Source organism: Haemophilus parainfluenzae (assembly GCF_900450995.1).
Classification (GTDB): Bacteria; Pseudomonadota; Gammaproteobacteria; order Enterobacterales; family Pasteurellaceae; genus Haemophilus_D; species Haemophilus_D parainfluenzae_O.
The window spans coordinates 1,811,715-1,869,385 of the sequence record NZ_UGHY01000002.1; the positions used below are offsets into that span (position 1 = coordinate 1,811,715).

The 57,671-nt window shown below is 39.4% G+C and carries 46 protein-coding genes, 4 tRNA genes and 5 pseudogenes (1 of these 55 only partly in view); 35 read left to right on the forward strand and 20 right to left on the reverse strand.

Going from position 1 to position 57,671, the window contains the following annotated elements:
• The first annotated feature begins 87 nt into the window (after nucleotides 1-87).
• From DX522_RS09230 to DX522_RS09245, 4 genes are all read left to right on the forward strand, one after another.
• A tRNA-Met gene (locus tag DX522_RS09230) sits at nucleotides 88-164 on the forward strand.
• 5 nt (nucleotides 165-169) lie between these two features.
• Nucleotides 170-254 (forward strand) — tRNA-Leu (locus DX522_RS09235).
• A 27-nt stretch (nucleotides 255-281) separates the two neighbouring features.
• Nucleotides 282-356 (forward strand) — tRNA-Gln (locus DX522_RS09240).
• 47 nt (nucleotides 357-403) lie between these two features.
• A tRNA-Gln gene (locus tag DX522_RS09245) sits at nucleotides 404-478 on the forward strand.
• 141 nt (nucleotides 479-619) lie between these two features.
• Here DX522_RS09245 and DX522_RS09250 read toward each other — a convergent pair.
• Both DX522_RS09250 and prfC read right to left on the reverse strand, forming a co-directional pair.
• Nucleotides 620-1,159, reverse strand: a complete 540-nt coding sequence (locus DX522_RS09250) for a hypothetical protein (protein WP_115180573.1) — start codon at nucleotides 1,157-1,159, stop codon at nucleotides 620-622.
• 35 nt (nucleotides 1,160-1,194) lie between these two features.
• A complete protein-coding gene (gene prfC, locus DX522_RS09255) occupies nucleotides 1,195-2,778 on the reverse strand; it encodes a peptide chain release factor 3 (RefSeq protein WP_115180574.1) in 1,584 nt (527 codons plus the stop codon).
• A gap of 220 nt (nucleotides 2,779-2,998) precedes the next feature.
• On the opposite strand from prfC, the gene DX522_RS09260 reads away from it, so the two are divergent.
• The 3 genes from DX522_RS09260 to argG all read left to right on the forward strand — a co-directional run bounded on the left by DX522_RS09260 (nucleotide 2,999) and on the right by argG (nucleotide 6,148).
• A complete protein-coding gene (locus DX522_RS09260; RefSeq protein ID WP_115180575.1) occupies nucleotides 2,999-3,859 on the forward strand; it encodes a phosphoribosylaminoimidazolesuccinocarboxamide synthase in 861 nt (286 codons plus the stop codon).
• A gap of 72 nt (nucleotides 3,860-3,931) precedes the next feature.
• A complete protein-coding gene (locus tag DX522_RS09265; RefSeq protein WP_115180576.1) occupies nucleotides 3,932-4,762 on the forward strand; it encodes an SDR family NAD(P)-dependent oxidoreductase in 831 nt (276 codons plus the stop codon).
• 51 nt (nucleotides 4,763-4,813) lie between these two features.
• Entirely contained in the window at nucleotides 4,814-6,148 is a 1,335-nt protein-coding gene (gene argG, locus DX522_RS09270; RefSeq protein ID WP_115180577.1) for an argininosuccinate synthase, read from the forward strand.
• Between the two features lie 59 nt (nucleotides 6,149-6,207).
• On the opposite strand, the gene DX522_RS12065 is transcribed toward argG, so the two are convergent.
• The 5 genes from DX522_RS12065 to cysT all read right to left on the reverse strand — a co-directional run bounded on the left by DX522_RS12065 (nucleotide 6,208) and on the right by cysT (nucleotide 10,188).
• Nucleotides 6,208-7,029, reverse strand: a complete 822-nt coding sequence (locus tag DX522_RS12065; protein ID WP_115180578.1) for an IS3 family transposase — start codon at nucleotides 7,027-7,029, stop codon at nucleotides 6,208-6,210.
• Nucleotides 7,014-7,367: a helix-turn-helix domain-containing protein gene (locus DX522_RS12070; protein ID WP_115179798.1), complete on the reverse strand. Its 354-nt coding sequence runs from the start codon at nucleotides 7,365-7,367 to the stop codon at nucleotides 7,014-7,016. The genes DX522_RS12065 and DX522_RS12070 overlap by 16 nt, the downstream gene beginning before the upstream one ends.
• Nucleotides 7,368-7,447: 80 nt before the next feature.
• Nucleotides 7,448-8,524: a sulfate/molybdate ABC transporter ATP-binding protein gene (locus tag DX522_RS09285; protein WP_115180579.1), complete on the reverse strand. Its 1,077-nt coding sequence runs from the start codon at nucleotides 8,522-8,524 to the stop codon at nucleotides 7,448-7,450.
• 17 nt (nucleotides 8,525-8,541) lie between these two features.
• Nucleotides 8,542-9,357 carry a sulfate ABC transporter permease subunit CysW gene (cysW, locus tag DX522_RS09290; protein WP_115180580.1) on the reverse strand — a complete coding sequence of 272 codons (816 nt, stop codon included), beginning with the start codon at nucleotides 9,355-9,357 and terminating at the stop codon, nucleotides 8,542-8,544.
• A 9-nt stretch (nucleotides 9,358-9,366) separates the two neighbouring features.
• Nucleotides 9,367-10,188 carry a sulfate ABC transporter permease subunit CysT gene (gene cysT, locus DX522_RS09295; protein ID WP_115180581.1) on the reverse strand — a complete coding sequence of 274 codons (822 nt, stop codon included), beginning with the start codon at nucleotides 10,186-10,188 and terminating at the stop codon, nucleotides 9,367-9,369.
• Nucleotides 10,189-10,454: 266 nt separating this feature from the next.
• On the opposite strand from cysT, the pseudogene DX522_RS09300 reads away from it, so the two are divergent.
• From DX522_RS09300 to cysI, 7 genes and pseudogenes are all read left to right on the forward strand, one after another.
• Nucleotides 10,455-11,452: pseudogene (locus tag DX522_RS09300) on the forward strand (sulfate ABC transporter substrate-binding protein).
• An 11-nt stretch (nucleotides 11,453-11,463) separates the two neighbouring features.
• On the forward strand, nucleotides 11,464-12,894 hold the full coding sequence (cysG, locus tag DX522_RS09305; RefSeq protein ID WP_115180582.1) for a siroheme synthase CysG: 1,431 nt from the start codon (nucleotides 11,464-11,466) through the stop codon (nucleotides 12,892-12,894).
• 10 nt (nucleotides 12,895-12,904) lie between these two features.
• The gene (locus DX522_RS09310) at nucleotides 12,905-13,639 is read left to right on the forward strand and encodes a phosphoadenylyl-sulfate reductase (protein WP_115180583.1); all 735 of its coding nucleotides are present in this window, start codon (nucleotides 12,905-12,907) and stop codon (nucleotides 13,637-13,639) included.
• 20 nt (nucleotides 13,640-13,659) lie between these two features.
• Nucleotides 13,660-14,583, forward strand: coding sequence for a sulfate adenylyltransferase subunit CysD (gene cysD / locus DX522_RS09315; RefSeq protein WP_070713649.1), 924 nt, complete (start codon nucleotides 13,660-13,662; stop codon nucleotides 14,581-14,583).
• Nucleotides 14,584-14,810: 227 nt separating this feature from the next.
• Entirely contained in the window at nucleotides 14,811-16,094 is a 1,284-nt protein-coding gene (locus DX522_RS09320) for a sulfate adenylyltransferase subunit 1 (RefSeq protein ID WP_115180584.1), read from the forward strand.
• A gap of 57 nt (nucleotides 16,095-16,151) precedes the next feature.
• Nucleotides 16,152-17,945 (forward strand): assimilatory sulfite reductase (NADPH) flavoprotein subunit, encoded by a 1,794-nt coding sequence (locus tag DX522_RS09325; protein WP_115180585.1) that lies wholly within the window; start codon nucleotides 16,152-16,154, stop codon nucleotides 17,943-17,945.
• A gap of 17 nt (nucleotides 17,946-17,962) precedes the next feature.
• Nucleotides 17,963-19,729 carry an assimilatory sulfite reductase (NADPH) hemoprotein subunit gene (cysI, locus tag DX522_RS09330; protein ID WP_115180586.1) on the forward strand — a complete coding sequence of 589 codons (1,767 nt, stop codon included), beginning with the start codon at nucleotides 17,963-17,965 and terminating at the stop codon, nucleotides 19,727-19,729.
• A gap of 93 nt (nucleotides 19,730-19,822) precedes the next feature.
• On the opposite strand, the gene fur is transcribed toward cysI, so the two are convergent.
• The 3 genes from fur to DX522_RS09345 all read right to left on the reverse strand — a co-directional run bounded on the left by fur (nucleotide 19,823) and on the right by DX522_RS09345 (nucleotide 21,725).
• A complete protein-coding gene (fur, locus tag DX522_RS09335) occupies nucleotides 19,823-20,257 on the reverse strand; it encodes a ferric iron uptake transcriptional regulator (RefSeq protein ID WP_049366031.1) in 435 nt (144 codons plus the stop codon).
• A gap of 33 nt (nucleotides 20,258-20,290) precedes the next feature.
• A complete protein-coding gene (gene fldA / locus DX522_RS09340) occupies nucleotides 20,291-20,815 on the reverse strand; it encodes a flavodoxin FldA (RefSeq protein ID WP_005695733.1) in 525 nt (174 codons plus the stop codon).
• 124 nt (nucleotides 20,816-20,939) lie between these two features.
• Nucleotides 20,940-21,725, reverse strand: a complete 786-nt coding sequence (locus DX522_RS09345; protein WP_115180587.1) for an alpha/beta fold hydrolase — start codon at nucleotides 21,723-21,725, stop codon at nucleotides 20,940-20,942.
• Between the two features lie 70 nt (nucleotides 21,726-21,795).
• Between DX522_RS09345 and seqA the strand changes: the two genes are divergently transcribed.
• The 10 genes and pseudogenes from seqA to DX522_RS09395 all read left to right on the forward strand — a co-directional run bounded on the left by seqA (nucleotide 21,796) and on the right by DX522_RS09395 (nucleotide 34,631).
• Entirely contained in the window at nucleotides 21,796-22,437 is a 642-nt protein-coding gene (gene seqA / locus DX522_RS09350) for a replication initiation negative regulator SeqA (protein ID WP_115180588.1), read from the forward strand.
• A gap of 4 nt (nucleotides 22,438-22,441) precedes the next feature.
• Nucleotides 22,442-23,791 carry an o-succinylbenzoate--CoA ligase gene (gene menE, locus DX522_RS09355; RefSeq protein ID WP_115180589.1) on the forward strand — a complete coding sequence of 450 codons (1,350 nt, stop codon included), beginning with the start codon at nucleotides 22,442-22,444 and terminating at the stop codon, nucleotides 23,789-23,791.
• 16 nt (nucleotides 23,792-23,807) lie between these two features.
• Nucleotides 23,808-27,152, forward strand: a complete 3,345-nt coding sequence (mscK, locus tag DX522_RS09360) for a mechanosensitive channel MscK (protein ID WP_115180590.1) — start codon at nucleotides 23,808-23,810, stop codon at nucleotides 27,150-27,152.
• 15 nt (nucleotides 27,153-27,167) lie between these two features.
• Nucleotides 27,168-28,241, forward strand: a complete 1,074-nt coding sequence (aroC, locus tag DX522_RS09365) for a chorismate synthase (protein WP_115180591.1) — start codon at nucleotides 27,168-27,170, stop codon at nucleotides 28,239-28,241.
• 65 nt (nucleotides 28,242-28,306) lie between these two features.
• Nucleotides 28,307-29,178 (forward strand): annotated as a pseudogene (gene mepA, locus DX522_RS09370) (penicillin-insensitive murein endopeptidase).
• A gap of 10 nt (nucleotides 29,179-29,188) precedes the next feature.
• Complete coding sequence (locus DX522_RS09375) at nucleotides 29,189-29,956, forward strand: TSUP family transporter (RefSeq protein WP_115180592.1); 768 nt, start codon at nucleotides 29,189-29,191, stop codon at nucleotides 29,954-29,956.
• 9 nt (nucleotides 29,957-29,965) lie between these two features.
• Nucleotides 29,966-30,925: a lauroyl-Kdo(2)-lipid IV(A) myristoyltransferase gene (gene lpxM / locus DX522_RS09380; RefSeq protein ID WP_115180593.1), complete on the forward strand. Its 960-nt coding sequence runs from the start codon at nucleotides 29,966-29,968 to the stop codon at nucleotides 30,923-30,925.
• Between the two features lie 113 nt (nucleotides 30,926-31,038).
• Nucleotides 31,039-31,581: an adenine phosphoribosyltransferase gene (apt, locus tag DX522_RS09385; protein ID WP_049367393.1), complete on the forward strand. Its 543-nt coding sequence runs from the start codon at nucleotides 31,039-31,041 to the stop codon at nucleotides 31,579-31,581.
• 16 nt (nucleotides 31,582-31,597) lie between these two features.
• Entirely contained in the window at nucleotides 31,598-33,742 is a 2,145-nt protein-coding gene (dnaX, locus tag DX522_RS09390) for a DNA polymerase III subunit gamma/tau (RefSeq protein WP_115180594.1), read from the forward strand.
• 40 nt (nucleotides 33,743-33,782) lie between these two features.
• Nucleotides 33,783-34,631, forward strand: a complete 849-nt coding sequence (locus tag DX522_RS09395) for a DUF808 domain-containing protein (protein ID WP_115180595.1) — start codon at nucleotides 33,783-33,785, stop codon at nucleotides 34,629-34,631.
• Between the two features lie 67 nt (nucleotides 34,632-34,698).
• On the opposite strand, the gene proA is transcribed toward DX522_RS09395, so the two are convergent.
• A complete protein-coding gene (proA, locus tag DX522_RS09400; RefSeq protein ID WP_115180596.1) occupies nucleotides 34,699-35,952 on the reverse strand; it encodes a glutamate-5-semialdehyde dehydrogenase in 1,254 nt (417 codons plus the stop codon).
• A 207-nt stretch (nucleotides 35,953-36,159) separates the two neighbouring features.
• On the opposite strand from proA, the gene DX522_RS09405 reads away from it, so the two are divergent.
• Entirely contained in the window at nucleotides 36,160-36,543 is a 384-nt protein-coding gene (locus tag DX522_RS09405) for a hypothetical protein (RefSeq protein WP_115180597.1), read from the forward strand.
• Nucleotides 36,544-36,705: 162 nt separating this feature from the next.
• On the opposite strand, the gene DX522_RS09410 is transcribed toward DX522_RS09405, so the two are convergent.
• Complete coding sequence (locus tag DX522_RS09410; RefSeq protein WP_115180598.1) at nucleotides 36,706-37,368, reverse strand: trimeric intracellular cation channel family protein; 663 nt, start codon at nucleotides 37,366-37,368, stop codon at nucleotides 36,706-36,708.
• Nucleotides 37,369-37,500: 132 nt separating this feature from the next.
• Here DX522_RS09410 and DX522_RS09415 point away from each other — a divergent pair, with 132 nt between their 5' ends.
• From DX522_RS09415 to DX522_RS09430, 4 genes and pseudogenes are all read left to right on the forward strand, one after another.
• Complete coding sequence (locus DX522_RS09415; protein WP_115180599.1) at nucleotides 37,501-38,301, forward strand: hypothetical protein; 801 nt, start codon at nucleotides 37,501-37,503, stop codon at nucleotides 38,299-38,301.
• Nucleotides 38,301-39,179, forward strand: a complete 879-nt coding sequence (locus DX522_RS09420; RefSeq protein WP_115180600.1) for a DMT family transporter — start codon at nucleotides 38,301-38,303, stop codon at nucleotides 39,177-39,179. Before DX522_RS09415 ends, DX522_RS09420 begins: the two co-directional genes overlap by 1 nt.
• A gap of 79 nt (nucleotides 39,180-39,258) precedes the next feature.
• The gene (locus DX522_RS09425) at nucleotides 39,259-39,612 is read left to right on the forward strand and encodes a helix-turn-helix domain-containing protein (RefSeq protein WP_115179798.1); all 354 of its coding nucleotides are present in this window, start codon (nucleotides 39,259-39,261) and stop codon (nucleotides 39,610-39,612) included.
• Nucleotides 39,600-40,418, forward strand: a pseudogene (locus DX522_RS09430) (IS3 family transposase). Before DX522_RS09425 ends, DX522_RS09430 begins: the two are co-directional and overlap by 13 nt.
• 58 nt (nucleotides 40,419-40,476) lie before the next feature.
• Here the strand turns inward: DX522_RS09430 and DX522_RS09440 are convergent.
• Complete coding sequence (locus DX522_RS09440; RefSeq protein ID WP_115180602.1) at nucleotides 40,477-40,695, reverse strand: YdcH family protein; 219 nt, start codon at nucleotides 40,693-40,695, stop codon at nucleotides 40,477-40,479.
• 238 nt (nucleotides 40,696-40,933) lie between these two features.
• Between DX522_RS09440 and serS the strand changes: the two are divergent.
• Together serS and tehA are read left to right on the forward strand one after the other, a co-directional pair.
• Nucleotides 40,934-42,222 (forward strand): annotated as a pseudogene (serS, locus tag DX522_RS09445) (serine--tRNA ligase).
• A gap of 157 nt (nucleotides 42,223-42,379) precedes the next feature.
• Nucleotides 42,380-43,324, forward strand: a complete 945-nt coding sequence (gene tehA / locus DX522_RS09450; RefSeq protein ID WP_115180603.1) for a dicarboxylate transporter/tellurite-resistance protein TehA — start codon at nucleotides 42,380-42,382, stop codon at nucleotides 43,322-43,324.
• Nucleotides 43,325-43,375: 51 nt separating this feature from the next.
• On the opposite strand, the pseudogene DX522_RS09460 reads toward tehA, so the two are convergent.
• The 3 genes and pseudogenes from DX522_RS09460 to DX522_RS09470 all read right to left on the reverse strand — a co-directional run bounded on the left by DX522_RS09460 (nucleotide 43,376) and on the right by DX522_RS09470 (nucleotide 45,362).
• A pseudogene (locus tag DX522_RS09460) lies at nucleotides 43,376-44,197 on the reverse strand (IS3 family transposase).
• Nucleotides 44,182-44,535, reverse strand: a complete 354-nt coding sequence (locus tag DX522_RS09465) for a helix-turn-helix domain-containing protein (RefSeq protein ID WP_115180605.1) — start codon at nucleotides 44,533-44,535, stop codon at nucleotides 44,182-44,184. The pseudogene DX522_RS09460 and the gene DX522_RS09465 overlap by 16 nt, the downstream one beginning before the upstream one ends.
• Nucleotides 44,536-44,648: 113 nt before the next feature.
• Nucleotides 44,649-45,362, reverse strand: coding sequence for a UTRA domain-containing protein (locus DX522_RS09470; RefSeq protein ID WP_115180606.1), 714 nt, complete (start codon nucleotides 45,360-45,362; stop codon nucleotides 44,649-44,651).
• A 195-nt stretch (nucleotides 45,363-45,557) separates the two neighbouring features.
• On the opposite strand from DX522_RS09470, the gene malQ reads away from it, so the two are divergent.
• From malQ to DX522_RS09485, 3 genes are read left to right on the forward strand one after another with little or no spacing between them, the layout of a single operon-like run.
• Nucleotides 45,558-49,331: a 4-alpha-glucanotransferase gene (gene malQ / locus DX522_RS09475; protein WP_115180607.1), complete on the forward strand. Its 3,774-nt coding sequence runs from the start codon at nucleotides 45,558-45,560 to the stop codon at nucleotides 49,329-49,331.
• A 9-nt stretch (nucleotides 49,332-49,340) separates the two neighbouring features.
• Nucleotides 49,341-50,132 (forward strand): endonuclease/exonuclease/phosphatase family protein, encoded by a 792-nt coding sequence (locus DX522_RS09480; protein WP_115180608.1) that lies wholly within the window; start codon nucleotides 49,341-49,343, stop codon nucleotides 50,130-50,132.
• Nucleotides 50,133-50,142: 10 nt separating this feature from the next.
• Nucleotides 50,143-51,807 carry a PTS transporter subunit IIBC gene (locus DX522_RS09485; RefSeq protein ID WP_115180609.1) on the forward strand — a complete coding sequence of 555 codons (1,665 nt, stop codon included), beginning with the start codon at nucleotides 50,143-50,145 and terminating at the stop codon, nucleotides 51,805-51,807.
• A 197-nt stretch (nucleotides 51,808-52,004) separates the two neighbouring features.
• On the opposite strand, the gene rnb is transcribed toward DX522_RS09485, so the two are convergent.
• The 4 genes from rnb to DX522_RS09505 all read right to left on the reverse strand — a co-directional run bounded on the left by rnb (nucleotide 52,005) and on the right by DX522_RS09505 (nucleotide 56,855).
• Complete coding sequence (rnb, locus tag DX522_RS09490; RefSeq protein ID WP_115180610.1) at nucleotides 52,005-53,984, reverse strand: exoribonuclease II; 1,980 nt, start codon at nucleotides 53,982-53,984, stop codon at nucleotides 52,005-52,007.
• A 65-nt stretch (nucleotides 53,985-54,049) separates the two neighbouring features.
• On the reverse strand, nucleotides 54,050-54,838 hold the full coding sequence (locus DX522_RS09495) for an SDR family oxidoreductase (protein ID WP_115180611.1): 789 nt from the start codon (nucleotides 54,836-54,838) through the stop codon (nucleotides 54,050-54,052).
• Between the two features lie 84 nt (nucleotides 54,839-54,922).
• Nucleotides 54,923-55,678 carry a Nif3-like dinuclear metal center hexameric protein gene (locus DX522_RS09500; RefSeq protein WP_115180612.1) on the reverse strand — a complete coding sequence of 252 codons (756 nt, stop codon included), beginning with the start codon at nucleotides 55,676-55,678 and terminating at the stop codon, nucleotides 54,923-54,925.
• 241 nt (nucleotides 55,679-55,919) lie between these two features.
• A complete protein-coding gene (locus tag DX522_RS09505) occupies nucleotides 55,920-56,855 on the reverse strand; it encodes a Kdo(2)-lipid IV(A) acyltransferase (RefSeq protein WP_115180613.1) in 936 nt (311 codons plus the stop codon).
• 97 nt (nucleotides 56,856-56,952) lie between these two features.
• Here DX522_RS09505 and hldE point away from each other — a divergent pair, with 97 nt between their 5' ends.
• Nucleotides 56,953-57,671, forward strand: the 5' portion of a protein-coding gene (gene hldE / locus DX522_RS09510; protein ID WP_115180614.1) for a bifunctional D-glycero-beta-D-manno-heptose-7-phosphate kinase/D-glycero-beta-D-manno-heptose 1-phosphate adenylyltransferase HldE. 712 nt of this gene lie beyond the right edge of the window; 719 of the gene's 1,431 nt are visible here — the first part of the coding sequence; its start codon is at nucleotides 56,953-56,955; its stop codon lies off the right edge, out of view.

Below are 57,671 nucleotides of genomic sequence, written 5' to 3' on the forward strand. Positions count from 1 at the left end.
ATCCGTTTTTTGCAAAAAAATGATTGACGAGAATAGGTCAAATCAGGATAATACGCCCCGCAAAGCCGATAAGGTAAAGCAAATGATGGCTACATAGCTCAGTTGGTTAGAGCACAACACTCATAATGTTGGGGTCGCAAGTTCGAATCTCGCTGTAGCCACCAAATTTGCGGGACTGGCGAAATTGGTAGACGCACCAGATTTAGGTTCTGGCGCCGAGAGGTGTGTGGGTTCAAGTCCCTCGTCCCGCACCATTTATCAGCTTGCAGTCAAATAGTAGTTGGGGTATCGCCAAGCGGTAAGGCACCGGGTTTTGATCTCGGCATCCCTAGGTTCGAATCCTAGTACCCCAGCCATACTATCTAAATAAAATCTTCTTTATTTCCAATCAAAGAATTTCAGTTGGGGTATCGCCAAGCGGTAAGGCACCGGGTTTTGATCTCGGCATCCCTAGGTTCGAATCCTAGTACCCCAGCCATCTTATTTTTCAATTTCTTTTGTATAAAAAAATGCGATTAAATTTAACCGCACTTTGTTCTATCCGTCAGTTGTTATTTACTACAAATTTTAATATCTTTATATAAAAGAAAAGCCACCTTGCGGTGACCTTTCATATTGATTATTTTAATTCTACTAAAGTTAAATTACATTGAGCTGTTGATGCTGCAGGTAATGCTTCATAATCTTTTCCTGCCTGAGGCGTGAATGTGAGTTTTTTACCAGAACAGCTGTAACCTAGTTGTGTATATTTAATACCTTTTGCATAATCGGTATAAGTATTATCTGGGGTTATTATTTCACTTTTTAGAGTGATTTCAGCACCCGCAGGGATAACAAACTCTTTAAAGAAGGTACTTGAACCAATGTTATTGAATTGACTTGGTTTTTTACTCGCTTCGCTATCTGGCATCCCTAGTGATTCATTACCTTTAAGGTAAAGCATTGAGCCGAAGGATTGCCCTAATCCACCACCAACATTAACTTTTTCTGTTTTTCCATCTTGTTTTACTTCCATCTCGGTATAGCGACCATTTTGTCCGTATAGACGGATACGTGCATCAGTTTGTGGATTATAAGCTTTTCCTGCATTTGATAGCTCAGTGTTTACACAGCCTGAAAGTAGTAATACTGCTGTACTGATAAGCATCAATTTTTTCATGATTTTTCCTTTTATTAATGAGAGAAAATAGTGAATTAATGTTCCCTTGTCTTAAAGAAGGTTACATCAGGATAACGTTCTTGTGCAAGATTTAAGTTAACCATAGTTGGTGCGATATAAGCAAGATTATCCCCACCATCTAATGCTAGGTTTTGCTCATTTTTACGTTTGAACTCTTCAAATTTTTTGTTATCCGCACATTCCACCCAACGAGCTGTTGCAACGTTGACCGTTTCGTAAATAGCTTCTACGTTATATTCTGATTTCAAACGAGAAACGACCACATCAAACTGTAACACACCGACTGCGCCAACAATCAAATCATTATTGCTTAATGGACGGAATACTTGCACAGCACCTTCTTCAGAAAGTTGTACTAAGCCTTTTAACAATTGTTTTTGTTTGAGAGGATCTTTTAAACGAATGCGGCGGAATAATTCAGGGGCAAAGTTTGGAATACCAGTAAATTTAAGCTCTTCGCCTTGTGTAAAGGTATCGCCAATTTTAATCGTACCGTGATTATGAAGACCGATAATATCGCCAGCATAGGCCTCATCAGCATGGGTACGATCCCCCGCCATAAAGGTGAGTGCATCGGAAATAACCACATCCTTACCAATACGCACGTGTTTAAGTTTCATCCCTTTTTCGTATTTACCCGAAACTACGCGGAGGAAAGCCACGCGGTCGCGGTGTTTGGGATCCATATTGGCTTGGATTTTAAACACAAAACCAGTGAATTTTTCTTCTTCAGCTGAAACTTTACGAGTGTCAGCTTGACGAGCTTGTGGGGCTGGCGCCCATTCAGTTAAACCATCTAAGAAATGATCGACACCGAAGTTACCTAATGCTGTACCGAAAAAGACAGGTGTTAATTCACCAGCTAGGAATAAATCGAGGTCAAATTCATTACTTGCACCTTTTACAAGCTTTAATTCATCACGCAGTTGTTGGGCTAAGTCATCACCTACGGCAGCGTCTAATTCTGGACTATTTAAGCCTTTCACTATACGCACTTCTTGAATAGTTGAGCCTTGGCCGCTTTGATAAAGATAGGTTTCATCTTTATATAAATGATAAACCCCTTTAAACAATTTACCGCAACCAATTGGCCAAGTGATCGGCGCACAATGGATTTTTAATACGTTTTCCACTTCATCTAATAATTCCATTGGATCACGAATATCACGGTCAAGTTTATTCATGAATGTGATAATTGGTGTATCGCGCAAACGGGTCACTTCCATTAGTTTAATGGTACGTTCCTCAACCCCTTTTGCAGAATCGATAACCATTAAGCAACTATCCACCGCTGTCAAAGTGCGGTAGGTATCTTCGGAGAAATCCTCATGCCCCGGCGTATCTAATAAATTTACTAAGCACTCATTGTAAGGGAATTGCATCACGGAAGTCGTAATGGAAATACCACGTTGTTTTTCCATTTCCATCCAGTCAGATTTTGCATGTTGTGTAGAGCCTTTACCTTTAACAGAGCCCGCTTTTTGAATGGCATTGCCGTATAATAATACTTTTTCGGTGATGGTGGTTTTACCCGCGTCAGGGTGGGAAATAATCGCAAATGTGCGACGTTTATTTACTTCTTCTAATGGATAACTCATTGTCTTGTTTCTTCTGTTTTAAATAATGCTGTATTGTCGCTGATTTTCAGATTGAGCTCAAATTAAATTGTTTTTCTTTTGTCATCTATAGCTTATTTAGGTGTATGACTCTGTAATTTCTTTTATTTAAAAATTTTTAATAAAAAAAAGCAAACGTTTGCGTAAGAAGTGCGGTATAATACGTGCCGATTTTTTATTCTTATAATAAAAGGTGCAAGCAATGACACAACTTAGTCTAAAAAAAATCTATTCGGGAAAAGTGCGTGATCTTTATGAGATCGATGATAAACGAATGTTAATGGTCGCCAGTGACCGTTTATCTGCATTTGATGTGATTTTAGATGATCCTATCCCAGGCAAAGGTGAAATTCTTACTCAAATTTCCAATTTCTGGTTCAATAAGTTAGCGCATATTATGCCGAATCATTTTACAGGCGATTCAGTTTATGATGTGTTACCAAAAGAAGAGGCTGATTTAGTAAAAGATCGAGCAGTGGTATGTAAGCGTTTGAAACCAATAAAAATTGAATCTATCGTCCGTGGTTATTTAACAGGTAGCGGGCTAAAAGATTATAAGCAAACGGGTACCATTTGTGGTTTGAAATTACCGGAAGGATTAGTTGAAGCAAGCAAATTACCTGAACCAATTTTTACGCCATCAAGTAAAGAAGAAGTGGGCAATCACGATATCAATATTAGCTATGAGGAATGTGAAAAAGCTATTGGTTCAGAATTAGCGGCTCAAGTCAGAGAAAAAGCCATTGCACTTTATACTGAGGCTGCCAAATATGCGCTGACTAAAGGTATTATTATTTGTGATACTAAATTTGAATTTGGTTTAGATGAAAATGGTACGCTCACTTTAATGGATGAGGTATTAACACCTGATTCGAGTCGTTTTTGGTCAGTTGATACTTATAAAGAAGGCACAAATCCGCCATCATTTGATAAGCAATTTGTACGAGATTGGTTAGAACAAAGTGGTTGGAATAAACAACCACCAGCACCGAAAGTACCAAAAGAAGTGATTGAAAAAACAGTTGCTAAATATCAAGAGGCGTTGGATTTATTAACAAAATAACATTAACAAACTCCCTGCTATGCTTTAGAATAGCAGGGATTTTTATGGATAAAATATTATGAATAAAAGAGTATGAAATCTGTTGCGATAGTAGGTTTAGGTTGGTTAGGCTTACCATTGGCGCTGCACTTAAAAGAGCTTGGTTGGTGTGTAAAAGGATCCAAACAATCCCCTGAGGATGCTCAAAAATTGCATCAGCTAGGCATTGAAACTTATCCTTTTTCGCTTTCTGACGAAATGACGAGTTTATCAGACAATATTCGCCCTCTTTTTAATGTAGATGCTCTCATTCTCACCCTACCACCTAGCAGCTTTTCTTCTCAACAGTATTGTGAATATCTTGCTTTTTTAGCCAATCAAGCAAAGAAACAAGGTGTACAACATGTACTTTTTACCAGTTCAACTTCTGTTTTTCCTGATATTTCGGGGCAATTTGATGAAGGTTCTCAACCTTCATCTGAAACAGAAATGGGTAAAACACTGATACAAGCAGAACAGTGCTTGTTCCAATCAGGAATATCGCATTGTGATATTCTTCGACTTGCAGGATTAATTGGTAAACAACGCCATCCTGTTAAATTCTTAGCAGGAAAACGCAAGTTAAAACAGGGCAATTCGCTTGTTAATTTGGTGTATCTTGAGGATTGCATTCAAGCTATTACTGCCTTACTCATTAATCCAAATGGATTGCGAACTTACCATCTTTGCGCACCAATTCATCCTACGCGAGCAGAATATTACACAAAGGCAGCGGTATTTTATGATTTATCTATACCGCAATTCGAATGTAGTGATTCGGATCCGAGACGAATCATTATGGCAGATAAAATTTGTCGAGATTTAGGCTTTACTTATCGTTATCCAAATCCCGATGATATGTTAGAAAAGCGCAGTGATTTTTGACCGCACTTTTTAAAGACTCACTCACCATAACCACAATGAAGGAAATAAAATATGTCAAATACGATTCTGCAACATTTACCTAAAGGCCAAAAAGTAGGCATTGCCTTTTCTGGCGGGCTAGATACCAGTGCTGCATTGCTTTGGATGCGTCAAAAAGGTGCGGTACCTTATGCTTATACAGCAAACTTAGGTCAACCCGATGAAGATGATTACAATGCAATTCCAAAAAAAGCGATGGAATATGGTGCGGAAAATGCGCGTTTAGTGGATTGTCGTGTGCAGTTAGCCCATGAAGGGATTGCGGCTATTCAATGTGGTGCATTCCATATTTCTACTGGTGGAGCAACCTATTTCAATACCACACCACTAGGTCGCGCGGTAACAGGTACGATGCTTGTTGCAGCAATGAAAGAAGATGATGTGAATATCTGGGGCGATGGTTCAACTTTCAAAGGTAACGATATTGAGCGTTTTTATCGTTATGGTTTATTAACCAACCCAAATTTAAAAATTTATAAACCATGGCTAGATCAACAATTCATCGATGAGTTGGGTGGTCGCTTTGAAATGTCACAATTCTTAATCGCAAGTGGTTTTGACTACAAAATGTCGGTAGAAAAAGCGTATTCAACTGACTCTAATATGTTAGGTGCGACACACGAAGCGAAAGACTTAGAAGAATTAAGCACTGGCATTAAAATTGTGAAACCAATTATGGGAGTGGCATTTTGGGATGAAAATGTTCAACTGAAACCAGAAGTGGTGACCGTTCGCTTTGAAGAAGGTGTGCCGGTTGCATTGAATGGTAAAACCTTTGATAACGTGGTCGATCTTTTCTTAGAAGCAAATCGCATTGGTGGTCGTCATGGTTTAGGCATGTCAGACCAAATTGAAAACCGTATTATCGAAGCTAAATCACGTGGTATTTATGAAGCACCGGGAATGGCATTATTCCATATCGCTTATGAACGTTTAGTCACTGGTATTCATAATGAAGATACTATCGAACAATATCGTATCAACGGTTTACGTTTAGGTCGTTTGTTATACCAAGGTCGTTGGTTTGATCCACAAGCGTTAATGTTACGTGAAACCGCACAACGTTGGGTCGCTCGTGCGGTGACTGGTGAAGTGACATTAGAACTTCGTCGCGGTAATGACTACTCAATCTTAAATACTGAATCACCAAACTTAACTTATGCAGCAGAACGTTTAAGTATGGAAAAAGTGGAAAATGCGCCATTTGATCCAATCGATCGTATTGGCCAATTAACCATGCGTAACTTAGACGTAGCGGATACACGCGGCAAATTAAGTATCTACTCTCAAGTTGGTTTATTAACTGCGGGTAAAGATTCAGTGTTACCGCAATTAGGTAAAAAATAATTTTCTCCTTTAAATATAAAGTGCGGTTGATTTTGATCTGACCCCAAAAAGTTAGACTGTTATTTAAAGGATTGTTTTCGATATTGTATCGGACTCAGTCCTTTTAATTTTAGTTGAATCCGTCGATGATTATAGTAATCCAAATAATCTCTGACAGCATCAACTATCTCTTCTTTTGTTTTAAATTCCCGACCATAAAAACATTCCGTTTTTAATCGCCCAAAGAAACTTTCCATCGCGGCGTTATCTAAGCAATTCCCTTTTCTCGACATACTTTGAATGATGCCATGTTCAGCCAAGATTCGACGATAAGCTACCATTTGATATTGCCAGCCTTGGTCTGAATGCAAAATGACACCACAAGCTTTATTTAATCCTTTGACGGCTTGCATTAACATGTCCTCTACTTGTGCCCAGTTTGGGGAATAGCTGAGATTATATGAAACTATCTCATTGTTAAATAAGTCTAAAATTGGGGATAAATAGACTTTACTCCCATCTTTCGCCTTAAACTCGGTGATATCGGTCACCCATTTTTGTTTCGGGGCTGTTGCGCTAAAATTACGTTCAATATGATTTGGGGCAATCACCCCTATCGTGCCACGATAGGTCGTAAATTTCTTGCTTTTTCTTGACCGCACTTGAAGCCCAAGTGTCTGCATTAAACGTTGAACTTTTTTATGATTCACGCCTGGCAAGCTGGCATGAACACGTCGGTAGCCATAATCAGGATGATTGGCTTTGATGCGTTTAATGGCCTTTTTCAGCGGCTCATCCTTATCCGGTTTAATCTGACGTTTCGCAAAAAACGTACTACGCGCTAACTGTGCAAAGCCTAAAAGCCATTTTAACGGATAACGTGTTCTTAACCTTTGGATAATTTCCGTTGCTCGGCTTCGTCCTGAAGCCTGAGCCTTCTCAACTCCTTTAGGTAGGCTACCTCCGCTTCAAGCTGTAAAATTCTCAGGCGTAAACGGTCTTCTTCAGTTTTGGGTGGCGGTGGCATTCTGGCATATTTGGGTTTCATTGGTGGTCGTCCTGATGGTTTACGGGGAATCAGTCCTTTTATGCCACTTTTTTCAAACCGTTTCAACCATGTCCCGACTAGGGTGTTGGAGGGAATATTGTAAAAACGCGCGGCTTCTCTAATACTCATTTTCTCATTCAAAATAGGTTGAATAACCTGTAATTTAAATTCGATTGTGTAGTGTTTACCCATAAAAAAATCTGCACCTCAATTGTTGGTTTGTTGAGTCCAACTTTTGGGGTGCAGATCATTTTGACCGCTCTTTTACTTTTCTAGATATTCATTTCTTGAAATAGATTTAATTTATCCGGCACAAGATAAACGTGATCACCTATTTTATACTGCGCATTGAGATAGTTTTCTTTGGTAAGAATCACCTCAATCGGTTGTTCTGTTTGCGAACTTTCCACTTCAATTCTTACGATAAAACCAATAGCATTAATATGACGAATCGTACCACTCGCTAAGGCATTATGAGATTCTCGTGAAAGCGTAAGTTCGTAAGGGCGAATATAAGCCGTTGCAGATTGGTTATTAACTGCATGAGCCGCATTGCTATGTGTTTGTAAATTATGAGCAAATTCACCAATGACTAAATTGCCTTGATCAATGTGTCCGTGGAACACATTAACATCCCCTACAAATTGCGTGACGAAAGGGGTTTGTGGTGCATGATAGATTTGGCTAGGCACATCAATTTGCTCCACTTGACCTTTATTCATCACCACAATGCGATCAGACATATCTAATGCTTCATCTTGATCATGGGTAACGAAAATGCTGGTCACATTGAGTTCATGTTGCAATTCTCGCAGCCAACGACGTAATTCTTTACGAACTTGAGCATCCAATGCACCAAAGGGTTCATCAAGTAGTAAGACTTTTGGTTGAACAGCAAGGGAGCGAGCTAAGGCTATACGTTGTTTTTGTCCACCAGAAAGTTGATTAGGGTAGCGATCGGCTAGCCATTCAAGTTTTACTAGCTTTAAAAGTGCGGTGACTTTTTCGCGAATTTCTTCTGCAGAGGGACGTTCTCTACGAGGTTTCACCGTTAAGCCAAAAGCGACATTGTCAAAGACGGTCATATTTTGAAATAGTGCATAATGCTGAAACACAAAGCCAACACCTCGTTCAGCAGCTGAAAGTTGAGTCACCTCTTTTTCACCAAACCAAATGTGTCCATTATCAGCAAATTCTAATCCAGCAATGATCCGTAATAGCGTTGTTTTTCCACAACCACTTGGTCCAAGCAAGGCTGTTAGCTGATTTTCCGGAAAGCTGAGATTGATATCTTTCAACGCATGAAACTGTTCAAAGTGTTTGTTTAGTCGCTGGATTTTGATTGTCATGTTTTGTGTTCCTGTTGTTATTCTTGGATTTTTTTCTTTTCCACATATCTCACTATGTTTTGTAATCCCAGTGTACCTACTGCGATTAATGCCAATAAACTGGCGCAAGCAAATGCGGCAACAAATTGATATTCGTTGTAACTAATTTCTACATAAAGCGGAATTGTATTAGTCAAACCGCGAATATGCCCAGATACAACACTCACGGCACCGAATTCACCCATTGCACGAGCGTTACTTAAAATCACACCATAAATTAATGCCCATTTTATTTTTGGTAGCGTTACGTGCCAGAAAAGTTGCCAAAAGGATGCACCTAAGATTAACGCAGCTTGTTCCTCACTTGTGCCTTGGGCTGACATGGTTGGAATTAATGATTTAGCAATAAGTGGAAAGGTGACGAATAAGGTCACGATAACAATGCTTGGTGTTGCAAACATAAAACGAATATGGTGTTCAACAAGCCATGTGCCCCAAAGTCCATCTAACCCAAACAACAGTAAGAACATTAATCCTACAACCACCGGTGAAATGGAAAAGGGGAGGTCGAGTAGTGCGGTTAATAAGCTTTTCCCCTTAAAGTCAAAATAAGCAATAGCCCAAGCCATAACCACACCGATAAAAATATTAATAGGTAATACAATTAAAGAGACTTTAATCGTAAGCCAAATAGCCGCTAAGGATTCCGGTTCTTTTAATGCAGCAAAAAATAGCCCAATCCCTTGTTCAAGGGCTGAATAGAATACGGTAAATAATGGGAGCAATAATATGATCGTAAAAAAACTGAGTGCAGTCAGAATTAAGATCCATTCTTGCCATGATTGGGTTTTCATAAATACCTCTTATCGAATTGGACTAATACGTTTGGCAACAGACCACTGCGCTAAGTTAATAAATAAAATCAATAGAAATGAAATGGCAAGCATTAATAATGCAACCACAGATGCACCTTGCACGTCATACAAATCAAGTTTTGACATAATAATCAATGGTGCAATTTCGGATACGAGTGGCACATTACCTGCAATAAAAATGACTGAGCCGTATTCACCAAGCGATCGCGCAAATCCCATACCTGCGCCACCTATTAATGCAGGTAATACCGCAGGGATGATGACTTTTCGCAGCGTTGTTAGTCTAGATGCACCTAAAATTTGAGCCGCTTCTTCATGGCTAGGATCAAGATTTGCTAATACGGGTTGAATCGCTCTAACGGTAAAAGGCAAGCTGACAAAAATCAAAGCAATCGCAATACCACTTGGAGTATAAGCGAGTTGAATCCCTAAATGGCTTAACCATTGCCCAATCAGTCCAGTCGGAGCATAAAGCGAGGCAAGTGCGATACCAGCAACGGCAGTGGGTAAAGCAAAAGGTAAATCCACTAACGCATTGACGAGATTCTTACCTGGAAAGTCATAACGCACTAAAATCCATGCCAATAAAAAGCCAAAAACGATATTAATTAACGTCGCGATTGCCGCCATTTCAAAGGATAGCGTTAAGGATGAGATCACTCGTTCACTCGTGATGATTTGAACGATATCAGCCCATTTTAACTGCCAGGCAGTGAGCACAAGTAATGTTAATGGCAATAATACCATTGAGCCGAGCCAGGCTAATGTAATCAATATACTTCGTTTAAATCCTGGTAATACGGTTTTCATTATCCCACCTTCATAACAGATAAATACCTAAGCTTTGTAAGCGTTTTGAAATGTTCAAAAAAATAACCGCTCTTTTCCATAATGGCAAAGAACGGAAATTTATTTAATATTCCAAAGTGAAATAAGGAAACGGTTGGTTCTGTTTTTTATATTTCATTTTGTTCTATAAAATGCTTTTTCGTTATTTTTTGTACTTAATATTTTGCGATATAAATTTAGCCACACGAAATTGAGGGTAATAACGGAGGAGAGTAAAAATGAAAAAAATGGCTTTATTTTCATTGCTTTCTTTCGGCTTGGCTGCTTGTTTATGGCATACCAGCACGGAACAAAAAACGGTGCTACTGAATGTGTCCTATGACGTGATTCGTGATTTCTATAAGGAATACAACATAGCATTTCAACGTGAATTTCCCTCAGATGTGATGATTTCGCAATCGCATGGTGGTGCCAGTAAACAGGTGCTAGGTGTGTTAAATGGTTTGCCTGCAGATGTGGTGACGTTGACACAAAGTAATGATATCGACGCTTTAGTTAAAAAAGGCTTAGTAGATGCAGATTGGCAGCAAGTATTACCGAATGGTGCCGTTCCTTTTGGTTCGGTGATGGTGCTTTTGGTGAAAAAAGGAAATCCAAAACACATTCAAGACTGGTCGGATTTGATTCGGGATGATGTCAAAGTGGTCTTTGCTAATCCAAAACGTCAGCAAATGGACGCTTTGCTTATTTATCGGCTTTAGCTTATGCCGAACAGCATAGTGATAAACCACAAGATTTTATGTTACGCCTGCTAAGAAATGTGCCGGTTTTAGAGGCGGGGGCGCGCAGTGCCAGTATTTCTTTTACGCAGCGTAATATCGGTGATGTTTTAATTGCCCCAGAAAATGAAGCGGCGTTAGCGGCTAAAACACTGGGCGAGAACAGCTTTGAAGTGGTGTACCCAAGTATAACGGCCTATACCCCAATTTATGTGGCGGAAGTGAATAAAAATACGCAAACAGATGGTTTGCATCAACTTTCCCATGATTATTTGAGCTATTTATGGTCACCCCAAGCACAGGAACTGGCTGCCCAAAATTATTTCCGTCCGACAGATAAAAAAATTATTGCTAAAACGACCGCACTTTTTCCCGAAGTGAATCAATTTGATGTAAACCAACGTTTTGGTTCGTGGGAGGCGATTAATACTAAACATTTTGTCGATAACGGCTTATTTGATCGTCTATATATCAGTGCACAACGTGCTGATAAAGTAAATAAATAGGAGTGATACCCATGAATTATTTTCCACTTTTTGCTGATTTAATTGGTCGCCCGGTACTTGTCGTCGGAGGTGGTTCAGTGGCTGCTCGTAAAATTGAGTTATTGCTCAAAGCGAATGCTCAGGTCCGTATTGTTGCTCGCCAATTAAATGAGGAATTAAGCGAGCTTGAACGTCAAAATAAAGTACTATGGATTGCGAAAGAATTTAATGCCGAACAAATGAGAACGGTGATGTTAGTGATCGCAGCAACAAATGATGAGATATTAAATCACCGTATTTTCCATTTAGCCGAAAGTCAACATAAATTAGTTAATGTGGTGGATGATCAACCTCATTGTAGCTTTATCTTCCCTTCTATTATTGATCGTAATCCGATCCAAATTGCGATTTCGAGTGGTGGTAAAGCACCAGTTTTGGCTCGGTTATTACGAGAAAAATTAGAAGCCTTATTACCGCAACATTTGGGCAAAATTGCAGAAATTTCCGGTAAATGGCGGGATCAAGTGAAAGCAAAATTGACATCGGTCACCGAACGTCGCCGTTTTTGGGAAAAAATGTTTAGCGGACGTTTTGCAAGTCTCGTTAAAAATCAACAAGATGCTCAATCTGAAGAGGAATTGGCTGAGCAACTAGAAAATAACTATCAAGGTGGTTTTGTTTCTTTAGTTGGTGCCGGTCCTGGCGATGCTGGATTACTAACTCTTAACGGTTTACAAGAAATTCAACAAGCTGATGTGGTGCTTTACGATGCACTGGTTTCTGATGAGATTCTTTCTTTGATTCGTCGTGATGCAGAACGTATTTTTGTGGGAAAACGTGCCAATGGTCGTTCTGTCGCACAAGAAGAAACCAACCAATTGTTATTAACCCTTGCTCAACAAGGCAAGCGAGTTGTTCGTTTAAAAGGTGGTGATCCTTTCGTTTTTGGACGCGGTGGCGAAGAGTTAGAAGTGTTAGCTCAACATCAAATTCCATTTTCTGTTATACCAGGTATCACCGCGGGCATTGGCGCAACAGCCTATGCAGGCATTCCATTAACCCACAGAGATTATGCACAAAGTGCAATTTTTGTGACCGGCCATCGTAAAGCCGATGCCTCTGATATTGAATGGCAAACCTTAGCAAGAAGTCATCAAACCTTAGTTATTTATATGGGGACGTTAAAAGCGCAAGTCATTGCTGAACGTTTACAACAGTATGATCGAGCTGCGAATACGCCTGTTGCGATTATCAGCCAAGGCACTCAACTTACTCAAAAAACAGCGATTGGTACACTCGAAAATTTAGCTGAATTAGCAGAAAAAGCAGCGACGCCAGCCTTAATTATAGTGGGTGAAGTGGTGAAATTACACGAACAATTAGCGTGGTTTGGCGAAGAAAAACAACGTCAAAAACAACCGCACTTTACCCTAGAAAGTTTAACTATTGGTCAAGTGGCATAAGGAGTGGATGATGAGTTTATTTAAACCGACTTTTTGGCAAATTCCACTTGTTAGCCTTGATGTTAAAGATCGCTTGGCAGAAAAAACAGTCACATTGCAGCAACGTTTACATCAAATTGCTGATAGCCATAAGGATGCACGCTTTGCTAGCAGTTTAGCTGTGGAAGATATGGTAATTACTGATGTGATTGCCCGTGAGCAGTTGAATATAGGAGTATTTACCTTAGATACAGGCCTTCTGCATCAAGAAACTTTGGATTTATTGGATAACTTAGCGAAAACCTATCCACATTTGCATATTGCACGTTTTCATCCAATTGCCCCTGATGCAGCTCGCTATGTGGCAGAAAATGGCAAGTTCGCTTTTTATGAAGGCATCGAGTTGCGTCGAGAATGTTGCCATATCCGTAAAATCGAACCTTTAAACCGCGCATTGCAAGGGGCTGATGCGTGGCTGACCGGCCAACGTCGTGAACAATCGGCCACTCGTACTGAGCTGCCGTTTGCCGAGCAGGATAAGGCACGTGGTATTGATAAATACAACCCTATTTTTGATTGGTCTGAAACAGATGTGTGGGCTTATATCTTAGCCAACAATGTGCCTTATAACGCTCTTTATCATCAAGGGTTTCCAAGCATTGGCTGCGATCCTTGTACCCGCCAAGTTAAACAGGGCGAAGATATTCGCGCCGGCCGCTGGTGGTGGGAGAGTAAAGATAGTAAGGAATGTGGATTACATAAGTAGAAAAATATAGGAAGAAAAACATGACAAAAACCGAACTCAACAACCAACATCTAGACTGGCTCGAAGCAGAGTCGATTCATATTATCCGTGAAGTCGTCGCAGAATGTGAGAACCCGGCGTTGCTCTTTTCCGGAGGGAAGGATTCTGTGGTATTGCTGGCATTAGCCCGTAAAGCATTTCAGTTAGGCGATCGTCCGGTACATTTACCGTTTCCATTGGTGCATATTGATACTGGTCATAATTATCCGGAAGTGATCCAATTTCGAGATGAGCAAGTGGCAAAACTTAATGCGCGCTTAGTCGTTGGACATGTGGAAGATTCTATTGCCAAAGGTACGGTAGTATTGCGTAAAGAAACCGATTCGCGTAATGCGGCACAGGCGGTTACTTTATTAGAAACCATTGCAGATAATGGATTTGATGCCTTGATGGGCGGTGCACGCCGTGATGAGGAAAAAGCCCGTGCAAAAGAACGAATTTTCTCGTTTCGTGATGAGTTTGGCCAATGGGATCCTAAGGCACAACGTCCGGAATTATGGTCTTTGTACAATGCTAAATTGCATAAAGGCGAAAATATGCGGGTGTTTCCAATTTCTAACTGGACGGAATTAGACATTTGGCAATATATCGCTCGTGAGAATTTGGAATTGCCTCCGATCTATTACAGCCATAAACGAGAAGTTGTACGTCGTAAAGGTTTGTTAGTGCCAGTGACGCCATTAACACCTAAATTGCCGAATGAAGTCAGCGAAGTATTAGATGTTCGTTTCCGTACTGTGGGTGATATTAGCTGTACCTGTCCAGTAGCGAGCACTGCATCAACACCATTAGAAATTATTGAAGAAACCGCTATTGCCGACATTTCCGAACGCAGTGCCACTCGTCTAGACGACCAAGCCAGTGAAGCCGCCATGGAGAAACGGAAAAAAGAGGGATATTTCTAGTATTTCTACTTTCTTGCTTGTGTAAGAAAGTAGCAAAGAACACACCCCAATTAAATCGCTCCTCTTCACTTTTTTTCAATTTTCTTAACGAAAAATTTGTAAACTCGCTACGCTCGAACAGTACAAATTTTTCTAAAAATTGAAAGTCGCTCAGGCGATTTATATGGGGCCATTATTCGAAGATGACGAAATATAAAAGAATAATTAACAGAATATAAGGAAGAAATATGACACAACATTCAACTCCACTTCGTTTTATTACTGCCGGTAGTGTAGATGACGGGAAAAGCACCTTAATCGGCCGCTTACTTTACGATAGCAAAGCGTTATTAACCGACCAAATTAAAACTCTTAATGCAGGAAAAGAGAAAGGCAATAAAGAAGCCATTGATTTTTCTATTTTGACAGATGGTTTGGAAGCAGAACGTGAACAGGGCATTACCATTGATGTGGCGTATCGCTATTTCTCTACGGCAAAACGTAAATTCATCATTGCCGATACCCCAGGACATGAACAATACACACGTAACATGGTGACAGGGGCAAGTACGGCATCAGCAGCAATCGTCTTAATCGATGCTTCTCAACTGAATTTTGATGAGGAACCGTTACAACTCTTACCACAAACTAAACGTCATTCAGCAATTTTACGTCAATTAAATTGCCCGCACATTTTAGTGGCAGTAAATAAAATGGATTTATTGGATTACAACGAAGAAAAATTCAATGCCATTGTGGAGGCGTATCGTCAATTGGCAGCACAACTTGGTTTAAAAGATGTACATTTTGTACCAGTATCTGCATTGCTTGGCGATAACCTGGTATATGCAAGTGAAAGCACCCCTTGGTATCAAGGCGAACCTTTACTCACCATTTTAGAAAATTTACCAAGTGTGGATGAGGTGAGTCATTCCAATGCTGATTTCTATTTCCCGGTGCAATTAGTCGTGCGTCAGGATGCAGATAAAGCCGATGATTTCCGCGGTTATCAAGGGCGAATTGAGAGCGGTTCCGTGCAACTGGGACAGACTATTCGAATTGAACCGAATGGATTAACCGCTAAAGTGACTGAGATTATTACGCCAAAAGGTGAGGTGACACAGGCGGTGGCCGGGGAAGTGATTACCTTACGTTTAGATCGCGATATTGATATTTCCCGTGGTGATTTATTTGTGGATGAAAGTTCACCACTTACACCCAAAAAGCAACTTGAAGCCACAATTTGTTGGTTTGATGAACGCCCATTAAATACCGCCCGTAAATATTTACTTAAACATGGTACGCAAACCGTATTTGCCAAAATCAGTGAAATTGAAAGTGTGTTAAACGTTCATACACTCGAACAAGAAAGTGGTGCTACAGCCTTAAAGATGAATGATATTGCTAGCGTGCGTTTAAGTTTACAGAAACCGATTGTTGCCACAACTTACGAAGAAAATATTGCTGGTGGCGCTTTTATTTTAGTTGATGAAGCAACTTATAACACAGTAGCAGCCGGTATGGTTCTCTAACTCGCGCTTTCTTAATATGAATTTACTGATATTACTCATTTTCTTGTGGGGAAACTTATGCAACACAACAATCCATTACCAACAGAAATATTGAATCTCTTACCAACGCTAACGCCTCTTCAATTGGCATGGCTTTCCGGTTATGCATGGTCGCAAGCTTCCGGTGTAGAACAACAGGCCACAGGGCAACATTTGACAGCAAATTTGACCGCACTTTCGGCAGAACCTTTTTCAATTACTGTGCTTTCAGGTTCACAAACCGGCAATGCTAAATCGGTGGCGGATAAAGTTGCCGCAGAGCTTACTGAAGCTGGTATTGCTGTGAAACGTGTCGCTTTAAAAGATTACAAAGCGAAAACCATTGCTGATGAAAAATACTTGCTTTTAGTGACGTCTACGCAAGGTGAAGGCGAGCCACCAGAAGAAGGTGTGGTATTGCATAAGTTATTAAACGGTAAAAAAGCACCAAAACTCACCGACCTGCAATTTGCAGTGTTAGGATTAGGGGATAGTTCTTATCCAAATTTCTGCCAAGCAGGCAAGGATTTTGATCAGCGTTTTGCCGAATTAGGCGCGACGCGTTTATTTGAGCGAGTGGATGCCGATTTAGATTACATTGCAACCGCGGAACAATGGATCCGAGATATTGTGGCTATCGTAAAAGAAAAGGCAGCGCAGGCTTCACCGGTTGTACAAAGTATTGGTACAGCTACAACCGCACCAGTAGCCAAGGAAAGCCAATACAATAAAGCGAATCCATTTCCTGCAACGTTAATCACTAACCAGAAAATTACTGGTCGTCAGTCTGATAAAGATGTTCGTCATTTAGAGTTTGATTTAGCCGGCTCAGATCTTCATTACCAAGCGGGGGATGCACTCGGTGTATGGTTTGACAATGATCCTAAGTTAGTGGATGAAATTTTATCGCTCGCGCAGATTGATCCTACTACAGAAGTGACAATTGAGGGAAAAACGCAAACTATTTCGACCGCACTTTTATCGCATTTAGAGCTTACTCAAAACACACCGGCTTTTGTGAAAGGCTATGCAGCTTTGGCGAATAACGAACAGTTAAATGATTTGGTTGCGGATAATCAAGCATTGCAAAAATTGGTTCAACGTACACCGATTGTGGATGTCTTACATAAATTTCCTGCAAAATTAACCGCGGAACAACTGGTTTCATTATTGCGTCCTTTAACGCCTCGTTTGTATTCCATTTCATCTTCTTCTGTAGAGGTTGGGGAAGAAGTGCATCTAACTGTTGGCGTGGTACGTTTTGAACATGAAGGTCGAGCACGCAGTGGCGCAGCTTCAAGCTTTTTAGCGGATCGCGTAGAAGAAGATGGTGCTGTGCGTGTATTTGTAGAACATAACGATAATTTCCGCCTACCAAATGACACGGCTAAGCCAATTATTATGGTGGGCTCCGGTACCGGCGTGGCACCATTCCGTGCCTTTATGCAGCAACGCGTAGCCGATGAGGCAAGTGGTAAAAACTGGCTAATTTTTGGTAATCCACATTTTGCCAGCGATTTCCTGTATCAAACCGAATGGCAACAATTTGCCAAAGAGGGGTTCTTACATAAATACGATTTTGCTTGGTCACGCGATCAAGAGAAGAAAATCTATGTGCAAGATAAAATTCGTGAAAATTCGACCGCACTTTGGCAATGGTTACAAGAAGGCGCTTATTTTTATGTCTGTGGTGATGCATCAAAAATGGCAAAAGATGTGGAACAAGCATTACTCGAAGTCATTGCTAAAGAAGGCAATTTAAGTCCTGATGAAGCAGAAGATTATTTAAATGAACTACGTGAAGAAAAACGTTATCAACGTGATGTGTACTAGATTTGTGGGGTGAAAAAATGACAGAGCAAAACAAACAAAAAGGCTTAGAGTGGCAAGAAAAACCGCTTTCTGACAATGAACGCTTAAAAACCGACAGTAACTTTTTACGTGGTACCATTTTAGATGATTTAGAGGATTCCTTAACCGGTGGTTTCCGTGGGGATAACTTTCAATTAATCCGTTTCCACGGTATGTATGAACAAGACGATCGTGATATTCGCGCCGAACGTGCAGAGGAAAAACTCGAACCGTTAAAATTTATGTTGTTACGTTGCCGTTTACCGGGTGGAATCATCAAACCATTTCAATGGATTGAATTGGATAAATTTGCCCGTGAACATAGTTATTATCGTTCGATTCGTTTGACCAATCGTCAAACTTTCCAATATCATGGTGTGCCGAAAAGCCAATTACAAACCATGCATCGTTTATTGCATAGTCTGGGATTAGACTCGATTGCTACGGCTTCTGATATGAACCGTAACGTGTTATGTACTTCTAATCCAATTGAATCAAAATTACATCAGCAGGCATATGAATATGCGAAGAAAATTTCAGAACATCTGTTACCACGTACACGAGGTTATTTAGATGTATGGATTGATGGTAAGAAAGTCCAAAGTAGTGATGATTTTTTCCAGGAAGAACCGATTCTCGGTAAAACTTATTTGCCACGTAAATTTAAAACAGCCGTGGTGATTCCACCACTCAATGATGTGGATTGTTACGGGAATGACTTAGATTTTGTCGCCATTGCAGACGAGAGCGACAATTTAGTTGGCTTTAATGTCTTGGCAGGCGGTGGCTTATCCCTTGAACATGGCAACACCAAAACCTATCCGCATATTTCCCTTGAACTGGGTTATGTGCCGTTGGAATACACTTTAAAAGCAGCGGAAGCCGTGGTGACGACCCAACGAGATTTTGGTAACCGTAGCGATCGTAAAAATGCACGTAGTCGTTATACCATTCAAAACATGGGATTAGATAATTTCCGCGCCGAAGTCGAACGTCGTATGGGGATTCCATTTGAACCGATTCGTCCGTTTAAATTTACTGAACGCGGCGATCGTATTGGTTGGGTAAAAGGCATCGATAACAACTGGCATTTGACCCTGTTTATCGAAAGCGGCCGTTTGGTGGATAACGATGAGAAAAAATTACTGAGTGGCGTGTTGGATATTGCCAAAATTCATAAGGGCGATTTTCGTATTACCGCCAACCAAAATCTGATCGTGGCAAATGTAGCAGAAGAGGATAAAGCACAAATTGAGCAAATTGCGCGTGATTACGGTTTGATTCGTGATGATGTGAGTAAATTACGTGAAAACGCTATGTCCTGCGTTTCTTTCCCAACTTGTCCATTGGCGATGGCAGAATCAGAGCGAATTCTTCCAAGCTTTATTGATGAACTGGATAAAGTGATGGCGAAACATCACGTAGCTGATGATTATATCGTTACACGTATTACTGGTTGCCCAAATGGTTGTGGTCGCGCGATGTTAGCGGAAATTGGTTTAGTGGGTAAAGCAATCGGTCGTTACAATTTGCATATCGGTGGGGATCGTGAAGGTGTGCGTATTCCACGTCTTTACAAAGAAAATATCATGATTCCCGAAATTATCAGTGAACTTGATACTCTGATTGGCCGCTGGGCAAGTGAGCGTCATGAAAACGAAGGATTTGGTGATTTTACAATTCGTGCGGGCATTATCAAACCAGTAGTAAATGCACCGGTTGATTTCTGGGATGACTCAAAAGTGATTATTAAATCAGCGGCTTAATGCGCAAAAGTGTGGTTAATTTTGACCGTACTTTTAGCTGAGAGAATAAAAAACCTTAGGTTTTAGCCTAAGGTTTTTGTTTTTTAGCAAGAATTATTTTTTCTCTTCACATTTGTTGATATCGCTACATTTACCGTAGAGGTATAAACTGTGTGCTTTTAATTTGATACCATGTTGTTCACTGATTTCTTTTTGACGTTGTTCGATAATATTATCAGTAAACTCAAATACTTTACCGCAATCTTCACAGATAATGTGATCATGGTGTTCTGTTGGTGCAAGTTCAAAAACAGACTTATTCCCTTCAAAATTATGACGAATTAAGATATGCGCTTCATCAAATTGGTTAAGTACACGATATACGGTTGCAAGGCCAATATCACTGCCTTGCTCTAACAAGATTTTATATACTTCTTCAGCTGAGAAATGCTCATGTTTATGCTCTTGCATTAATGCAAGGATAGTGAGCCGAGGTTCAGTAATTTTTAATCCTGCCTTTTTGAGTAATTTGATGTTTTCTTCAGACATAATGTTCCCTTAAATTTGCTAAATTAGAGATGGTTAAGCTAATTCTGCTAAACACATTTCATCGTAGATTTGTTTCGTCCATTTCTCGACGCGTTCTGCAGTGAGTTCGGGTTGACGATCTTCATCAATACATAAACCGATAAAGTTTCCATCATCTAATAGTGCCTTTGATGATTCAAAGGTATAACCATCTGTTGGCCAGTTTCCTACAATAATTGCACCGTGTGGTTCAACAATATCACGAACTGTACCGATCGCATCGCAGAAATAATCAGCGTAGTCTTCCTGATCACCACAGCCAAAAATACCCACTAATTTGTCAGTAAAATCAATTTCTTCTAGGGTTGGGAAAAAATCATCCCAGTCAGCTTGAGCTTCACCGTAATACCAAGTTGGAATGCCGAAAAGTAAAAAATCATAACCTTCGATATCTTCTTTCGTGCTTTTTGCTATGTCACGAATATCAACTAACTCATTGCCTAATTGTTTTTGAATCATTTTTGCAATGTTTTCTGTATTACCCGTGTCACTACCATAAAATAAACCGACAACTGCCATCGTTCTTTCCTTTTGAAATATAATTAGTTAATAAATAAAGATGAGAGACTAAAACCCTACAATTTGTGCGAACTATACCATAAATGAATTCTCATTTGAATAGAATAATTCTCATTTAAAACGATTAATTCTTATTTAGAAACCTATCAATTGCACGTATCACAAAATCTGGTTTTTCCGCATGAACCCAGTGCCCACAACCATTGATAGTGAATGAGCTAGCATTCGGGAATTGTTTTAGAATAATTTCTGTATATTCAGGTTTAATATAAGATGAAAGCCCACCTTTAATAAAGAGAGTAGGCGTATTAGCGTAAACTTCCTGCCAATCCATCAGTTCCGCATAATGCTCGAAAAGTGCGGTCAAATTGAAACGAAAATATTCACTTGAAGTAGGCTCAAAAGATTTCAACATAAATTGTACCACACTCGGATCAGCAATTTCAGTTTCTAAAATAGGCTTAGCTTGTTGACGAGTTTGTGGCTGCGCTTTTTTCACGGCAAACAAACCACGAAACACATCATCATGTTCAGCACTGCTATTAGCTACTGGTGCAATATCAATGACAATCAATTTTTCCACACGCTGTGGTTGAAGTGCGGTCATTTTCATTGCTGTTTTTCCGCCCATTGAATGACCAATTAAGATCACATTATCTAATTGAAGGTGATCGATAAGTTGCCATGCATCATCAGCCATGACGTCGTAATTCATTGTTTCTGAATGAAAACTATGTCCATGATTGCGTAAATCTACACGTAAAATGTTATAGTTATCGCTAAATGCACGGGCAATAACCCCAAGATTATTCATATCCCCAAATAAGCCGTGAATGAAAACTAAGGTAGGCGAATTAATTGATTGTTTTGCTTGGTGAAATTGATGGTTTAATAATAGGGAAGATGACATATATTTTGCGTGAGAATTTGGTTAGAAATCGTTATAATGGACGAAAATTTTAGCAAACGGAGAGAAAAAAATGAAGATAATTGAAGTCGATGAAGAATTATATCAATACATTGCGGCACAAACTCAATCTATTGGAGAAAGTGCGTCTGATATTCTTCGCCGTTTGTTGAATTTACCCACTCATGCAGCAAGTTCGGTTGATTTCTTTGAATCAGTAGCATCAGCTGAAATCTCAAAAAGTGCGGTGCATTCTGAACCTGTTTTAGCTGAAAAAACAACCGAAGCATCTCAACCAAAAGTTGAACCTGCAGAGCCGCCAAAAGTAGTGAAAAAACAATCGGACGAAGCAATCAATCATATTGTTGATAAAGTGCGTGCATTATTGAATTCTGCTGAGTTCAAAGAAGAGCCAAAAGCAGTGGTGCGTTTTTTAAATATATTACGGACGCTTTATCGTACCAATCCAGAAAGCTTTGCACAGGCAACCGAAAGCTTACAAGGTCGTACTCGTGTTTATTTTGCTCGTGATGAAGGGACATTGCTTGTGGCGGGTAATCACACGAAACCGAAACAAATTCCAGATACACCATATTGGGTGATTACCAATACCAATAGTGGCCGTAAAATGTTGATGTTAGAAGGAGCGATGCAGTCTATGCATTTGCCAGAATATTTAATTGACGAAGTTCGCCCTTATTTCATTAGCAATTAAGTCGATGCAAAAATTCCCTTGGCAAGCATTTGCCCAAAATCCAGCATATGAAAATCAGATCGCGTTGCGAAATTCGCAGGGCGATCCTTTTACTTGGGTGGAACTTGCTGAGAAAATTAATCAAGTAGAAGCCTTTCTTTTACAACAAGGTGTGACAGCGCAAAGTGCGGTTGCTTTTTGTGGGAAAAATTCAGAACAGATCTTATTTCTTTATTTAGCCGTTATTCAGCTAGGCGCAAAAATTTTAGGTATCAATCCAGCATTTCCTCAAGAAAAAAGAGAAGAATTGTGCCAAGTACACGGCATAGATTTTTGTTATCAAACCGAAGATATTCGTTATTTAGCTGCTGAAGCATTACCCGAGCATAAAGCGGATTTGACAAAAGCAGCCACAATGACGCTAACATCAGGTTCGACTGGCTTGCCTAAAGCTGTGGTGCATAATGTTTCTGCTCATTTGGCAAATGCGGAAGGTGTTTGTGCCTTAATGAATTTTGGCAAAGATCAATCATGGCTACTTTCTTTACCGCTTTATCATGTCTCCGGACAAGGTATTGTGTGGCGCTGGCTTTACGCAGGTGCCACCTTAGTTTTACCAAAAGAAGATTTTTATCAATCTATTGGTGAGGTTTCCCATGTTTCTCTCGTGCCAACGCAATTACAACGCTGGTTTGATTATTTGGTGGAGCATCCACAGCCTATTCACACGCAAGCTGTGTTATTAGGCGGGACACAAATCCCTGTAAAATTAACCCAAGTGTTAAGTGAACTAGGTATTCGAAGCTATTCAGGTTATGGTATGACAGAAATGGCTTCTACCGTATTCGCTAAGCAATCGGATGGAAAAATTGGTGTAGGACAACCTTTATTCGGACGAGAATTTAAGTTAGTGAACGAAGAGGTTTGGCTAAAAGGTGCCGGACTTGCCATGGGATATTGGCGCAATGGGTGTGTTGATCCGCTTACTAATGCTGAAGGTTGGTTCCAAACCAAAGATAAAGGTCAATGGCTCGATAACGAATTAGTCATTCAAGGCCGATTGGATAATATGTTTATTTCTGGCGGTGAAAATATTCAGCCGGAAGAAATTGAAAAAGTGATTGCACAATCAGATTTGGTGAAACAAGTCTTTGTTTTGCCTCAACATGATGAGGAATTTGGCCACCGCCCTGTCGCGATTGTTGAATTTCATACCTTATTTAATGAAAGTGCGGTCGAATCTCTCAACGTTTTTTTACAAGGGCGATTGGAACGATTTAAGCAACCCGTTGCCTACTATGAACTCCCACAGGATTTAATCCAAGGGGCAATAAAGATTTCTCGTAAAGCGCTCGCCGATTGGCTGTCGCAATAATAGGAAAGTTAGTTTAATGAAAAATATCTCTCGTGTTTTGACCGCGCTTGGTCTTTCATTTGTTTTTACACTGGCGCTTTCTCATCCTGTTTGGGCAGAGAATAATAATGCGGATTTACCGACGGAAAAAACACTAAAAAGTGAATTAGCTGATGCACAAAAATTACCGGATGGCGATGAAAAAACAAATAACGTCGCAACAATCCAGGCTTCGCTTGATTTCTTGCAACAAATTCAAACCCAGCAAAAAAATAATAACGATTTGCAAGATACGCTTATTGATGCAGATTCTGAAATTCAGAAGAATAATGCTGATCTTCAAAATCTTAAAAAACAGCTAAGCACGACAAATAACACCGATTATGCTTCGCAAAGTTTAGCGAATTTGCAGACTCAGGTTGAAAAACTAACCAATCAACAACAAGATGCCCAATCTGCATTAAGTGCGGTGAATACACAACTTGCAGGGCAGAGTTCAGTGTCTGAACGTGCTCAAACAGCCTTGACAGATAATGTTAAACGTACGCAAGAATTGAATCAGAAATTGGCTGATCCAACAACGAGTTCATTATTAAAACAGCAAATCCAGCTGGAATTGCAACTGATTGAGCTAAAAAATATCTATAATCAAGTGCTATTAAAAAATAGTGATCAGTTGACGGTGCTTTATCAAAGCCGATATGAACTATTGAATACGCGTGTTCAAGCATTGCAGCAACAAATTGCGGCTATTCAAGACGTGATTAATCAAAAGAATTTGGCTAAAACACAAAACCAAGTTGAGCAAGTACAACAACAAAACCAAAGTGTTGAGCAAAATCCATTGATTCAGAAAGAGTTGGATTTAAATTCGCAGCTTAGCCAATATTTACTTGAGCAAACAGAGAAAACCAATACATTAACGCAAGATGAACTACGCATGCGAAATGTGTTGGATAACTTAACGCAGACACAACGTACCATTGATGAGCAAATCAGCGCATTACAAGGCACATTGGTGCTTTCACGCATTATTCAGCAACAAAAACAAAAATTACCAACCAATTTAAATATTCAAGGTCTTTCGAAACAAATTGCGGATTTACGTGTACAGATCTTCGATATTACACAAAAACGTAATGAGCTTTATGATATTGATGCCTATATCAGTAAAATAGAGCAAGATGAAAATAAATCTTTTACCTCTGCGGAAAAAGCACAATTAACCAGTTTATTAACAGAACGTCGTAAAGTGGCCTCTGATTTGATTAAGTCATTGAATAATCAGTTGAACTTTGCGATTTCCTTAGAGTTAACCCAACAACAGATTACTCAAATCAGTGATCAAATTCAGTCTAAACTCGATCAACAAAGTTTCTGGGTAAAAAGTAACAATCCAATTAATTTAGATTGGATCAAAAAACTGCCTATGTCACTCAAGGCACAATTTGATGGCATTGGAAAGAAAATTGGTTTTCCGACAAACTTTGATAATTTGCCGTATTTACTCACTTATGTCTTTATTTTGTTTGTGATTGGTGGATTGATTTTTAAATTTAAAGAATTAATTAAACAACGTTTGAGCGTGATTAATGGCGAAATTAATACGCTTTGTTCAGATAGCCAATGGCATACGCCACTAGCATTGTTTTATACCGCACTTTTATCTTTATCTGGCACCCTTTGGTTTTTAGCCGCTTGCCAATTGTTGGGCTTTTTCTTGGTGAAAAACCCACAAGACTTTTGGGAATGGTCACTTAGCATGGCAGGCTATTGGTGGTTCTTTAGCTTTGTCTTAGCTATTCTTCGTCCGAATGGCATTTTAGTGCGCCATTTTGGTTTTGCTAAAGAGAGTGCAACTAACTTACAAGACGTCACAAAACGTATTATTGTTTCTGTTGTGCTATTACTGAATACGTCAATTTTCAGTAATGTCATGGATACAGGTTTAGCCAATGACGTCCTCGGCGAAATTAATACCATTGTTGCGTTGCTTTTCTGCATTGTAATTATTGCACCACGTTTTATTCGTACTGAAAAATCATTGAGTTCAACGACAACAGATAAGCGTGATAGAACCATTTTCAAAATTGTACGAATCTTATTGCAATTGGTACCTGTTGTTTTAATTGTGTTAATTGCTTTAGGGTATTACTACACTGCCTTAAATTTAATTACACATATTATTAATACCTATATTGCATGGGTGGTGTGGTCATTAGTACGTCATACTATTTATCGCGGTGTCACTGTTGCATCAAGACGTTTAGCTTATCGTCGTTTACAAGAAAAACGTCAACAAAAACAGCAAGATTCAAGTGATGCTCCGGCTTCTGATGATGTAGTAGTCATTACCGAACAAGAAGAGGGATTGGCCTTAAATGAAGTACGTAGCCAGTTACTACGCTTTACCGATCTCTTTATTTGGACCGCACTTTTTGCCATCTTCTATTATGTCTGGTCTGATTTAGTGACTGTTGTAAGCTACTTGCGTGATATAACTTTATGGCAACAAACCTCGACAACTGAAACGGGCGTGGTAACGGAAACGATCTCACTCTTTAACTTGATTGTTGCATTAATCATTGTCGTGATTACCTATATTTTGGTGCGTAACATACAGGGTATTTTAGAAATATTAATCTTCTCTCGAGTGAAACTTTCACAAGGTACGCCTTATACAATCACCACCTTATTAACCTACATCTTTGTTGCGGTTGGTGGTGCGTGGGCATTCTCAACGCTTGGGATGTCTTGGTCAAAATTACAATGGTTGTTTGCAGCCCTTTCCGTTGGTCTCGGTTTTGGTATGCAAGAAATCTTTGCAAACTTTGTTTCGGGTATCATTTTATTATTTGAACGTCCAATTCGTGTGGGCGATACAGTGACAATTAATGGTGTGACAGGTACGGTGGCGAAAATCCGCATTCGTGCGATTACCATGATTGATCCTGATCGAAAAGAAGTGATTGTGCCAAATAAATCTTTTGTAACAGGTCAAGTGATCAACTGGGCATTGTCTAATACCGTTACTCGTTTGGTGGTGTCTGTTGGTGTGGCGTATGGTTCAGATTTAGACTTAGTGAAACGCTTATTATTACAAGCAGCACATGAGCAACCAAGCATCTTAAAAGATCCAGAGCCAAGAGCGCTATTTTTAACCTTTGGTGCAAGTACATTAGATCACGAATTACGTGTTTATGTAGGTCAAGTGTCTGAGCGTAATGATACGCTTGATGCACTCAATCGTCGTGTGAATGAATTATTTGCAGAAAATAATATTGATATTGCATTCAACCAATTAGATATCTTTATTAAGAATAAAGATACTGGTGAAGAAATTCCATTTATTGATGTAGCAAAATTAGCGCAAAATCATTAATTAAAGAGAGAAAATATGGCAGGGAATACTATCGGACAACTTTTTCGTGTGACGACCTTTGGGGAGTCGCACGGTATTGCATTAGGCTGCATCGTTGATGGTGTACCACCGAATCTTGAATTATCGGAAGCCGATATTCAATCCGATTTAGATCGTCGTAAACCGGGTACATCACGTTATACCACACCACGTCGCGAAGACGATGAGGTACAGATTTTATCTGGGGTGTTTGAAGGTAAAACAACGGGGACCAGTATTGGAATGATCATTAAAAATGGTGATCAGCGTTCACAAGATTATGGTGATATCAAAGATCGTTTCCGTCCTGGACATGCGGATTTTACCTATCAACAAAAATACGGTATTCGTGATTATCGCGGTGGTGGTCGTTCTTCTGCGCGTGAAACCGCCATGCGTGTAGCTGCGGGAGCGATTGCGAAGAAATATTTACGTGAGCAGTTTGGCATTGAAGTGCGAGGTTTTTTAAGCCAGATTGGCAAGGTAAAGATCGCACCACAGACTATCGATAAAATTGATTGGGATAAAGTGAATAGCAATCCATTTTTCTGTCCAGATGAAAGTGCGGTTGAAAAATTTGATGAATTAATCCGTGAATTGAAAAAAGAAGGCGATTCGATTGGGGCAAAGCTAACTGTGATTGCAGAGAATGTTCCTGTTGGTTTAGGTGAGCCCGTTTTTGATCGACTTGATGCAGATTTAGCTCATGCTTTAATGGGGATTAATGCTGTTAAAGGTGTAGAAATTGGCGATGGTTTTGCCGTGGCTGAACAGCGAGGCAGTGAACATCGTGATGAAATGACACCAAATGGTTTTGAAAGCAACCATGCTGGCGGTATTTTAGGGGGCATTAGCTCAGGACAGCCAATTATTGCAACGATTGCATTGAAACCGACATCCAGTATCACGATTCCAGGCCGTTCCATTAATTTAGCGGGAGAGTCTGTGGAAGTGGTGACAAAAGGCCGTCATGATCCTTGTGTGGGGATTCGTGCAGTACCCATTGCGGAGGCAATGGTTGCAATTGTGTTACTCGATCATTTATTGCGTTTTAAGGCGCAATGCAAATAACTCTTTTAAATTAAGCTTCTTGTGCTCTTTTGTTGAAGAGAAATCAACTTATTTTAGGAAATCTTATGAATAAATCTTTAGCAAAATTACTTTCAAGTGCGGTTGCTTTAGGGAGTGTTTTTTTCTCGTTACAAACAGCAGCCTCGCCACAAGACTGGCAACGAATTAAACGTCCAATTCCTGCAATAGATGGTAAAGCAAATCCAATCGGCAGCTATTCGAATGGTTGTATTATCGGGCAGAGCCATTGCCTTATAAAGGTGAGGGCTACCAAGTGATTCGTATGAATAAAAATCGCTATTATGGTCATCCGGATATGATTGCCTATTTACAGCGTCTTGGACAAAAAGCGAAGTCAGCAGGCTTACCAACGATGTTAGTTGGGGATATTGCTATGCCAGGTGGTGGTCGCTTTTTAACGGGCCATGCAAGCCATCAAATGGGATTAGACGCGGATATTTGGTTGCGCATGGGGACCATGACAGACAGTGAAGCGTTAAATTCTGACGGAAAAGGCTTGCTTGTGGTGAACCGTCAAACACAACGTGTTGATGAAAATGTATGGAATAACAATCATGCAACGTTAATTAAATTGGCTGCGCAAGATCCCAAAGTGACCCGTATTTTTGTGAACCCAGCGATTAAATTAAAACTTTGTCATACTGCGGGTGATGATCGTGCTTGGTTACACAAAATTCGTCCATGGTTTGGGCATGATTCACACTTCCACGTTCGCATTGCTTGCCCGAAAGATGCTGCTTATTGTGAAGATCAAGCACCTGTACCAGCAGGCGATGGTTGTGGCGATGAACTTTATTCTTGGTTTGAACCCGCAAAACCAAGTTCAGGCTCTTCTAAACCAAAAGTGACACCACCAGAGCCGTTTTTATGCCAACAGGTGTTGAGTTCGCCAAATAGTAGCGAATGGTTAGAGTAGGAGTTAAACGATGGAGTTGGGGATTGATATATTAGCCATGCTTTTTGCTGCTGCCTTTATTGCCGCATTTATTGATGCGATAGCGGGTGGCGGAGGCTTAATTACAATCCCTGCCTTATTAATGACAGGCATGCCACCAGCGATGGCGTTAGGAACCAATAAATTACAAGCGTTTGGTGGTGCGTTGTCGGCAAGTATTTACTTTCTGCGTAAAAGAGCGGTCAATTTATCGGAGTTTTCTTTCATCTTACTGGTGATTTTTATCGGTTCGGTGATTGGTACCTTGCTTATTCAAAGTTTAGATGCGTCATTAATTAAAAAAGGGCTTCCATTTCTCATTTTAGCCATTGGCTTATACTTTTTATTTACGCCTAAATTGGGCGAAAGTGATCGCAAACAACGAATTTCTTACGCTGTTTTTGCATTATGTTTTGGTTCATTGCTAGGTTTTTATGACGGCTTTTTCGGGCCGGGGACGGGTTCATTGATGAATCTAGCTTGTGTGACGTTACTTGGATTTAACCTAACCAAAGCGACCGCCCATGCGAAAGTGATGAATTTAACCTCAAATTTTGCTTCATTAATTTTCTTCTTTATTGGTGGTCATGTCATTTGGACTGTCGGTTTAGTGATGATGGCAGGAAGTCTGATAGGTGCAAATTTAGGTGCCAAAATGGTGATGGCAAAAGGCAAACAACTGATTAGACCGATGGTGGTGATTATGTCATTTATCATGACGATAAAAATGTCGTATGATCAAGGTTGGTTTCATTTTTAACAATTGATTATGACAGATTCTCAGAAAAAATTACGTATTACGGCTCGAACAGGCTATGAACCGCATTTTTCATGGTCATATTTGCACCCGAAAAATTGGGGCATTTGGCTTGGTATTTTTGTGCTTTTATTATTGGCTTTTGTACCGTTTCGTTTACGCGATAAATTAGCTGAGAAATTGGCACGTGCACTGACGAAAAAAATCGGTAAGCCACGTATTCGTGCCGAGATTAATTTGAAACTCTGTTTCCCCTATTGGACGGCAGAGCAGCGTGACAAAGTGATTGAAGAGATGTTTGTGACGGTCGCACAAGTCATGCTTGGTATTGGTGAAATTGCCATTCGTTCTAAAAAACATTTACAAAAACGTAGCGAATTCATTGGCCTTGAGCATATCAAACAAGCCAAAGCCGAAGGTCATAATATCATTTTAATGGTGCCACATGGTTGGGCGATTGATGCGTCCGGCATTATTTTACATACACATGGCATGCCGATGACATCAATGTATAACCCGCACCGAAATCCGTTGGTGGATTGGCTGTGGACTTTAGCGCGTCAACGTTTTGGTGGAAAAATGCATGCTCGCCAAAATGGTATTAAGCCGTTTTTAGCACATATCAAACAAGGTCAAATGGGATATTATCTTCCTGATGAAGATTTTGGTGCCGAGCAAAGTGTCTTTGTGGATTTCTTTGCTACTTATAAGGCGACGCTTCCTGGGTTAAACAAAATGGCAAAATTAGCGAAAGCGATGGTTATTCCAATGTTCCCACGCTATAACGCCAAGAGTGGAAAGTATGAAATGGAAATTCGCCCACCGATGCAATTAAGCGAAGATCCTGAGCAATCAGCCCGTGCGATGAACGAAGAAATTGAGTATTTCGTTACGCCAACACCCGAACAATATGTCTGGATTTTGCAGCTTCTTCGTACTCGAAAAGACGGGGAAGATATTTACCCAGATTAATCCATTTTATTTACAAAAGTGCGGTCAAAATTCACCGCACTTTTGCATTTTTATATGCTAGAATGCGAGCCTAAAAACAGGATTTTTTCTTACTCTTTTTTGAGCAATTATTTATGAACAAACAACTTGAATTAATCAAATCTTCTATCAAATCTATCCCAAATCATCCAAAAGAAGGCATTATTTTCCGTGATATCACGAGCTTACTTGAAGTGCCTGCGGCTTTTAAAGCCACAATCGATTTGATCGTTGAAAAGTATAAAGATCAAGGACTCACAAAAGTAATTGGTACTGAGTCTCGTGGATTTATTTTTGGTGCGCCAGTTGCATTAGCATTGGGCTTGCCATTTATCCCAGTTCGTAAACCGGGCAAATTACCTCGTGAAGTGATTGCACAGTCTTATCAGTTAGAATACGGTCAAGACACCCTTGAATTGCACACTGATGCCATTTCTCAAGGTGATAACGTGTTAATCATTGATGACTTGTTGGCGACGGGTGGTACAGTTGAAGCCACCGTGAAATTAGTTCAACGTTTAGGTGGTGATGTGAAACATGCTGCCTTTGTAATTAATTTGCCAGATTTAGGGGGCGAAAAACGCTTACGTGATTTAGGCATTGATTGCTACACCTTAGTGAATTTTGAAGGCCATTAATTTTTAAAGAGATGCGATGAGCTACCAAGTTTTAGCCAGAAAATGGCGACCAAAAAACTTTTCTGAAGTAGTGGGGCAAAGCCATGTACTCACTGCTTTGGAAAACGGTTTAAAAGAAAACCGTTTACATCATGCTTATTTATTTTCCGGCACTCGTGGCGTAGGTAAAACCTCCATTGCTCGTTTATTTGCGAAAGGGTTAAATTGTGTAAACGGTATTACTGCCGATCCTTGTGGTGAATGTGAAAACTGCAAAGCGATCGAAGCGGGCAACTTTATTGATTTAATTGAAATCGATGCGGCTTCTCGTACCAAAGTAGAAGATACGCGTGAGCTATTAGACAATGTGCAATATAAGCCGGTAGTAGGGCATTATAAAGTCTATCTTATCGATGAAGTCCATATGCTTTCCCGTCATTCTTTCAATGCGTTGTTAAAAACCTTGGAAGAACCACCTGAATATGTGAAATTCCTACTCGCTACAACGGATCCTCAAAAATTACCGATTACGATTTTATCCCGTTGTATGCAATTTCATCTTAAAGCATTAGATGAACCGCAAATTTCAGCGCACCTTAATCGCGTGCTTACTGCCGAAAATATTCCTTTTGATGCGCCAGCACTAGATAAATTATCCAAAGCGGCACAGGGAAGTATTCGTGATAGCTTAAGTTTAACGGATCAAGCGATAGCCATGGGCAACGGTAAAGTTTCTACTGATGTGGTGAATACCATGCTTGGGCTGTTAGATGAAGATCAGCCAATTGAAATCATTTACGCCTTACATCAAGGTAACGGTGAGCGTTTAATGAAAACCATCCAAACGGTGGCAGAAAAAGCGGGCGATTGGGATGAGTTATTGGCAGAAACAGCAGAGAAATTACATCAAATTGCCTTAATGCAGTTGCTCGCTAAAAGTGCTACGGACGAAAACGATCATCTCGGTTTTCTGGCTAAACATATTTCACCGGAAGACGTACAATTCTTCTATCAAGTAATTGTATCAGGTCGAAAAGAATTGGCTTCCGCACCAAATCGTCGGATTGGTGCAGAAATGACGTTATTGAGGGCGTTGGCATTCCACCCAAAGTTCCTTACGGCAGCACAAACGCCTAAACAAGGCGGGCTATCCCCTGAACAAAATACACTGAAAAGTGCAGTTGAAAATCAGCCTGTTTCTGGTTATGTGGATATGCCGGTGCTGTCGCAAAACATCAAAGCAAATTATTCTGCACAAGCGCAAAAGCCGATGGCTCAATCGGCGATTGTGCATTCTTCACCTTCTCAACCTGTTTCCACTCAAGCCACGTCTTCATTGAATTTAGCCAGTCTTGCGGCATTAGAAGCATTGAATCAATTAACGAAAATTGAGCAATCAGAGCGCCAACATCATCATGATGAACAGCAAGCCGCAGTGGAAGAAACCTTGCATCATCTCCAAGAGTTGGACGAGCAAAAAAATTCCCCAAAAATGACCGCACTTCCTGTGCGAGAGATGACACCACCGAAAGCTACGCAAACGAAAGCCGCGGAACCAAATCCAATGACTCAACAAGCTGACGAGTTAAAGCAAAGTATTGAGACGGTTGAAAATACTATTGATGACAATGCTGAAATGGATGCGGAAGAGCAAGAAATTCTGGATGCGGAAACCTATCGTTGGGAGTGGAGTAATCCGGATTTAGCCAAAGTAGATAGTGGTGTGCGCCCTTCTGATATTAAACAGGCAATGTTGAAAGATGTGACACCAGAATTGCGTGAGAAAATTATTCAAATTACGCAAAAACAAGATCCTTGGACGGATATTGTCGAACGTTCTGGCGTGATTGGCTTTTCAAAAGAGTTAGCATTAAATTGCTTCATTAAGTCGCAAACAGAAGATGAAATTCAACTCGGACTTCATTCTGAAAAAGCGCATTTAAAACAAGATCGAAATATTAAAAATTTAGTAGAACATCTTGAACGTTTATATGAAAAACCAGTCAAATTGTCGATTTTTGTTGAAGATTCCGATGTTTTAACACCAATGGATTACCGTAAAAAAGTTTATCAAGACTTGCGTGAACAGGCACGTACGGATTTACAGCAAGATAAAAAACTGCTTTTATTACAAAAAGAGTTTGATGCGAAGTTGGATGTCGAAAGCATTCGACCAGTCTAAAACTCATTTCTCTAAATTTTAACTTTATAAAGGAAAGAATATGGCGTTTAGCTCTCTTTTTACCCTTATTGATGACATTGCATCGATTCTTGATGATGTCGCCTTGATGACCAAAATGGCAGCCAAGAAAACCGTTGGCGTGGTAGGCGATGACTTAGCGTTAAATGCTAACCAAGTAACGGGTGCATCTTCCGATCGTGAATTACCCATTGTTTGGGCAGTCACCAAAGGATCGTTAGTCAATAAAGCCATTTTAATTCCAATTGCTTTACTGCTTTCTGCGTTTTTACCTTGGTTAATTGTGCCACTTCTGATGATTGGTGGGGCGTATTTGTGTTTTGAAGGTGTAGAGAAAATTTTACATAAATTTATTGCTCATGAAGAGCATGAAGAAAAAACAACCTTTAATGAAGCCGCTAAAATTAAAGGGGCAATTCGTACCGATTTTATTCTTTCTGCTGAAATTATCATTATTGCATTAGGTGAATTAACTGAAGCGAGCTTGCTGACACGCATTATTTCCCTTTCGGTAGTGGGTATCGGGATTACTATTTTTGTTTATGGCTTAGTAGCATTAATTGTTAGAGCGGATGATTTCGGTTTATACCTTATCAAAAAAGGTGGTGTGGCGAAGTCAATCGGGAACGCAATTTTAGTGATTATGCCTAAATTTATGCGTTCACTTAGTTTTATCGGTACGCTTGCGATGTTCTTAGTGGGTGGTGGTATTTTCGTACATAATGTCGATTTCATTCATCATTTGCTCGCTGATTATCAATTAGCAGATGGCTTATTAGGTAATGTGGCGACATTAGTCGTGGGGGTGATTGTTGGCGCAATTGCTTGTGCGATTGTATTACCCGCGATGAAATTATTCAGCAAACACTAAAAACAAGATAAAAAATAACCGCACTTTGATGTTTTTCAGAGTGCGGTTTTTTTATGGATGAAACAGATTATTGGCGAGAAGTATAATCGCCGACACAAACCCATTTATAACTGGTTAAGGCTTCTAATCCCATAGGGCCGCGAGCGTGAAGTTTTTGAGTACTTACCGCCACTTCTGCACCTAAACCAAATTGTCCTCCATCGGTAAATCGGGTACTTGCATTCACATACACGGCTGCTGCATCCACTTGATTGATAAATTGTGTGGCTAGTCGTTGATTTTCCGTTAAGATACTTTCCGAATGTTGTGTGCCATATTCACGGATGTGAGCAATTGCCGCATCCATATCTTCAACCACCACAACATTGAGATTGAGTGAACCCCATTCTTGGCGTAGTGCTTGTTCAGTCACTTCTTGCACATCAACATTTACAGCTTGAAGAATCGAAAGTGCGGTCGATTTTGCATGGAATTTTACTTTTTTCTCGGCTAAATATTTCGCGAGTTTTGGTAGGAAAGCATCAGCAATCGAGCGCTGAACTAAAAGTGTTTCTAGCGTATTACATGTACTCGGACGTTGGCATTTTGCATTGGCAATCACCGCAAGGGCTTTTTCTTGGTCAGCGCTTTCTTCCACAAAAAGATGGCAAACACCTACACCACCGACAATCACGGGAATAGTAGAATGTTGTTTACAAAGCTCATGTAAACCAGCACCACCACGAGGAATAATCATATCCACATAGCGATCCAATTTAAGTAGTTGCATCACAAGTTCACGATTCGGATCTGTAATGGCTTGGACTGCATGGCGTGGTAATCCTGCTTGTTCAAGGGCATTTTGTACCACTTCTACTAAAATTTGGTTGGAATGTTGTGTTTCTTTTCCACCACGCAAAATCACGGCATTGCCCGTTTTTAAGCAAAGGCTTGCCACATCAATGGTCACATTAGGACGTGCTTCGTAAATAGTGCCAATCACGCCAAGCGGAGTGCGAACTCGTTCGATCTTTAATCCGCTATCTAATGTACCGCCATCAATAATTTTGCCCACAGGATCGGCAAGAGAAATCACATGGCGAACATCATTCGCAATGCCTTTTAGGCGATCTTCGGTTAATAAGAGGCGATCAATTAAGGCTTCAGATAAACCACTTTGTTTCGCAATTTCAATATCTTTTTGGTTTGCGGCTAGAATACGGTCAGCTTGTTGTTCTAATTGTTCCGCAATGATACTGAGTGCATGATTTTTTTCAGTGGTGTTTAACTGCGCTAAAATAAAGGCTGCATCTTTAGCCTGTTTACCCATTTGTTCTAACATATCGAATCCCTTGTTATTGCAACAAAAATATGGTGTAGCTTATCGTAAAAATGCTAAAGGTGAAATGATTAAAATTAAGGATTTTGTGAATTATGAGTAATGATTTATCATCTAGTCAGTTTATATCCAGTAAGTAGGGTGCGATTTGAGAATTTATAAACCCTAGGTAAGTCTTAATATTTCTTAAACAATAAAATAAAGGTTTGTATGACATTATTTGAAGAGTGTGTAGAAGCTCTTTCAGACGATTTTAGCCTCTTATCAGAGGAAAAAGAGAAAGAGGTTCTAAATATTTTTTATAAATATCCATTTGAGTATGGAAATATAAATAAATTAAAGGAAGGTATTGTTAGTTTAGAATTTGATAAATTGATTAAATTGGTTGAAGAAAAAGTAAAATCTTCAGAAGTTTATGTTTTAGCCGATATAAATGTAGTACCTATTTTTAAAACTAATCTATTCTTAGCTTTAGAAAAAATAGATGATATATCTGCATTATCAACAAAAGTGTTTTTGCTTGGGGATGGTTATTTGGCTCAAATAGTGTCCCGAAAAACTCCATTAGATATTGTAGCCTTGAATTCTGAGTAGTTAGCGAGTCGTTTAGCATTTGAGCGGTATACAATCTAAAGTGCTAGAACATAAAATGAGTTTGATTTTTAAGAAATTTTAAAAATTTTTTAAATAGTTTTATCTTATGACTCCATCATGCAATCTCTTTAATCAGAGAAAGCTAAACATACAGCTTATCAATTATTTTGTTTTCTTCGGTAATTTATCATTTGTTTCATCTTCTTGCTCTTGGAAATCGAAAACGGGTAGTCCCCAACCAAATCGAACAGCAAGTAAACGCAGTGCAAAACCGCTGAATAAAGTCAGTAAAATCGTAAATGTATGATCTAATTGAATATGTTGTAATGCCATATACATCACAGCAGAGAAGAATGATACACTGGCGTAAAGTTCTTTTTGGAATACAAGGGGAATGCGGTTACAAAGTAAATCACGCAACACACCACCAAATGCTCCCGTCACCGTTGCTGCAATCGATGTAATGGTAAAACCATAACCCATATCAATCGCAATCTGCGCACCGATAATGGAATACACGATTAATCCTAAAGCATCTAATACCAAGAAAATGGTGCGGAAGTAGCGCATAAAATGTTTGATGAACGGCGCAATAAAAACCGTTAATACTGCCGCACCAGCTACCATGATGAAATATTCAGGATGTTTAACCCAGCCAACAGGGTAGTGCCCTAATAATACATCGCGTACTGTACCACCGCCAATCGCCGTTACACAGGCGATAATAATTACCCCGAAAATATCCATTTTTTCTCGTCCAGCGGCTAATGCGCCGGTAATTCCTTCGGCGGTAATTCCAATAATATAAAGTACGCTTAATAGCATTTTTTGTGGTTCCTAAAGTGCGGTTATTATTTTGCTTATTTTAAAAGGGAATGAGGCAAAATGCACGAAAGCCATTAAAAAAAGCCGTAAATTTTGGCATAATGACGCCTTCTTTTTCTAATCGAGAATTTTATGTCAGAAGAACAATCCAAACCCTTGGCCGCATTTCTTGCGATATTGCCAATTGGGTTGCTATTAATGGTCGATTTTTTTATAGAATCTTTGCAACTTGCTGAAAAATTGATTCCTCATTTAGCCTTTGGCGTGCTGATTGCCCAATTGCTTTGTTTAGTTGCCTTTATTAAAGGGGAAATTTGCCCAGGGCAGCGCGGACGTTTAATTAAAGCAAATGTATGTTTTGCGCTTTATTGGTTCGTTTGGCTTGGGATGAGCTTAGCCTCACCACATCATTACGTGATGACTGATATTGTCATCTTATGCGGGTTATCTGCCGTATATGCAGTGTGGAAACAACCTAAAGATGAAGTCGCTCGCTGTGGTTTTCTCTTAATGGCATCTTTGGTGAGTGGATTGGGTGTCATTGCCTATTTGATGATTTTCTTCGGCAATCCAACACCGAATTTCGTGCAATATAACCCACTGGCACAAGCTTTAATGGGCGTATTGTTAGCGAATTTATGTTTGTCTGTTTCTCGTAATCGTCTGCAAGGTTTCATTGCATTACTACCATTATTGATGATTTTACTGCTTGCGCTTAATGCGTTGGCAGTACTGATTTTTATTATTTATCAAGGCACAAGTGCGGTCGTTTTTTCGAACGTTTTCGCATACGGCATTTATTTTCTGCTTCACTTAGTTATAGCGGGTGTATTGCTCTTACACAGTGTAAATAAATGGAAACTCAGCTATAACAGCCTACTCATCTTATTCTTTATGGCTAGTAGCTTGCCAGTCTGGGCGATGTTTATTTAATGGATAAAGTAAAATCTTACGCTGCCCCGATGTTAGTCGTGGGCTGCGTGCTATTCGGTTTAGGAAGCCTGATTGTGAAATTTGTGCCAGTAGGTGGTTATGCCATTGCATTTTGGCGCTTACTCATTGCTTCTTTTATTTTCTGGTTTGTAATGAAATTAAAAAGACAGCGTTTTCCGAAAAGCCGTAAAGCGATGATGTATGCCGTATTAGCCGGAATTTTTTTAGCTTTTGATTTATCTTTTTGGCATGAAAGTGTATATTCGGTAGGGCCTGGTATTTCAACGTTGCTGAATAGCTTACAGATTTTCTTCTTGGCGGCAATTGGGTATTTATTCTTTGGCGAACGTCAAAGCAAACTACAAATGTTAAGTCTATTTTTAGCGGTTGTGGGTGTTGTCTTAATCACAGGGGAAGAACTACAACATAATTTTGAAGGGATGTACGGCATTATCATTGGGCTCATTTCTGCAGGCATGCTTGCGGCCTCAATGGTTATGATTAAAAAAGTGCACGGAGAAGAACCCACCGCTTTATTTCCATTAATGTTTATTCTGAGCCTGAGTGGTGCTTTCGTCTTAATTATTCCTTCGCTAATTTTTAATCCTGATAATCTTTATCCTACGACTTTCACCGATTGGGGATTGGTCTTCATTTATGGCGCGGTGATGCAATGTGTCGCCTGGGGCATGATTGCTTATACAATCCCTTATTTATCGTTAGGCTTAACCGGTTTATTGCTTCTTTCTGAACCAGTGGTGGCGCTCGTGATTGATTATTTTGGCTTGGATAAGCCCATCAATCATTGGCAATGGGCGGGTGCGGTGCTGACATTAGTCGCAATTTATCTTGGCTCTCAAAAAAGCAAAACCTCTTAAAACAAAAAAGTGCGGTAAATTTGATCTGCACCCCAAAAGTTGGACTCAACAAACCAACAATTGAGGTGCAGATTTTTTTATGGGTAAACACTACACAATCGAATTTAAATTACAGGTTATTCAACCTATTTTGAATGAGAAAATGAGTATTAGAGAAGCCGCGCGTTTTTACAATATTCCCTCCAACACCCTAGTCGGGACATGGTTGAAACGGTTTGAAAAAAGTGGCATAAAAGGACTGATTCCCCGTAAACCATCAGGACGACCACCAATGAAACCCAAATATGCCAGAATGCCACCGCCACCCAAAACTGAAGAAGACCGTTTACGCCTGAGAATTTTACAGCTTGAAGCGGAGGTAGCCTACCTAAAGGAGTTGAGAAGGCTCAGGCTTCAGGACGAAGCCGAGCAACGGAAATTATCCAAAGGTTAAGAACACGTTATCCGTTAAAATGGCTTTTAGGCTTTGCACAGTTAGCGCGTAGTACGTTTTTTGCGAAACGTCAGATTAAACCGGATAAGGATGAGCCGCTGAAAAAGGCCATTAAACGCATCAAAGCCAATCATCCTGATTATGGCTACCGACGTGTTCATGCCAGCTTGCCAGGCGTGAATCATAAAAAAGTTCAACGTTTAATGCAGACACTTGGGCTTCAAGTGCGGTCAAGAAAAAGCAAGAAATTTACGACCTATCGTGGCACGATAGGGGTGATTGCCCCAAATCATATTGAACGTAATTTTAGCGCAACAGCCCCGAAACAAAAATGGGTGACCGATATCACCGAGTTTAAGGCGAAAGATGGGAGTAAAGTCTATTTATCCCCAATTTTAGACTTATTTAACAATGAGATAGTCTCCTATAATCTCAGCTATTCCCCAAACTGGGCGCAAGTAGAGGACATGTTAATGCAAGCTGTCAAAGGATTAAATAAAGCTTGTGGTGTCATTTTGCATTCAGACCAGGGATGGCAATATCAAATGGTAGCTTATCGTTGAATCTTGGCTGAATATGGCATTATTCAAAGTATGTCAAGAAAAGGGAATTGCTTGGACAATGCCGCGATGGAAAGTTTCTTTGGGCGATTAAAAACGGAATGTTTTTATGGTCGAGAATTTAAAACAAAAGAAGAGATAGTTGATGCTGTCAGAGATTATTTGGATTACTATAATCATCGACGGATTCAACTAAAATTAAAAGGACTGAGTCCGATACAATATCGAAAACAATCCTTTAAATAACAGTCTAACTTTTGGGGTCAGATCAATTTCACCGCACTTTGTCTTTACATTAAACCAATTACTCAGCTGCTTTCTTTTTCAAGTATTGATAGAGCTCGTCTTTAATCCGTAATTTTTCTTTTTTCAAGTTCTCAATTTCCGTATGAGTTGCGAGTTCTATGTTATCAATCTTATTTTTGATCTCTTGGTCTAATGTATTGTGCTTTTCAAACAAGCGATCAAAATAAGCATCTTTGTTTTTAAGCTTAGTGATTAAATCGCGAAATTCAGGAAACATAGGTTACTCCTCTTGGTTAACGTTCATTTTCATTATAGAACTTTTTTTTGCTGTTTCTAGTGTCTCATTCTCAGAATTTGACAGAGATCACAAAATTAAATCATGGCTAAGGGCGGTCATAAAATTAGATGTTTTTGACGAGATTAATAAAAGAAAAATCAGGGTTTTAACTGGTTTATTTGCTCAAAGCACGCTAGAATAAAGGTATCTGTTTTATAATGAAAAATAGGGAATTCCAATGATCGATCCAAATTTACTCCGTAATAATCTGGCTGAAGTAGCAGAAAAATTAAAAGTAAAACGTAACTTTATTCTTGATACGGAAAAACTTACCACATTAGAAGAACAACGCAAAGATTTGCAAGTAAAAACTGAAACATTACAAGCAGAGCGTAACGCGCGTTCTAAAGCTATTGGTGCGGCAAAAGCACGTGGTGAAGACATTGCACCATTATTGGCTGAAGTAGATAACATGGGCGAACAGCTTAACGAAGCGAAAACTCAACTTGATGCCGTGTTAGCAGAAATCAATCAAATCGCGTTAAGCATTCCAAACATCCCGGCAGATGAAGTGCCATTAGGTAAAGATGATACTGAAAATAAAGAAATTTTACGTTGGGGTACGCCGCGTACATTTGATTTTGAGATCAAAGATCACGTGTCATTAGGTGAAGATGCCAATGGCTTAGATTTTGCAGCAGGGGCTAAATTAGCGGGTGCGCGCTTTGCGGTAATGAAAGGCCAAATTGCTAAAATGCACCGTGCATTAGCACAATTTATGCTAGATCTTCATACCGAACAACATGGTTATTTAGAAGCTTATGTACCTTATTTAGTTAACCATGCGACTCTTTATGGAACAGGTCAATTACCAAAATTTGGTGAAGATTTATTCCATACTTTAGCGCTAGAAGGTGAACAACCTTACGCATTAATCCCAACAGCGGAAGTGCCGGTCACTAACCTTGTCCGTGATGTGATTGTTGATGAAGCAGATTTGCCAATCAAAATGACTGCACATACACCATGTTTCCGTTCTGAAGCAGGATCTTATGGTCGTGATACCCGTGGTTTAATTCGTATGCACCAATTCGATAAAGTGGAAATGGTACAAATTGTAGATCCAGATAAATCTATGGAAGCGCTTGAAGAATTAACAGGCCATGCAGAAAAAGTATTACAACTTTTAAATTTACCATATCGTAAAGTATTACTTTGTACTGGTGATATGGGCTTTGGTTCTTGCAAAACTTACGACTTAGAAGTGTGGGTGCCTGCACAAGATACTTACCGTGAGATTTCTTCTTGCTCTAACATGTGGGATTTCCAAGCGCGTCGTATGCAAGCACGTTGCAAAGCGAAAGGGATAAGAAAACTCGCTTAGTGCATACATTGAATGGCTCTGGTTTGGCAGTAGGTCGTACATTAGTGGCCGTGCTTGAAAACTACCAAAATGCAGACGGTTCAATTACGGTGCCAGAAGTATTACGTCCTTACATGGGCGGATTAGAAGTGATCTGCAAATAATCAAAAATATATTAATTCAATTTAGGGCTAATTTTTATTAGCCCTTTCTTTCATTTAGAGAAATGAGATTTTTATTCTAGTCTTTGAGATAAATCCACATCAATACTCATGCGTTTAGAGGTAATCTTATAAGGTATCAATTTTTAGGAGAATAATAATGACTGATAAACGACCATTTCCATTACCAACAGGGTATTTTGCGATTCCATTAGGTTTAGGTGCCTTGTCTTTAGCTTGGCTGCATATGGGCGATACGCTCTCTTTTTCTCGGAATGTGAGTGATATTATTGGCGTAACGTCTGTTTCAGTATGGGCACTTTTCGTCTTGCTTTATATTTATAAAATGATTTATTTCTCTCACGAAGTACGCGATGAATATTGCTGTCCGATACGTTTTTCTTTTCTTGCCTTAATACCGATTACAACGATGTTAAGCGGGGATATTCTGTATCGTTGGTTTCCTCTCATTGGTGAGGGATTAATTTGGAGCGGGACAATTGGGCAATTATTGTTTGCTTCAGTTCGTATTAGTGCGTTATGGAAAGATGGCACATTTGAGGAAAAATCGACATTGCCACCGTTTTATTTGCCCTCTGTGGCGACTAACTTTACAAGTGCCTCATCATTAGCCTTACTAGGCTATCAAGATTTAGGCTATTTGTTCTTAGGTGCAGGGATGATTGCTTGGATTATTTATGAACCGGTGTTATTCCAACGTTTACGCGTGTTGCAAATTGAACCACAATTTCGTCCAACCATGGGGATCATTCTCGCCCCAGCATTCGTGGGATCCTCGGCTTACTTATCGATTAATGGGGGAGAGATCGATCTTTTCGTTAAGCTCTTATGGGGATACGGCTTTTTACAAATGTTCTTTTTAATTCGACTTTTCCCTTGGATTAGTGAAAAAGGGATGAATATTGGTTTTTGGTCTTTTTCATTCGGATTAGCTTCTTTAGCAAACGGGTCAGTTTATTTTGTTCATCATAACGTACTTAGCGGGTTGGCAAACGGTGCGTTTATCTTTGCTAACTTGATGATTGGTGGGCTAGTACTGATGACGATAGGAAAGCTCTTAAAAGGACAATTTTGGTTAAAGTAGTTTAAACAAAAAGTGCGGTTAAAAATGATCTGACCCCAAAAAGTTAGACTGTTATTTAAAGGATTGTTTTCGATATTGTATCGGACTCAGTCCTTTTAATTTTAGTTGAATCCGTCGATGATTATAGTAATCCAAATAATTTATGACAGCATCAACTATCTCTTCTTTTGTTTTAAATTCTCGACCATAAAAACATTCCGTTTTTAATCGCCCAAAGAAACTTTCCATCGCGGCATTGTCCAAGCAATTCCCTTTTCTTGACATACTTTGAATAATGCCATATTCAGCCAAGATTCAACGATAAGCTACCATTTGATATTGCCATCCCTGGTCTGAATGCAAAATGACACCACAAGCTTTATTTAATCCTTTGACAGCTTGCATTAACATGTCCTCTACTTGCGCCCAGTTTGGGGAATAGCTGAGATTATAGGAGACTATCTCATTGTTAAATAAGTCTAAAATTGGGGATAAATAGACTTTACTCCCATCTTTCGCCTTAAACTCGGTGATATCGGTCACCCATTTTTGTTTCGGGGCTGTTGCGCTAAAATTACGTTCAATATGATTTGGGGCAATCACCCCTATCGTGCCACGATAGGTCGTAAATTTCTTGCTTTTTCTTGACCGCACTTGAAGCCCAAGTGTCTGCATTAAACGTTGAACTTTTTTATGATTCACGCCTGGCAAGCTGGCATGAACACGTCGGTAGCCATAATCAGGATGATTGGCTTTGATGCGTTTAATGGCCTTTTTCAGCGGCTCATCCTTATCCGGTTTAATCTGACGTTTCGCAAAAAACGTACTACGCGCTAACTGTGCAAAGCCTAAAAGCCATTTTAACGGATAACGTGTTCTTAACCTTTGGATAATTTCCGTTGCTCGGCTTCGTCCTGAAGCCTGAGCCTTCTCAACTCCTTTAGGTAGGCCACCTCCGCTTCAAGCTGTAAAATTCTCAGGCGTAAACGGTCTTCTTCAGTTTTGGGTGGCGGTGGCATTTTTGCATATTTGGGTTTCATTGGCGGTCGTCCTGATGGTTTACGGGGAATCAGTCCTTTTATGCCACTTTTTTCAAACCGTTTCAACCATGTCCTGACTAGGGCGTTGGAAGGAATATTGTAAAAACGCGCGGCTTCTCTAATACTCATTTTCCCATTCAAAATAGGTTGAAGAACCTGTAATTTAAATTCGATTGCGTAGTGTTTACCCATAAAAAAATCTGCACCTCAATTGTTGGTTTGTTGAGTCCAACTTTTGGGGTGCAGATCAAAATGATCGCACTTTTTTATGAATTTTTAATCACAACTTATCATTTACAAAAAAACTAGACATGCCGTTTTGCTGTTGATGTAAACGCAATTTTATCTGGTCGATAACTAATACTCCCATATTGAAACGGTCGCCCATCAGCCAAATAAGTGGTACTCGTCACATTCACAACCATGTTATACTCACCTAGATTTATCGCGTTTTTTTCTTCTTCGTTTGCATAGCGAAAGACAATTTTTCGTTGTGAGTGGCTAATTTTTAATTTTAATTCGTTTTCCAAGTAGTGATAAATAGAGTGTTCTGCGATTTCTCGGCTAATAAAAGGCACGATGCGGCGATCAAAATAAGACACTTCATGCTCAACCGCTTCACCATCAATTTCACGGAGACGAGCAATGCGGTAGAAATCGATCTGATCATTGACATTAAAGATATCCATCAATTCTTCTTCGCCTTGCACAATATACAAGCTGGTTAATGTCGTTTTTACTTGGTGTGTTGAGGCACTGTTTAATTCGCTAACGGTTTTAATTTCAGAAAGCATTTGTGGCTTAGATAAGTCATGCTCTAAAACAATCGAATTTCGACCTTGTTGCTTTTGAATATAGCCATCAATTTCAAGTAGAGAAAGCGCTTTTCGAATAGTATCTTTGGAAAAACCGTAGTTTTGCATGAGTTCATTTTCACTCGGAAGTTCTTGCAATGGCGCTAAATTACCACTGTTAATTTGGGTTTTTATATCGTTATAAACCTTCTTGTACTTACTCATTTTTAATCCTTTTATCGACCGTTCGTTACATAGGTATAGCTATAGCATATCATAAAACCCAAAATGTTATACGTATAAAATGTGATAAATATCACTATTTTACGAAAATGTTTTAAACTTTTACGTAAAAGTTATTGCGTTAAAATATGTTTAGGTTAGAATGAGCCAAAATCATGACTTCCTAGAGGAAATATTATGCTTACTCGTTCAAGTGGTGTTCTTATGCACATTACCTCGCTACCAAATGCATTCGGTATTGGTAGTTTTGGGCAATCAGCTTATGAGTTTGTTGATTTTTTAGTTGAAACTAAACAAACGTATTGGCAAATTCTTCCACTTACCACCACCAGTTATGGTGATTCACCTTATCAATCTTTCTCTGCAATTGCAGGTAATACTCACCTTATTGATTTTGATTTATTAGCTCAAATGGGATTATTGAAAGAAGCTGATTATGCATCAGTCAATTTTGGTGAAGATCCAACTAGTGTGGATTATGAACGAATCTTCTATGCGCGCCGTCCAATTTTAGAAACGGCAGTGAAAAATTTTTTAGCGAATCAATCATTCCAAGTTGATTTCAAGAATTTTGAGAAAAACAACCGCTTGTGGCTAGACGATTTTGCTGAGTTTATGGCAATTAAAGAGCATTTCGGCAATCAAGCATTGCAGAAATGGGATGATAAAAAAGCGGTAGCGCGTGATCCAAAAACATTAGAAAAATATCGTACTATGTTAGCGGATCAAATTCAGTACTTTAAAGTGACGCAATATTTCTTCTTCAAACAATGGAGCGAATTAAAAGATTACGCGAATCAAAGGGGCATTAAGATTATCGGTGATATGCCGATTTATGTGGCGGCAGATAGCGTAGAAGTTTGGACAAAACCGGAACTCTTCCAATTAGATAAAGAACGTAACCCACTTTTTGTCGCAGGGGTTCCTGCTGATCAATTCAGTGCAACGGGGCAGCTTTGGGGTAACCCGCTTTACGATTGGGAAGAGCATAAAAAACAAGGCTATGCGTGGTGGATTCATCGTATTGAAGAAAGCTTCAAAATTTATGATGTACTTCGCATTGACCATTTCAAAGGTTTTTCCGATTATTGGCAAGTGGATGGAAAAGCCGATATTGCCAAATATGGTAGTTGGCAGCCAGGTCCAGGCTATGATTTATTTAAAGCTGTTAAAGAGCAATTGGGCAATTTACCGATTATTGCCGAAGATTTAGGTAATATTGATGATAAAGCCAGAAAACTGCTTGCAGATTGTAATTACCCAGGCATGAAGATCCTACAATTTGGTTTTGAAGATATCAGCGGAAAAAGCTTAGATAGCCCGCATTATTGCATACCGCATTCTATTGCTTATACAGGCACGCATGATAATGATGTGACCAATGGTTGGTATAACGGTCTTACCGCCCAACAGCAGCAATATATCAATGATTATACGCACCGTCATAATGATGAGTTGATTTGCCAAGCAATGATTCGTCAGCTCTTTGCAACGGTCAGCAATACAGCGATTGCCACAATGCAAGATGTTTTAGATTTGCCTGATAGTTCAAGAATGAATGTTCCTTCAACAATTGGTGGAAACTGGCAATGGAGAATGCAGCAATCAGATTTAACACAAGATAAAAAAGACTTTTTAGCAAAAATGACCACGTTATATCAACGTGCTAATCAGGAAAACCCAATGATTAAATTTAGTACATTTGTAAAAAACGAAACCAATAAATCGCTTGAGCAATTAAGTGATAAAGAAACTTATATTCAATTATTAAATTACGTAAAAGCACTTTCTGCAGATAAACCTAAAAACACGGGTAAACGTAAGGTTTACTATATCTCAGCAGAGTTTTTAATCGGTAAATTACTTTCTAATAACTTGATTAACCTTGGTGTGTATCAAGATATTAAAGGAGAATTAGAAAGTGCGGGTAAATCATTAAGCCATATTGAAGATATTGAGCCTGAACCATCTTTAGGAAATGGTGGTTTAGGGCGTTTGGCTTCTTGTTTTATTGATTCCATGTCTACACTTGGCTTAAATGCTGAGGGGGTAGGTTTAAATTATCATTATGGGTTATTCAAACAAGTCTTCAAAAAGAATGAACAACATGCGGAGCCTAATGATTGGATTGAAGATAATTCTTGGTTAATTCCAACGGATATTAGCTATGAGGTGCCATTTAAGAAATTTACGTTAACCTCTAAACTAGATCGTATTGATATTCTAGGTTATAAGAAAGACACGAAAAACTATCTCAATTTATTTGATATTAAATCAATGAATCCTAAACTGATTAAAAAAGGTATTGAGTTTGATAAAACTGCGATTGAAGAAAATCTAACATTATTCCTTTATCCAGATGATTCAGATAAAAATGGGGAATTACTGCGTATTTATCAACAATACTTTATGGTATCAAATGCGGCACAGTTATTAATTGATGAAGCGATTGCTCGTGGCAGTAATTTACATGATTTAGCCGATTATGCGTATGTTCAGATCAATGATACTCACCCTTCAATGGTGATTCCTGAATTAATTCGCTTATTAACGGAAAAACATCAGATTAAATTTGCAGAAGCGGTTGAAATTGTACGTAATATGGTGGGCTATACCAACCATACGATTTTGGCTGAAGCGCTAGAAAAATGGCCGTTAGATTATCTAGATGAAGTGGTGCCTCATTTAGTGATGATCGTTAAAAAATTAGATAAATTAGTGCGTGCCGAGTATAAAGATCCTGCCGTACAAATTATTGATAAACAAAAACGTGTGCATATGGCGCATATGGATATCCACTTTTCAAATTCTGTGAATGGTGTGGCGGCATTACATACAGAGATTTTGAAAAATTCAGAACTTAAAGCGTTCTATGCGTTATATCCCGAAAAATTCAATAATAAGACAAACGGTATTACATTCCGCCGTTGGTTAGAGTTTTCTAACCAAGCATTAGCGGCTTACATCAAAGAATTGATTGGCGATGAGTATTTGCATGATGCAACAAAATTAGAAAAATTGTTAGCCTTTAAAGATGATAAAAAGGTTCATCAACAATTAGCGAAAATTAAGTTTGAAAACAAATTGGCATTAAAAGCATACCTTAAAGAAAATAAAGGTATTGATTTAGATGAAAATTCAATCATTGATACGCAAATTAAGCGTTTCCATGAATATAAACGCCAACAAATGAATGCGCTTTACGTGATTCATAAATATTTAGAAATTAAAGCAGGTAAATTACCAAAACGTAAAATTACCGTGATTTTCGGCGGAAAAGCGGCACCCGCTTATATCATTGCACAGGATATTATTCACTTAATTCTTTGTTTATCTGAGTTAATCAATAATGATCCTGAAGTGAATAAGTATTTAAACGTCCATTTAGTGGAAAACTATAATGTGAGCGTGGCGGAAAAACTGATTCCTGCAACCGATATTTCAGAACAAATTTCACTTGCCTCTAAGGAAGCTTCCGGTACTGGTAATATGAAATTTATGCTGAATGGCGCGTTAACCTTAGGCACAATGGACGGCGCTAATGTTGAAATTGCAGAATTAGCCGGTGCTGAAAATATCTATACATTCGGTAAAGATTCAGAAAGCATTATTAAACTTTATGAAACAGCAGGTTATGTTTCAAAAGAGTATTATGAAAACGACAAAGAGATTAAAAGAGCGGTCGATTTTATTCTGAATCCTGCCGTAGTGAAATTAGGCAATAAAACACGTTTAGAACGTCTTTATAATGAATTATTGAATAAAGACTGGTTTATGACGTTAATTGATTTTAATGCTTATGTTGAAGCGAAAGAACAAATCTTAGCCGATTATGAAGATCAAGATAGTTGGAATGAGAAAGTCGTTCACAATATCGCAAAAGCGGGCTTCTTCTCATCTGACCGCACGATCGCTCAATATAATGCAGACATTTGGCATTGTGAGGGCTAAGGGGAAGCAATGAAACTACTTACCCTGAATGTACACGCTTGGTTAGAAGCTAACCAAGCGGAAAAAATAGAGATTCTTGCTGAGACTATTGTGGAAAAGGGTTATGACATCATTGCCTTACAAGAGGTTAATCAATTGATGTCGTCTCCTGCTATTTCGCCAACGTTAAAGCAAGATAACTATGGTGTCATTCTGTTAAATAAAATCAATCAACGAGTTGCACAGAAATACTCGCTTTTTTGGAGCAATTCGCATATTGGTTACGATAAATATGATGAGGGCATTGTGTTTTTAACGCGCTTGCCCGTTTATGATGTTGATGCGTTTTATTGTAGCCAACATCAACGTCTTGACTCGATTCTCTCGCGTAAAATCATTGGCTTGACGGTAGAATATCAAGGCCAGTTAATTGAATGTTATTCTTGCCATATCAATTTGCCAAATTGTGATGATGAAAAACAACTTGATAATATTCGTTATATTGTAGAGCGAAGTCAAAGTGCGAATCTTAAAATCCTGATGGGGGATTTCAATACTGATGCAATAAGCGATCAGCAAGCTTACCAGCAGATTAAATCCTTAGGCTTATTCGATACATTTGAAATGGCAGAGCAAAAGGATAGCGGTATCACTGTGGAGAAAGCGATTGACGGTTGGAAAGGTCATAGTGAAGAAAAGCGATTAGATTATATTTTTTTAAACCAAGCAAAAAGGGTTTTATCCAGTCAGGTTATTTTTAATGGTAAAAATAAACCGATTGTTTCCGACCATTTTGGCGTAGAAGTAGCTCTCATCTTGTAGGAGAATCAATATGAAAAAAATGCTCAGTTTTGAATTTTGGCAAAAATTCGGTAAGTGCCTAATGGTTGTGATTGCTGTGATGCCAGCCGCGGGTTTAATGGTGAGTATTGGTAACTCACTGCCTTTGATTAGCGATGCGAAATGGCTAGCGCTTGTCGGAAATATTATCGCCCAAATTGGTTGGGGGATTATTGGTAACCTTCATTTATTATTTGCTTTAGCGATTGGTGGTAGCTGGGCAAATGAGCGTGCGGGTGGGGCATTTGCAGCAGGCCTGGCTTTCATTTTAATTAACTTAATTACCGGTAACTTTTTCGGTGTGAAACTTGAAATGCTAGCGGATCCAAATGCACATGTAAGTACAGTATTGGCCGGTGAAATTCCTGTGGCGAATTACTTTGTGAATGTGCTTGGGCAACCTGCGTTAAATATGGGTGTGTTCGTTGGTATTATCGCTGGTTTTGTGGGTGCAACAACTTTTAACCGTTACTACAATTTCCGTAAATTACCTGAAGTACTGACGTTCTTTAATGGTAAACGCTTCGTTCCTTTCGTTGTTATTTATCGTTCTGTATTAGTGGCGATCTTCCTATCATTATTCTGGCCTTTAGTTCAGACAGGAATTAATTATTTCGGTCAATGGATTGCTAACTCACAAAACTCAGCGCCAATTTTAGCACCATTTATTTATGGTACCTTAGAGCGTCTATTACTTCCGTTTGGTTTACACCACATGTTGACTATCCCAATGAACTATACTTCATTAGGAGGTACTTATGAATTCTTAACAGGTGTACAACAAGGTAAACAAGTATTTGGTCAAGATCCACTATGGCTAGCATGGATTTCTGACTTAATTAACCTTAAAGACGCGGGTAATGTAATCCAATATAACGAGCTACTTTCAACCGTGACACCAGCTCGATTCAAAGTAGGGCAAATGATTGGTTCAAGCGGTATCTTAATGGGCTTGACGCTCGCCATGTATATCAATGTGGATGAAGACAAGAAAAAACTCTATAAAGGTATTTTCCTTTCTTCTGCACTTGCGGTGTTCTTAACAGGTGTGACTGAACCAATTGAATACATGTTTATGTTTGTCGCATTATCACTTTATATTGTTTATGCGTTAGTACAAGGTTGTGCTTTCGCCATGGCAGATATTGTTGACTTACGTGTGCATTCATTCGGTAACATTGAGTTCTTGACACGTACACCAATGGCGATTAAAGCCGGTATCGGTATGGATGTGATTAACTTTATTTGGGTATCTATCCTCTTTGCAGTGGCTATGTTCTTTATCGCGAACTTTATGATTAAGAAATTTAATCTCGCGACAGCAGGCCGTAATGGTAACTATGATGCGAAAGGTTCAGATGAAGCTTCTAGTAATGAGCCAAAAGTTGCGGATGCTAGCGCGCAAGTTATTCAAATTATCAACTTACTTGGTGGACGTAATAATATTGCAGATGTTGATGCTTGTATGACACGTTTACGTATCACCGTACATAATCCAGAGTTAGTGGGTGATGAAGCAAGTTGGAAACAAGCCGGTGCAATGGGCTTTATCGTGAAAGGCTCTGGTATCCAAGCGATTTATGGACCAAAAGCAGATGTCTTAAAATCTGATATTCAAGACGTGCTTTCATCGGGCGTAGAAATTCCTAAAATGTAATTTAGCCTAAACATTCATTTTATCCCCGCTTTTTAAGGCGGGGATATCATATTAATACCTTATATCGATATTGCTCATCTTTAATCTATCCCCAAATACTATCAACGTAGAAAACATTTCCATAATTTCTGTACTATAAAAAAATACCACCCGTTGTGTAACGAGCGGTATTTATAGTGTTAAAAGGAAAGTGGTCATTAAATGATTAATTGACCAATAATACTGCGAGTTTCTTCTCGAACCTCGGTGAGTTTTACTTTCACTAAATCCCCGATTTTGTAACGGCGTTCCCCTTGAATATACAGTGCTAATTCATCAGCATTCACTTGCACTTCATCTTTATTCGGATGCAATGTAGAAGCTGGTACGAACATGGATGCCCCATTTTCTAATAATTGCATACGTAATCCACCACGCATCACATCTTGCACTTCTGCATCAAATTCAGCATTTTCTTCGACTTTATCAGCAAGATAGCGACAATATAACCAGTCTGCAATATCACGCTCAACTAAGCGATTTTGGCGGCGTGCTTCTTGTAACCGAGCAAGCACTTCATCTTGTGGTTTTTCACAAGCTTGCTGTGTGAGCACGGCTTTAATTAAACGATGATTCACCATATCGGAATATTTACGGATAGGCGATGTCCAGGTCGCATAACCTTCTAATCCAAGCCCAAAATGTGGAGCAAGTTCGGATTTAAACTCCGCAAAGGTTAAATAACGACGTAAACGGAATTCTAAATAATCACCTTCAATCGGTTCAATATCATGACGCATTTGGCAATAACCCTTTAAGGTTGCCAAATTTTCTACCGAATAACGCTCTGCAAGCTCGGCTTGATTTTCTTCATTAGCTAAATTTGCCATTAAGAAATTATGTGCGTTTTCTAAAAATTTCTTATCAAACCCAGAGTGCGTATTAAAAATACCAGTTTGTGCTTGTTCAGCCAAGAATTGAGCCGCACAGATATTAGCAATAATCATGGATTCTTCCACGATTTGATTTGCAATGCGTCGATATTCTGCTTTAATTTCTTTCACTTTGCCATTTTCAGCGAGAATAAAGGAGTAATCTGGTTTCTCTTTAAATAAAAGAGAATGCGTTTTACGCCATTGAATACGTGCTTTAGTAAATTGATGTAGCCAATCAATTTGCTGTGCAATTTCTGGTGTTTCCGGTTGCCATGCGTTATCCGCCTGTTCTAAATAATCCGACACTTTGTTGTAAGCCAATTTCGCTTTAGATTGAACATAAGCCGAAACAAAATGCGGTTTAGCTGTGATATCGCCTTCAAGATCCGTTTCGATATAACAAACAAGGGCTGGACGCGTTTCATTTGCGATTAACGAACATAATTCATCAGATAATTCGCGTGGCAACATTGGGATGTTAAAGCCTGGCAAATAATTAGTGAAACAACGCTGTTTCGCATCTTTTTCAATTTGTGAATCTAATGCAATGTAAGCCGTAGGATCTGCAATCGAAACGACTAATCGCCAGCCGGTTTGGGTACCATTTTGTTCGATAGGTTCGATGTAAAGAGCATCGTCCATATCTTGCGTGCTTTCAGAGTCAATAGTGACAAAATGAAGTGCGGTCAGATCTTCGCGAGTTTGTTGATCTAATATTTCATAACTTTCTGCACCTTGCACAGGATGACGAGATTGCTCATGACGTGCTAATGTCACCCACCAAGGGGCTAATTCATCATCAGCACGGCAGATAAATTGATTGATAGTGGCATAGAAAAAGCGATCATCACGTAATGGGTGCGTTTTTAAATTAGCAACCACCCAATCGCCCTCTTGTAATTCTTCTTTGACGGATTTAGCTTGTTGCGCACCAATGGGTTGGTTGATACTTGGGTGATCTACTAAAACTTGCAATTTCTTGTCTTTATTGAACCGCACTTTGGCAATAAAGCGCGTGAGCATTGGCTCAATTAATTCTTCAGGTTCAGCTTGTTCTTTATCGCCTTGCTTTTCAATGGTGGCTTTGATTTTGTCACCGTGCATCACTTTTTTCATTGAGGGTGGGGCAATAAAGTAGCTTTTTTTATCGCACTCTAAAAAACCATAGGCTTTATCAGTACTTTTTACCACGCCTTCAACGTGTTCTTTGCTATCGTGGATTTGTTGCTTAAGTTGTGCGAGTAATGGATTATCTTGGAACATAGTTATATTTAAAAAAGAGAAAAGGCAGACTGAAAAGCCTGCCTAAAAATAGATTGTACGAAAAATTATTCTTCGCCTAATTCGCCCATTGCGGTGATGCTGAAACCTGCATCAACATGAACGATCTCACCAGTAATACCCGATGCTAAATCAGAGCATAAAAATGCCGCTGAGTTACCCACATCTTCGATAGTGACAGTGCGACGTAATGCAGCGGTTTTCTCAAAGGTAGAAAGCATTTTCTTGAAGTTTTTAATACCTGATGCCGCTAAAGTACGGATTGGACCCGCAGAAATCGCATTCACACGAATACCTTCTTTACCTAAATCCGCTGCCATTACGCGAGTTGCCGCTTCAAGAGACGCTTTCGCTAAACACATGACGTTGTAGTTAGGAATTGCACGCTCAGCACCTAAGTAAGAAAGGGTTAACAACGCTGCATTTGGATTTAAGTAAGGACGTGCCGCTTGTGCCATAGCAACGAAACTGAATGCACTGATGTCGTGAGCAATACGGTAGCCTTCACGAGTTGCTGCGTTTACATAATCACCATCTAATTGGTCGCCTGGTGCGAATGCGATAGCGTGTACGAAACCATCAAATTTTTCCCAACGTTTGCTTAATTCAGCAAAGCAGTTTTGGATGCTTTCATCGGTCGCTACGTCTAAAGGTAATACGATGTCAGAACCAAATTCTTTTGCAAATTCTTCTACGCGTGGTTGTAATTTATCATTTAAATAAGTGAAAGCAAGCTCAGCGCCTTGTTCTTTCATTGCTTTTGCGATCCCGTAAGCGATAGAACGGTTGCTTGCAAGACCTGTCACTAAAATACGTTTACCAGTTAAGAAACCCATATTTTTTCCTATGTTTGAGTTAAAAAATCGACGAGATTATACTTGTTTTGTGTGCTTTCGGCAATCAATCACACTTTGTACCAGTTAGGCCGGATTATCAATATCTTTAAATTCTACATCCAAGCCATATTCAGCCGCTAGCCATTCACTTAACGCTTTAATGCCATAGCGTTCAGTCGCATGGTGACCAGCCGCAAAGAAATGAATACCTTGCTCACGAGCAGAGTGAATGGTTTGCTCCGAAACCTCACCGGTAATAAAGGCATCACAACCTTGTGCTGCAGCTAAATCAATATAGCCTTGTCCGCCACCAGTACAAATGCCAATTTTACGGATTAAGTGCGGTCCATTTTCGGTGCAAATTAATGGTTTACGGTGAAGTACTTGTTCAATACGTTGCGCAAATTCTTCAGCGGTAATGGGCTCTTTTAACGTTCCCCAAACAGGAATACTGGTTGAGCTATTTTCTAAAGGTTGAAGATCGCTAATCCCTAATAACTGAGCAAGTTTTGCATTGTTGCCTAATTCAGAGTGAACATCTAAGGGTAAATGGTAGCCATATAAATTGATGTCATTCACAAGTAAGGTTTTGATACGCTTGCCTTTCATGCCGCGAATACATGGATTTTCACTTTTCCAAAAATAGCCATGGTGGACAAGTATCGCATCAGCTTGTTGTGCAACAGCATAATCAATTAGTGCTTGGCTTGCGGTGACACCCGTGATGATCTTTTTGATATCCGCTTTGCCTTCTACTTGCAAACCGTTAGGCGCATAATCGTTAATTCTGTCTGTGCTAAGTTTTTCGTTTAGTAAACGTTCAAGTTCTAGGTTGTTCATGATTTCTAAGAAAAAAGAAAAAGGTGAGATATGGTAAGAGATTTCAAAAAAAATGGCTAGTGCAAAAGGAGTGGGGGAATGCACTAGCCAGTAGTGTGTTTGTCATAACACAAGTTTACTATCTAAAACGAGATTCATTATATATTTAATTATATAAAGATCAAGAAAAAAATAAGGAAAATTTTCCTTATTTTCGATATGTCGTTTTAGCATTCAAAAACAGATGAAAAATCAACCGCACTTATGAATATAAACTTGCCTCATCTTCAGTTGGACGGGTTTTAAATCGACGATGTAGCCACATGTATTGTTCCACACCTTTTAAGATTTCTTTTTCCACGACTTTATTCATTCTTGCAGCAATTGCAGTTTCATCTGAAAGATCAGAAAAATCCACTGGTGGAGAAATACTGACCGTATAGCCTGAGCCATCTCTATTGCGTAATGGAGCAAATGGCACGACCTTGCAATTTGGTGCGGATTTAAGTAGATAATAACTCCCCGTCGTAGTTGCCGCTTCTTGTACAGCAAAGAAAGGCACAAATACCGCATTTTTTCTGCCGTAATCATGATCGGGCGCATACCAAATGGTTTCACCTTTACGTAAAGCTTTGAACATTCCACGTAGATCTTTTCGGTTCAGCATATCTTTATTTGAACGTAAACGACCTTTAATTTGTAACCAATCGAGTACTGGATTATCGTTAGGACGATAAACACCTATTCCAGGATGATGTAAGCCCACAATACGCGCGCCTAACTCAAGAGTGAGGAAATGAACACCCACAAAGATAATGCCGTCTTGAGCATTTTCTTTTAAATAATTTAAGCCTTCAATTTTTGACCATTTTTTAATGCGCGCATCAGACCAAAACCACGCCATGCCAGTTTCAATAATTGCCATACCAACGGCACGTAAGTTTTCTTGCAAAATGGCTTCACGTTCTTGCTCAGGCATTTCTGGGAAGCAGAGCTCAAGATTTCGACGGGCAATTGCAGCACGACGTTTTCCCACTTTTAGTTTTGAGAAAAGCCAGCCTAAGCCGTTGCCGATGTGACGTAAAATTGGATAGGGAAGTAACAAAAGGCTTCGCCAAATCGCCACACCAAGCCAAAAGCCCCAGTATTTAGGTGCAAGAAAGTGCGGTTGAAATTGAGGGAGTTTTTCGTTTTTCATAATTCTTTTCTGGTTAGTTCGGCGTGTAGTTTATCGCAAATTTGAGTTGTGGTAAAATTGCACCAAATTTTTATTATTCCAACAGAGAGATTTCAAAATGGCTCAATATTCTGCCAATTTTAATCAAGCAAAAGTGCTAGTGTTAGGCGATGTGATGCTTGATCGTTACTGGTTTGGTGCAACTAATCGTATTTCGCCGGAAGCACCAGTTCCTGTGGTTCGTGTACAAGATAATGAAGAGCGTGCAGGTGGTGCAGCAAACGTGGCAATGAATATTGCTTCTCTTAATGTACCTGTGCAAATTTTAGGTTTAATTGGTCAAGATGAAACAGGTGCAGCCTTAACCAATTTATTACAACATCAAAAAATTGATTGTAATTTTGTGGCATTGGATACTCACCCAACCATTACGAAATTACGTATTTTATCTCGCCATCAACAGTTACTTCGTTTAGATTTCGAAGAAGATTTCCAAAACGTGGAATGTAATGAGTTGCTTGCGAAATTAGAAGCGGAAGTGAAAAACTTTGGTGCGCTAGTGCTTTCGGATTACGGTAAAGGCACGTTAAAAGATGTGCAAAAAATGATCCAAATTGCACGCAAAGCGAACGTACCCGTGTTGATCGATCCAAAAGGTACAGATTTTGAACGTTATCGTGGTGCGACTTTACTGACACCAAATATGTCAGAATTTGAAGCGGTGGTAGGTAAATGCAGTTCTGAAGAAGAAATCATTGAGAAAGGTTTAAAATTAATTTCAGACATCGAATTGACCGCACTTTTAGTGACGCGCTCAGAAAAAGGCATGACATTACT

Bases quoted from the DNA above. Each gene is read 5' to 3' on its own strand.
- DX522_RS09345 (WP_115180587.1), bottom strand. From the start codon at position 21,725: ATGTCATCTTCCCTATTATTAAACCATCAATTTCACCAAGCAAAACAA.
- cysW (WP_115180580.1), bottom strand. From the start codon at position 9,357: ATGAAAACCCAATCATGGCAAGAATGGATCTTAATTCTGACTGCACTC.
- prfC (WP_115180574.1), bottom strand. From the start codon at position 2,778: ATGAGTTATCCATTAGAAGAAGTAAATAAACGTCGCACATTTGCGATT.
- DX522_RS09325 (WP_115180585.1), top strand. From the start codon at position 16,152: ATGCAACACAACAATCCATTACCAACAGAAATATTGAATCTCTTACCA.
- DX522_RS09285 (WP_115180579.1), bottom strand. From the start codon at position 8,524: ATGACAATCAAAATCCAGCGACTAAACAAACACTTTGAACAGTTTCAT.
- argG (WP_115180577.1), top strand. From the start codon at position 4,814: ATGTCAAATACGATTCTGCAACATTTACCTAAAGGCCAAAAAGTAGGC.
- apt (WP_049367393.1), top strand. From the start codon at position 31,039: ATGAACAAACAACTTGAATTAATCAAATCTTCTATCAAATCTATCCCA.
- DX522_RS09260 (WP_115180575.1), top strand. From the start codon at position 2,999: ATGACACAACTTAGTCTAAAAAAAATCTATTCGGGAAAAGTGCGTGAT.
- cysI (WP_115180586.1), top strand. From the start codon at position 17,963: ATGACAGAGCAAAACAAACAAAAAGGCTTAGAGTGGCAAGAAAAACCG.
- cysD (WP_070713649.1), top strand. From the start codon at position 13,660: ATGACAAAAACCGAACTCAACAACCAACATCTAGACTGGCTCGAAGCA.
- DX522_RS09395 (WP_115180595.1), top strand. From the start codon at position 33,783: ATGGCGTTTAGCTCTCTTTTTACCCTTATTGATGACATTGCATCGATT.
- rnb (WP_115180610.1), bottom strand. From the start codon at position 53,984: ATGTTCCAAGATAATCCATTACTCGCACAACTTAAGCAACAAATCCAC.
- DX522_RS09375 (WP_115180592.1), top strand. From the start codon at position 29,189: ATGGAGTTGGGGATTGATATATTAGCCATGCTTTTTGCTGCTGCCTTT.
- DX522_RS12070 (WP_115179798.1), bottom strand. From the start codon at position 7,367: ATGGGTAAACACTACACAATCGAATTTAAATTACAGGTTATTCAACCT.
- cysT (WP_115180581.1), bottom strand. From the start codon at position 10,188: ATGAAAACCGTATTACCAGGATTTAAACGAAGTATATTGATTACATTA.
- DX522_RS09465 (WP_115180605.1), bottom strand. From the start codon at position 44,535: ATGGGTAAACACTACGCAATCGAATTTAAATTACAGGTTCTTCAACCT.
- DX522_RS09405 (WP_115180597.1), top strand. From the start codon at position 36,160: ATGACATTATTTGAAGAGTGTGTAGAAGCTCTTTCAGACGATTTTAGC.
- DX522_RS09470 (WP_115180606.1), bottom strand. From the start codon at position 45,362: ATGAGTAAGTACAAGAAGGTTTATAACGATATAAAAACCCAAATTAAC.
- DX522_RS09495 (WP_115180611.1), bottom strand. From the start codon at position 54,838: ATGGGTTTCTTAACTGGTAAACGTATTTTAGTGACAGGTCTTGCAAGC.
- DX522_RS09480 (WP_115180608.1), top strand. From the start codon at position 49,341: ATGAAACTACTTACCCTGAATGTACACGCTTGGTTAGAAGCTAACCAA.
- menE (WP_115180589.1), top strand. From the start codon at position 22,442: ATGCAAAAATTCCCTTGGCAAGCATTTGCCCAAAATCCAGCATATGAA.
- aroC (WP_115180591.1), top strand. From the start codon at position 27,168: ATGGCAGGGAATACTATCGGACAACTTTTTCGTGTGACGACCTTTGGG.
- DX522_RS09310 (WP_115180583.1), top strand. From the start codon at position 12,905: ATGAGTTTATTTAAACCGACTTTTTGGCAAATTCCACTTGTTAGCCTT.
- DX522_RS09415 (WP_115180599.1), top strand. From the start codon at position 37,501: ATGTCAGAAGAACAATCCAAACCCTTGGCCGCATTTCTTGCGATATTG.
- malQ (WP_115180607.1), top strand. From the start codon at position 45,558: ATGCTTACTCGTTCAAGTGGTGTTCTTATGCACATTACCTCGCTACCA.
- DX522_RS09420 (WP_115180600.1), top strand. From the start codon at position 38,301: ATGGATAAAGTAAAATCTTACGCTGCCCCGATGTTAGTCGTGGGCTGC.
- DX522_RS09505 (WP_115180613.1), bottom strand. From the start codon at position 56,855: ATGAAAAACGAAAAACTCCCTCAATTTCAACCGCACTTTCTTGCACCT.
- dnaX (WP_115180594.1), top strand. From the start codon at position 31,598: ATGAGCTACCAAGTTTTAGCCAGAAAATGGCGACCAAAAAACTTTTCT.
- DX522_RS09440 (WP_115180602.1), bottom strand. From the start codon at position 40,695: ATGTTTCCTGAATTTCGCGATTTAATCACTAAGCTTAAAAACAAAGAT.
- DX522_RS09320 (WP_115180584.1), top strand. From the start codon at position 14,811: ATGACACAACATTCAACTCCACTTCGTTTTATTACTGCCGGTAGTGTA.
- DX522_RS09265 (WP_115180576.1), top strand. From the start codon at position 3,932: ATGAAATCTGTTGCGATAGTAGGTTTAGGTTGGTTAGGCTTACCATTG.
- DX522_RS09425 (WP_115179798.1), top strand. From the start codon at position 39,259: ATGGGTAAACACTACACAATCGAATTTAAATTACAGGTTATTCAACCT.
- tehA (WP_115180603.1), top strand. From the start codon at position 42,380: ATGACTGATAAACGACCATTTCCATTACCAACAGGGTATTTTGCGATT.
- seqA (WP_115180588.1), top strand. From the start codon at position 21,796: ATGAAGATAATTGAAGTCGATGAAGAATTATATCAATACATTGCGGCA.
- DX522_RS09500 (WP_115180612.1), bottom strand. From the start codon at position 55,678: ATGAACAACCTAGAACTTGAACGTTTACTAAACGAAAAACTTAGCACA.
- fur (WP_049366031.1), bottom strand. From the start codon at position 20,257: ATGTCTGAAGAAAACATCAAATTACTCAAAAAGGCAGGATTAAAAATT.
- DX522_RS09410 (WP_115180598.1), bottom strand. From the start codon at position 37,368: ATGCTATTAAGCGTACTTTATATTATTGGAATTACCGCCGAAGGAATT.
- proA (WP_115180596.1), bottom strand. From the start codon at position 35,952: ATGTTAGAACAAATGGGTAAACAGGCTAAAGATGCAGCCTTTATTTTA.
- DX522_RS09485 (WP_115180609.1), top strand. From the start codon at position 50,143: ATGAAAAAAATGCTCAGTTTTGAATTTTGGCAAAAATTCGGTAAGTGC.
- DX522_RS09250 (WP_115180573.1), bottom strand. From the start codon at position 1,159: ATGAAAAAATTGATGCTTATCAGTACAGCAGTATTACTACTTTCAGGC.
- cysG (WP_115180582.1), top strand. From the start codon at position 11,464: ATGAATTATTTTCCACTTTTTGCTGATTTAATTGGTCGCCCGGTACTT.
- fldA (WP_005695733.1), bottom strand. From the start codon at position 20,815: ATGGCAGTTGTCGGTTTATTTTATGGTAGTGACACGGGTAATACAGAA.
- mscK (WP_115180590.1), top strand. From the start codon at position 23,808: ATGAAAAATATCTCTCGTGTTTTGACCGCGCTTGGTCTTTCATTTGTT.
- lpxM (WP_115180593.1), top strand. From the start codon at position 29,966: ATGACAGATTCTCAGAAAAAATTACGTATTACGGCTCGAACAGGCTAT.